Annotated in this window: 58 protein-coding genes (2 of these 58 cut by a window edge); 46 read left to right on the forward strand and 12 right to left on the reverse strand. The window is 41.6% G+C overall.

What is annotated here, in order from left to right; all coding sequences use genetic code 11:
* Window positions 1-1246: the 3' portion of a hypothetical protein gene (locus G563_RS0110745; RefSeq protein WP_028665321.1), read on the forward strand. It extends 518 nt beyond the left edge of the window; 1246 of the gene's 1764 nt are visible here — the last part of the coding sequence; its start codon lies beyond the left edge, outside the window; its stop codon occupies window positions 1244-1246.
* A 368-nt stretch (window positions 1247-1614) separates the two neighbouring features.
* Here G563_RS0110745 and G563_RS0110755 read toward each other — a convergent pair whose 3' ends face one another.
* Window positions 1615-2484, reverse strand: coding sequence for a sterol desaturase family protein (locus tag G563_RS0110755; protein WP_028665323.1), 870 nt, complete (start codon window positions 2482-2484; stop codon window positions 1615-1617).
* Between the two features lie 202 nt (window positions 2485-2686).
* Between G563_RS0110755 and G563_RS0110760 the strand changes: the two genes are divergently transcribed.
* Window positions 2687-3004, forward strand: a complete 318-nt coding sequence (locus G563_RS0110760) for a hypothetical protein (protein WP_028665324.1) — start codon at window positions 2687-2689, stop codon at window positions 3002-3004.
* Between the two features lie 338 nt (window positions 3005-3342).
* On the opposite strand, the gene deoC is transcribed toward G563_RS0110760, so the two are convergent.
* Both deoC and G563_RS0110770 read right to left on the reverse strand, forming a co-directional pair.
* Window positions 3343-4104 carry a deoxyribose-phosphate aldolase gene (gene deoC / locus G563_RS0110765; RefSeq protein ID WP_028665325.1) on the reverse strand — a complete coding sequence of 254 codons (762 nt, stop codon included), beginning with the start codon at window positions 4102-4104 and terminating at the stop codon, window positions 3343-3345.
* Window positions 4105-4112: 8 nt separating this feature from the next.
* Window positions 4113-4829, reverse strand: coding sequence for a GntR family transcriptional regulator (locus G563_RS0110770; RefSeq protein ID WP_063828403.1), 717 nt, complete (start codon window positions 4827-4829; stop codon window positions 4113-4115).
* A 136-nt stretch (window positions 4830-4965) separates the two neighbouring features.
* Between G563_RS0110770 and G563_RS0110775 the strand changes: the two genes are divergently transcribed.
* From G563_RS0110775 to G563_RS0110795, 5 genes are all read left to right on the forward strand, one after another.
* Window positions 4966-5553: an RNA polymerase sigma factor gene (locus G563_RS0110775; protein WP_028665327.1), complete on the forward strand. Its 588-nt coding sequence runs from the start codon at window positions 4966-4968 to the stop codon at window positions 5551-5553.
* Between the two features lie 90 nt (window positions 5554-5643).
* Window positions 5644-6750, forward strand: a complete 1107-nt coding sequence (locus tag G563_RS0110780; RefSeq protein WP_028665328.1) for a FecR family protein — start codon at window positions 5644-5646, stop codon at window positions 6748-6750.
* Between the two features lie 203 nt (window positions 6751-6953).
* Window positions 6954-10328: a TonB-dependent receptor gene (locus G563_RS0110785; RefSeq protein ID WP_051210900.1), complete on the forward strand. Its 3375-nt coding sequence runs from the start codon at window positions 6954-6956 to the stop codon at window positions 10326-10328.
* Between the two features lie 18 nt (window positions 10329-10346).
* Entirely contained in the window at window positions 10347-11798 is a 1452-nt protein-coding gene (locus tag G563_RS0110790; RefSeq protein WP_028665330.1) for a RagB/SusD family nutrient uptake outer membrane protein, read from the forward strand.
* Window positions 11788-13344 carry a sulfatase gene (locus G563_RS0110795; RefSeq protein WP_028665331.1) on the forward strand — a complete coding sequence of 519 codons (1557 nt, stop codon included), beginning with the start codon at window positions 11788-11790 and terminating at the stop codon, window positions 13342-13344. The genes G563_RS0110790 and G563_RS0110795 overlap by 11 nt, the downstream gene beginning before the upstream one ends.
* A 33-nt stretch (window positions 13345-13377) precedes the next feature.
* Here the strand turns inward: G563_RS0110795 and G563_RS0110800 are convergent, their stop codons facing one another.
* Window positions 13378-14247 (reverse strand): helix-turn-helix domain-containing protein, encoded by an 870-nt coding sequence (locus tag G563_RS0110800; RefSeq protein WP_028665332.1) that lies wholly within the window; start codon window positions 14245-14247, stop codon window positions 13378-13380.
* A 280-nt stretch (window positions 14248-14527) separates the two neighbouring features.
* Between G563_RS0110800 and G563_RS0110805 the strand changes: the two genes are divergently transcribed.
* From G563_RS0110805 to fucP, 4 genes are read left to right on the forward strand one after another with little or no spacing between them, the layout of a single operon-like run.
* Window positions 14528-15754: an enolase C-terminal domain-like protein gene (locus G563_RS0110805; protein WP_028665333.1), complete on the forward strand. Its 1227-nt coding sequence runs from the start codon at window positions 14528-14530 to the stop codon at window positions 15752-15754.
* Window positions 15755-15764: 10 nt separating this feature from the next.
* Window positions 15765-16529, forward strand: coding sequence for an SDR family NAD(P)-dependent oxidoreductase (locus G563_RS0110810; RefSeq protein WP_028665334.1), 765 nt, complete (start codon window positions 15765-15767; stop codon window positions 16527-16529).
* 4 nt (window positions 16530-16533) lie between these two features.
* A complete protein-coding gene (locus G563_RS0110815; RefSeq protein ID WP_028665335.1) occupies window positions 16534-16890 on the forward strand; it encodes an L-rhamnose mutarotase in 357 nt (118 codons plus the stop codon).
* On the forward strand, window positions 16887-18125 hold the full coding sequence (gene fucP, locus G563_RS34360) for an L-fucose:H+ symporter permease (RefSeq protein ID WP_037326484.1): 1239 nt from the start codon (window positions 16887-16889) through the stop codon (window positions 18123-18125). Before G563_RS0110815 ends, fucP begins: the two co-directional genes overlap by 4 nt.
* A gap of 58 nt (window positions 18126-18183) precedes the next feature.
* On the opposite strand, the gene G563_RS0110825 is transcribed toward fucP, so the two are convergent.
* From G563_RS0110825 to G563_RS36905, 3 genes are all read right to left on the reverse strand, one after another.
* A complete protein-coding gene (locus G563_RS0110825) occupies window positions 18184-18675 on the reverse strand; it encodes a hypothetical protein (RefSeq protein ID WP_229598482.1) in 492 nt (163 codons plus the stop codon).
* Entirely contained in the window at window positions 18659-18844 is a 186-nt protein-coding gene (locus G563_RS0110830; protein ID WP_028665337.1) for a hypothetical protein, read from the reverse strand. Before G563_RS0110830 ends, G563_RS0110825 begins: the two co-directional genes overlap by 17 nt.
* A gap of 173 nt (window positions 18845-19017) precedes the next feature.
* Window positions 19018-19596: a TetR/AcrR family transcriptional regulator gene (locus G563_RS36905; protein ID WP_051210901.1), complete on the reverse strand. Its 579-nt coding sequence runs from the start codon at window positions 19594-19596 to the stop codon at window positions 19018-19020.
* Window positions 19597-19736: 140 nt separating this feature from the next.
* Between G563_RS36905 and G563_RS0110840 the strand changes: the two genes are divergently transcribed.
* The 20 genes from G563_RS0110840 (at window position 19737) to G563_RS0110930 (ending at window position 38157) form a co-directional block, all read left to right on the forward strand.
* The gene (locus tag G563_RS0110840) at window positions 19737-20588 is read left to right on the forward strand and encodes a sterol desaturase family protein (RefSeq protein WP_028665338.1); all 852 of its coding nucleotides are present in this window, start codon (window positions 19737-19739) and stop codon (window positions 20586-20588) included.
* Window positions 20589-20724: 136 nt separating this feature from the next.
* A complete protein-coding gene (locus G563_RS0110845; RefSeq protein ID WP_028665339.1) occupies window positions 20725-21165 on the forward strand; it encodes an HYC_CC_PP family protein in 441 nt (146 codons plus the stop codon).
* A 120-nt stretch (window positions 21166-21285) separates the two neighbouring features.
* Window positions 21286-21849, forward strand: a complete 564-nt coding sequence (locus G563_RS0110850) for an AraC family transcriptional regulator (protein WP_028665340.1) — start codon at window positions 21286-21288, stop codon at window positions 21847-21849.
* A gap of 19 nt (window positions 21850-21868) precedes the next feature.
* On the forward strand, window positions 21869-23356 hold the full coding sequence (locus tag G563_RS0110855) for a multicopper oxidase family protein (protein ID WP_028665341.1): 1488 nt from the start codon (window positions 21869-21871) through the stop codon (window positions 23354-23356).
* 48 nt (window positions 23357-23404) lie between these two features.
* The gene (locus tag G563_RS0110860) at window positions 23405-24460 is read left to right on the forward strand and encodes a sialidase family protein (RefSeq protein ID WP_028665342.1); all 1056 of its coding nucleotides are present in this window, start codon (window positions 23405-23407) and stop codon (window positions 24458-24460) included.
* Between the two features lie 39 nt (window positions 24461-24499).
* A complete protein-coding gene (locus G563_RS39050) occupies window positions 24500-25786 on the forward strand; it encodes an efflux RND transporter permease subunit (RefSeq protein ID WP_028665343.1) in 1287 nt (428 codons plus the stop codon).
* Window positions 25783-27717 carry an efflux RND transporter permease subunit gene (locus G563_RS39055; protein WP_028665344.1) on the forward strand — a complete coding sequence of 645 codons (1935 nt, stop codon included), beginning with the start codon at window positions 25783-25785 and terminating at the stop codon, window positions 27715-27717. Before G563_RS39050 ends, G563_RS39055 begins: the two co-directional genes overlap by 4 nt.
* Window positions 27701-28981: a TolC family protein gene (locus G563_RS0110875; RefSeq protein ID WP_229598483.1), complete on the forward strand. Its 1281-nt coding sequence runs from the start codon at window positions 27701-27703 to the stop codon at window positions 28979-28981. Before G563_RS39055 ends, G563_RS0110875 begins: the two co-directional genes overlap by 17 nt.
* Entirely contained in the window at window positions 28956-30569 is a 1614-nt protein-coding gene (locus G563_RS34370; protein WP_051210903.1) for a heavy metal-binding domain-containing protein, read from the forward strand. Before G563_RS0110875 ends, G563_RS34370 begins: the two co-directional genes overlap by 26 nt.
* The gene (locus tag G563_RS0110885) at window positions 30566-31774 is read left to right on the forward strand and encodes an efflux RND transporter periplasmic adaptor subunit (protein WP_028665346.1); all 1209 of its coding nucleotides are present in this window, start codon (window positions 30566-30568) and stop codon (window positions 31772-31774) included. Before G563_RS34370 ends, G563_RS0110885 begins: the two co-directional genes overlap by 4 nt.
* Window positions 31775-31939: 165 nt before the next feature.
* Window positions 31940-32407, forward strand: a complete 468-nt coding sequence (locus tag G563_RS0110890; RefSeq protein WP_028665347.1) for a 5-fold beta-flower protein — start codon at window positions 31940-31942, stop codon at window positions 32405-32407.
* A gap of 76 nt (window positions 32408-32483) precedes the next feature.
* Window positions 32484-33050 carry a DUF3347 domain-containing protein gene (locus G563_RS0110895; protein WP_028665348.1) on the forward strand — a complete coding sequence of 189 codons (567 nt, stop codon included), beginning with the start codon at window positions 32484-32486 and terminating at the stop codon, window positions 33048-33050.
* An 8-nt stretch (window positions 33051-33058) separates the two neighbouring features.
* Window positions 33059-33505, forward strand: a complete 447-nt coding sequence (locus G563_RS0110900) for a heme-binding domain-containing protein (protein WP_028665349.1) — start codon at window positions 33059-33061, stop codon at window positions 33503-33505.
* Entirely contained in the window at window positions 33502-34374 is an 873-nt protein-coding gene (locus G563_RS34375; protein ID WP_051210904.1) for a DUF2911 domain-containing protein, read from the forward strand. The genes G563_RS0110900 and G563_RS34375 overlap by 4 nt, the downstream gene beginning before the upstream one ends.
* A 14-nt stretch (window positions 34375-34388) precedes the next feature.
* On the forward strand, window positions 34389-35036 hold the full coding sequence (locus G563_RS0110910; protein WP_028665350.1) for a class I SAM-dependent methyltransferase: 648 nt from the start codon (window positions 34389-34391) through the stop codon (window positions 35034-35036).
* Window positions 35033-35638, forward strand: a complete 606-nt coding sequence (merTP, locus tag G563_RS0110915; protein WP_028523292.1) for a mercuric transport protein MerTP — start codon at window positions 35033-35035, stop codon at window positions 35636-35638. Before G563_RS0110910 ends, merTP begins: the two co-directional genes overlap by 4 nt.
* Complete coding sequence (locus G563_RS38865) at window positions 35635-35844, forward strand: GDCCVxC domain-containing (seleno)protein (RefSeq protein WP_084332152.1); 210 nt, start codon at window positions 35635-35637, stop codon at window positions 35842-35844. The genes merTP and G563_RS38865 overlap by 4 nt, the downstream gene beginning before the upstream one ends.
* Entirely contained in the window at window positions 35844-37094 is a 1251-nt protein-coding gene (locus tag G563_RS0110920; RefSeq protein ID WP_028665351.1) for a type II restriction enzyme NmeDI-related protein, read from the forward strand. The genes G563_RS38865 and G563_RS0110920 overlap by 1 nt, the downstream gene beginning before the upstream one ends.
* A gap of 49 nt (window positions 37095-37143) precedes the next feature.
* Complete coding sequence (locus tag G563_RS0110925) at window positions 37144-37617, forward strand: DUF3347 domain-containing protein (RefSeq protein WP_037326488.1); 474 nt, start codon at window positions 37144-37146, stop codon at window positions 37615-37617.
* Between the two features lie 87 nt (window positions 37618-37704).
* Window positions 37705-38157: a nuclear transport factor 2 family protein gene (locus tag G563_RS0110930; RefSeq protein WP_028665353.1), complete on the forward strand. Its 453-nt coding sequence runs from the start codon at window positions 37705-37707 to the stop codon at window positions 38155-38157.
* A gap of 112 nt (window positions 38158-38269) precedes the next feature.
* Here the strand turns inward: G563_RS0110930 and G563_RS37645 are convergent, their stop codons facing one another.
* Together G563_RS37645 and G563_RS39190 are read right to left on the reverse strand one after the other, a co-directional pair.
* Entirely contained in the window at window positions 38270-38797 is a 528-nt protein-coding gene (locus G563_RS37645) for a transposase family protein (protein ID WP_028665354.1), read from the reverse strand.
* Window positions 38710-39087: a transposase gene (locus G563_RS39190; RefSeq protein ID WP_084650829.1), complete on the reverse strand. Its 378-nt coding sequence runs from the start codon at window positions 39085-39087 to the stop codon at window positions 38710-38712. The genes G563_RS37645 and G563_RS39190 overlap by 88 nt, the downstream gene beginning before the upstream one ends.
* 54 nt (window positions 39088-39141) lie before the next feature.
* Here G563_RS39190 and G563_RS0110940 point away from each other — a divergent pair, with 54 nt between their 5' ends.
* The 11 genes from G563_RS0110940 to G563_RS0110990 all read left to right on the forward strand — a co-directional run bounded on the left by G563_RS0110940 (window position 39142) and on the right by G563_RS0110990 (window position 53613).
* A complete protein-coding gene (locus G563_RS0110940) occupies window positions 39142-39807 on the forward strand; it encodes a hypothetical protein (RefSeq protein WP_028665355.1) in 666 nt (221 codons plus the stop codon).
* A 10-nt stretch (window positions 39808-39817) separates the two neighbouring features.
* Window positions 39818-40576 (forward strand): PepSY-associated transmembrane domain-containing protein, encoded by a 759-nt coding sequence (locus G563_RS0110945; protein WP_028665356.1) that lies wholly within the window; start codon window positions 39818-39820, stop codon window positions 40574-40576.
* A 5-nt stretch (window positions 40577-40581) separates the two neighbouring features.
* Entirely contained in the window at window positions 40582-42621 is a 2040-nt protein-coding gene (locus tag G563_RS0110950; protein WP_028665357.1) for a copper-translocating P-type ATPase, read from the forward strand.
* A gap of 54 nt (window positions 42622-42675) precedes the next feature.
* Window positions 42676-42996, forward strand: a complete 321-nt coding sequence (locus G563_RS37655) for a DUF6660 family protein (RefSeq protein WP_157585230.1) — start codon at window positions 42676-42678, stop codon at window positions 42994-42996.
* 118 nt (window positions 42997-43114) lie between these two features.
* Window positions 43115-47455 carry a CusA/CzcA family heavy metal efflux RND transporter gene (locus tag G563_RS0110960; protein WP_028665359.1) on the forward strand — a complete coding sequence of 1447 codons (4341 nt, stop codon included), beginning with the start codon at window positions 43115-43117 and terminating at the stop codon, window positions 47453-47455.
* Between the two features lie 12 nt (window positions 47456-47467).
* Window positions 47468-48715: an efflux RND transporter periplasmic adaptor subunit gene (locus G563_RS0110965; RefSeq protein ID WP_028665360.1), complete on the forward strand. Its 1248-nt coding sequence runs from the start codon at window positions 47468-47470 to the stop codon at window positions 48713-48715.
* 30 nt (window positions 48716-48745) lie between these two features.
* The gene (locus tag G563_RS0110970) at window positions 48746-49471 is read left to right on the forward strand and encodes a ZIP family metal transporter (protein ID WP_229598484.1); all 726 of its coding nucleotides are present in this window, start codon (window positions 48746-48748) and stop codon (window positions 49469-49471) included.
* Window positions 49472-49512: 41 nt separating this feature from the next.
* The gene (locus G563_RS0110975) at window positions 49513-50136 is read left to right on the forward strand and encodes a hypothetical protein (protein ID WP_028665362.1); all 624 of its coding nucleotides are present in this window, start codon (window positions 49513-49515) and stop codon (window positions 50134-50136) included.
* An 11-nt stretch (window positions 50137-50147) separates the two neighbouring features.
* Window positions 50148-52151, forward strand: coding sequence for a heavy metal translocating P-type ATPase (locus G563_RS0110980; RefSeq protein ID WP_028665363.1), 2004 nt, complete (start codon window positions 50148-50150; stop codon window positions 52149-52151).
* A gap of 54 nt (window positions 52152-52205) precedes the next feature.
* Window positions 52206-52796 (forward strand): Crp/Fnr family transcriptional regulator, encoded by a 591-nt coding sequence (locus G563_RS0110985; protein WP_028665364.1) that lies wholly within the window; start codon window positions 52206-52208, stop codon window positions 52794-52796.
* A 58-nt stretch (window positions 52797-52854) separates the two neighbouring features.
* A complete protein-coding gene (locus G563_RS0110990; RefSeq protein WP_028665365.1) occupies window positions 52855-53613 on the forward strand; it encodes a sterol desaturase family protein in 759 nt (252 codons plus the stop codon).
* 118 nt (window positions 53614-53731) lie between these two features.
* Here G563_RS0110990 and G563_RS34385 read toward each other — a convergent pair whose 3' ends face one another.
* The gene (locus G563_RS34385) at window positions 53732-54151 is read right to left on the reverse strand and encodes a MerR family transcriptional regulator (protein ID WP_051210905.1); all 420 of its coding nucleotides are present in this window, start codon (window positions 54149-54151) and stop codon (window positions 53732-53734) included.
* A 90-nt stretch (window positions 54152-54241) separates the two neighbouring features.
* Between G563_RS34385 and G563_RS0111000 the strand changes: the two genes are divergently transcribed.
* From G563_RS0111000 to G563_RS0111015, 4 genes are all read left to right on the forward strand, one after another.
* Window positions 54242-54532 (forward strand): hypothetical protein, encoded by a 291-nt coding sequence (locus tag G563_RS0111000; protein WP_028665366.1) that lies wholly within the window; start codon window positions 54242-54244, stop codon window positions 54530-54532.
* 23 nt (window positions 54533-54555) lie between these two features.
* Window positions 54556-54885: a YnfA family protein gene (locus tag G563_RS0111005; RefSeq protein ID WP_028665367.1), complete on the forward strand. Its 330-nt coding sequence runs from the start codon at window positions 54556-54558 to the stop codon at window positions 54883-54885.
* A gap of 13 nt (window positions 54886-54898) precedes the next feature.
* Entirely contained in the window at window positions 54899-55222 is a 324-nt protein-coding gene (locus G563_RS0111010; RefSeq protein ID WP_028665368.1) for a hypothetical protein, read from the forward strand.
* A gap of 87 nt (window positions 55223-55309) precedes the next feature.
* Complete coding sequence (locus G563_RS0111015) at window positions 55310-55885, forward strand: redoxin domain-containing protein (protein WP_028665369.1); 576 nt, start codon at window positions 55310-55312, stop codon at window positions 55883-55885.
* 55 nt (window positions 55886-55940) lie between these two features.
* On the opposite strand, the gene G563_RS0111020 is transcribed toward G563_RS0111015, so the two are convergent.
* Window positions 55941-56150, reverse strand: coding sequence for a heavy-metal-associated domain-containing protein (locus G563_RS0111020; protein WP_028665370.1), 210 nt, complete (start codon window positions 56148-56150; stop codon window positions 55941-55943).
* A gap of 24 nt (window positions 56151-56174) precedes the next feature.
* Window positions 56175-57671, reverse strand: the 3' portion of a protein-coding gene (locus G563_RS0111025; RefSeq protein ID WP_028665371.1) for a heavy metal translocating P-type ATPase. It continues 723 nt past the right edge of the window; 1497 of the gene's 2220 nt are visible here — the last part of the coding sequence; the start codon falls outside the window, past its right edge; its stop codon occupies window positions 56175-56177.

Below are 57671 nucleotides of genomic sequence, written 5' to 3' on the forward strand. Positions count from 1 at the left end.
CAGCAATGTAGGCAAAGGTTGGTTGGTAGTGGTCGATGCCAACAATTCCTACAATTCACCCACGGTTTTTGAAGATGATGTGGAGTTTCGCAACGTCCACGCCGACGAGGGACACCTGCAAATCTGTCTCAATGGGGGCAAAATCCGCTGCCTTAAGAAGGCTCGTTTTTTTGACAACACCAACAGCTTCAATTCTTACATTTGGCTGGGCAATGCTCAATTTGATGACGAAACCGAAGTGGACACCCGCAAAGCACACATTTCGCTGGGGGGCTGTTTGTACAAAGAAGATTTTATTCTTAAAAACCGAGAGGGCGCTTTGGTAGAATTAACTTGGAGTAATTTTGAAGAAGCGGTTGATTTTGTGATTCCGCCTTCGGTTCCTTTTTTATACGGGGATTTACGGATGAGTTATTCGTCTTTCTATGGCAATGCCAGTTCCACTCCGCTCAATATCCAACTAGGTTCTACCTCCACGCCCACTTCTTATCGACCCAATACCTTGATAAAACTAGCTTATATGTGGTCCATCAATCGAGAATTTAATATCCAAGCTGATTACATTCATTATCAAAATTCGACCTTCCACAAGGCCACTACCATGAAACGAATTGGTCTGACGGGTACCCCTCCTAGTGGTTACATTGGCGGAGGGGTATGTCCAGGTTTCTCTCGTTTTGAGGGAACAATCAAATTCGACAACGAATTTGGAGACCATTGGGTATTAGGAGGTTATGGGCCAGATGTTTTCAAATCAGATGCGGAGTTTATCCAAGGTAATAATCCATGGGGGGCACTTAGGGCTTCCTACTCAGGGTCAACTACCTACGAAGGCAACATCAGGATGTCGACGCATCCTGCTAGCTACAATGGGATTGTATGGGGAGAAAACACTGGTTTTTCAACGTTGGTATCGGGCAAAACAGTCTCAGTCGACCAATTTGGTTATGGTTTGTTGACCTTAGCGCGTTTCACACAGCTAGGTGCGACGACTCCACAAACGATTAATATGGGGACGGGGGCAGTACAATTTTATGAATCTAAATTTGAAAGCCCACTGCAAGTGACCACGAGTCGGATCGGAATCGGAAAATCTACTTTTTTTGATGCTAGTTTTACCAAAACAGGAAGTGGTGCGGATGGATGCGAAGGTCAAAATACTTTCAAAAAGAAAGTCCATATCAAAAATCAATCGACGGGCAGTATTGTTTTTTACAATCAAAACAGCAAAGTAAACGCGCCTTAGATGGTGGTAAATGGAGGCTTTGACAAACGCAGATTATTGGCTATATGCCCCCCTTTTTCGGTGAAAATCTGCGCTTGTATTATTCAGCGCACTTCTGCGGGTAAAAAACAAAACTTTTTTCGTTTTGGTAAATTTATGGATATACCGCCTGTGGATAGATTCTGCCCCATTTCTCTTTCAAAACAGGCAATATTGGTCGGTTGTACTGCTTAATTCTCTTATTGAGAGATTGAAGCCATGAAGTTCCGCGACCCACGGGGAAAATTGTATATTTGAGTACTTTAAGCTCAATAAACGGTTTTTTTGCTTTTTTTGTGAAGCTACAAACACCGCTCTTAGCAGCACTCAAGGGGTGTTGAAGGTAGTTTTCATTTTTTTGACCAAGGATAAGTGATTTGTTTCCAGAATGTTTTGGGAAATTTGGCTAACCCCGGAAACCCAAGCTTTATATCACTGCGCTCTTGGGGAACGTGCGCATGACCAAACAAATAATCCCAAATACTGAGCGTAATCCCAAAATTAATCCCATAACTCCCTTTAGGAATTTCTTCGGCATGATGCCAAAGATGCATCTGAGGACTATTGAGGAGGTATTTGAGTGGCCCTAATGGCAAATAGATATTGGCGTGGTTGAGGTGGCCGATAGCAAGCGTAAAAATATGGACAATGAAAAAATCATCAATTCCAAAACCAATCATGGCCAAGGGAATATATTCGATAGTGCGATAGATTACGTTTTCCATCCAATGATATCGCAAATGAGCCGCAAAGCCCATTTCTTCTACGCTGTGGTGTACCTTGTGAAATTCCCACATCCACGGCACTCGATGAAGTAAACGGTGAACATTCCACTGCACAAAATCCCGAACCACGAAGAGCGTCAGCAATTGCGCCCATTTAGGGAGCGCTGCTACGTTGATAGCCACCAGATTTTTTATACCAAAAAGCCCAAGAAAATCATTAAAAGCTTGTACCGCTACGTTGGAGAGAGCATTGTATGCCACCAAAGAAAACAGAAAAAAATTGAAGAACATGTAAAACACGTCCAACCAAAAATCGTGTCGAAGGGTGGCTTGATTTTTGCGCCAAGGGAAAGCAATTTCGAGCCCCCATACTAAAAGTGAAAGCCCAACAAGCCAATAAAAGTAATTGTGCCAAGAGGGATGGATAATTTCATTGAGGAGGTAATTGAAATAACCTGAGTAACCTCCTACAAGTGCATCAATGTATTTTTGCATATTTTAAACTCTAATTTAGGGTATGCTCGATTGAAACAAAGTTCGGTGATATTGAGATAGAGAGAAGTGATATTTGTTACAAATCGTTTAAGGTTTTTGTTGTTAATAGTAATTGGTTGTTATAACGTTTTTATTGCGTTTAAAATTTGCACTTTTTAAAAATAATCTTTAATATTGCTATCATAAAAAAACATCTATCACAATGCCTAAATTAGACCGCGCTGATTTTAAATACAATGCCAAAGTTTTTGAGAAAACGTGTCTTTGGTGTGGTACTATTTTTTTTGCCAGTCGCTCCACCGCTAAGTATTGCTCAGGCACTTGCCGAGGATATGCCAACCAAGCCAAACAAGCCGAAGAGGCTGTTCCATACGATGAAACTGAAAAGATGATTTCGGCTTTACTTTCAGAAAATGCCTACCTCAAAGGACAAATACAGCGCTATGTGATTGAAAGTCAGATTTTAAGAGAAGAATTGGCGGCGTTGAAAGCAACTCAACAATCACTCTCTGAAGATTGAGAATTTGAGCCATTCCGAATAAGGAATAGTCATTGTAGCTATCCTTTTACGAATATCAGTCGCTTCTCTCTTGAATCATGCGTATGTTTGACTTCTCCGCAGTCCTTGGTGGGAATCTGAAAACTTCATTCTACAAAAGCTAAGCTTCTTCGAAGCCATTTTTTCATAACAGCATTCTAACTCGGAGAGGCTCAAAGTTTGCGGTTAACAAATTCTCAAAAAAAATAAACGACTTCGGAGAAGTCAAACATAAACCTTTTGGCCAGCAATTTTTGAGCTTCTATTTGGTATTTAGGTGTTACATCCTCAAATATTTGGAATAACTCAAATTCTTAATGTTAGTAGCCTTTGCTTTCTTTGACCTCGGGCAAAGGTGCTGTCACTACGCCAAAGCGCCGATAAGCATCTTCCATAATCACCGCCGTGGCACTCGCCCCCAAACGTTCCACACCCATTTCTTTTACTTTCAGTAGTCCATCAAGCGTACGAATCCCCCCGGCCGCTTTCACCAAAACACCTTCTCCTACGTGGTCGAGCATGAGTTGTAAATCGGATAGCGTAGCCCCTTCATAGCTATACTTACCGTCAGAGCCCTTTACAAAACCATAACCCGTAGAGGTCTTCACAAACTCCGCCTTGGCGTCGGTGCAGATTTTACAGAGTTGGGTTTTAAACTCATCTTCGGGCAAAAAATCATTCTCAAAAATCACCTTTAAAATAGCCCCGTGTTTGACGCACGCCGCTTTTACGGCTACGATTTCCTCCCGTACATACTCCCAATCTTTAGATAAAACTTTCCCGATATTGACAACCATATCTATTTCGACTGCGCCATCTATGCACGCTTGCTCAGTCTCGGCTACTTTTATTTCCCGGCTGCTACTACCGTGCGGAAACCCCACTACTGTCCCCACCAATACATCGGAGCCTTTTAGGATGTCGGTAGCCATTTTGACGGCATAAGGTTTGATGCAAACGGAAGCTACATCATACTTGAGCGCCAATTCACATCCTTCTCTTAGCTCATCATCTGTCAGCGTAGGATGAAGTAATGAATGGTCTATCATTTTGGCAATACTCTTGATCAAAGTCGTGTTCATTTTGTATTTTAGTTTAAAACGTTGCTAATGGAATAATGATCGGTATAGCAATACAATTTGCTATACACAAACAGCCCTGCTTGATTCGTAATATATTTTCTTTCAATGGCCAAAATAGGACTCCCCAGGGGGCATTTTAGTAAGTTTGATTGTATGGTTTCGGCTTGTATTGCCCGTAAACATTGCTCTAGATTTCGCATATCGACATTATACTTCACACTCAAAGTTTTGAACAAAGAACCATCTAGCAACTCACTTGACAGCAAAGACTCAAAACCTTCGATTGGTAAATAAGTGTACTCAAGCATCACAGGGACATCATTGGCACATCGTAGTCTTTTGAGCGTAAAATATTCTCCCCTTTCGGCCCTCGAAATACTTTCAAATACACCCTGTGGCCAAGGCAAAATAGCGGGTGGCTCTACCACCAAAGTTCTGACTTCGTGGTCGGCACTACCTACTACTTCCGAAAACCCCTTGAAAGACAGCAAGCCCAATGATTGTCGTTCTGACTTTACAAAACTTCCTTTGCCATGTTTGCGCTCGATAAATCCCTCTTTTACAAGCTCATTTAAGGCCTGCCTTACGGTCATACGACTTGTATCAAATTGCATACACAAATCGTTTTCGGACGGAATAAGGCTTCCTGTTGGATAAATCCCTTCTTGAATCTGTTTTTTTACAAATTCTGAAATGATACTATAATGAGGTTTTGGGTTTGTCATGCCCAAAAATAGTAAATTCATCTTGTATAGACAAGTACTTGTCTATACAAGAATCAAAAGCAGATTATGTAAATTAAATCTCCATAAAGTATTATTTTCTCTAAATTTGTTGAAATATCCCTAAAAAACATTTAGAGTGAAATCAAACTTTGAAACCGACGAGCGCCTTTGGCAAGCTACTAGACTTGGTAGCGAACTTGCCTTTGAAGCGCTTTATCGTCGTTATTTTCAAATTTTGGTAAGCTATGGCAAACGCATTCATCCCAATGAAGAAATGGTGAATGATGCCATTCAGGATTTATTTATTGATATTTGGCGCACCCGTCTCTCCCTAGGACAAGCTCAATCGGTAAAATTTTACCTCATGAGCTCTCTACGCCGTCGCATTTTACGTGCGCTCAAGGCTGATTTATCTTCCTTAGAAGAATGGGAAGAGCTTCCCGAGCAAATTTTGCCTGTGGAAGATTCACCCGAAACGCTTTTTGCAGCAGAAGAAGAAAATGCGCTTCAAAATGAAAAATTGAACAAATGGCTCGAACAACTTCCGCCGCGTCAATATGAAGCATTGTTGCTACGCTACTTCCACAATTTTGAGTATGCAGAAATCGCGGGTATTTTAAATATCAAAGAACAAACCGCTCGTAACCTTGTTCAGAAAGCGCTTTTTATTCTTCGAAAACTTGCCATTGTGCTGATAATCATCATTTTAGAATTTATTTTTTAAAATTTTAAAAAATAAATCTCTTTTAGAAGGTTGAAATCTGCGCTTTTCGGCTCTCTACTAAAAAAGAGCACGAATTGTATATCAATCAGCATGAACTATCCACACCACTCTGCGAGCGATTTTATGGAAGATACTCATTTTCGTCAATGGGTATATGAACCAGATGCCGACTCCGATTCTTTTTGGGAAGAATACCAACAAAAATATCCCGAAAAGAAACAGGAGTTGGCTATTGCTCGTCAGCTTTTGTTGAACCTCCAACAACAAGTCCAAAGTGGTTTTTCGACGAACGCGGCAGAAGATGCCGTTTTTCAAAATATTCAACAAGAAATAGAATCAAAACCTACCGTTTCTGCGCAGCTATTCCCTCATTGGGTACGGTGGGCAGCCGCGGCGGCGGTGGTTTTGTTGGGTATGACGTGGATATTTTGGAGTCAAAAACCCACTCATTACTTAAGTTATGAAATAAATCGTCAACAGTCCAAAAACGCTCTGGTCGAAAAAACAAATCATACGTCTAAGCCTTTTGTGGTAAGCCTAGCCGACGGAAGTTCTGTTTTGCTTTCTCCCCAAAGTAAAATTAGCTATTCCGAAGATTTTGATGCCGGAGACAAAAGAGAGGTTTTCTTGAGCGGCGAAGCATTTTTTGAAGTGGCCAAAAACGCCCAAAAACCTTTTTATGTATACGCAAATGAGTTAGTTACCAAGGTGTTGGGGACTAGTTTCAACGTTAGGGCTTTTTCAGAAGACAAAAATGTGGTAGTAAAAGTACGCACAGGACGCGTAGCCGTAGCCGTAGCCGACAAAATAGCCGACAAACAAAAGATAACCGTGCGGGAGCTAGATGGTATCGTGCTACTTCCAAACCAGCAAGCCGTGCTATCGCGGGATGAGTTCAGACTTGTAAAATCTCTGGTCGAAAATCCCAGCTTACTCAGCTCCAATACTCCTATTCCTATTTCTCATTCTTTTGAGTTTGAATCGGCGCGGGCTAGTGATGTTTTTAAGGCAGTAGAAGAAGCCTACGGTATTGATATCGTATTTGATGAGGAAGCATTTGCTAATTGCTTGTTTACAGCCAATCTCACCGACGAACCACTTTACGAAAAACTCAACATTATCTGTAAAAGTATCGAAGCGAGTTATCAGATTTTGGATGCTCAAATCATCATTTCGGGTAAAGGTTGTCATTTATAATCTAACTTTCTTAAACCCTCAAACCTTTTATGATCTAAATAAGTACTTGATTTTCAAATCTTAAAAAAAGAAGTCGGCAATGCACCACCATCACCGACTTCAAAAATCCCCTTTACTTGACTGACATCATTAGCATCTGCCAAAAGCAGATGACAGGGGGGAGTTTTGCCAAATGATTAATTCAACAAAAACATTTCAAAACTATGAAAAAAACTAACGCTACCCAGTATTGGCTAGTTAAAATCATGCAATGGTCTTTTTTACATCTCTGTATAGCTATCATTTTTGCAAATGTTTCTTTTGCAATCGATGTAGCAGCACAGGAACTGCTTGACCGCCGAATCTCCCTACAAGCCGTCAACCAGAAGATTAATGTGGTGCTGACCGAAATTGAAAAAAATGCGGATGTTCGGTTTTCTTACAGTCCCAATTTGATTCAAGCATCGCGCAAAATCACTTTGAATGTTTCGAACGAAAAACTTTCAAACGTACTCGAAAAACTACTTTCTCCCTACGGACTAAGATATGAAATCGTAGGGCAGCAAATCATACTTCAAAGGGAATCCTCTAAAAACCAGAGCGTTTTGCCCGAGGCACCTCTAGTTTTACCCCAAAATCTCCCCATTGAAATTAGTGTTGCGGGCACCGTAACCGACGAAAGCGGTGCAGGACTACCGGGCGTAAGCATTCTCTTGAAAGGCACGCAAAAAGGTACTACTACCGATCCAAACGGTAAATACAAAATAGAAGTCCCTGACAAAAATGCCATCCTTGTTTTTTCGTTTGTGGGCTATCTTCCTCAAGAAGTAACCGTGGGGAACCAAAGCCAAATCAATGTCAATCTCAATGTCGATACCAAAGCATTGGAAGAAGTAGTAGTGGTAGGCTATGGCACCCAGAAAAAAAGTGATTTGACGGGGTCGGTGTCGTCCGTAAATGCCAAAGATTTTACGCAAGGGGTTAACAATTCAGCCTTACAACTTTTGAATGGACGCGCCGCCGGGGTTCAAATCAGCCAAAGTAGCTCAGCACCGGGCGGAGGCACGAGTATCCGAATCAGAGGGGCGGGGTCTATCAATAGCAGCAACGAAGCCCTCATTGTTATCGATGGTTTGCCTGGTGCGACCACTACCTCTATTAGCCCCGAAGATATCGAATCTATCCAAATCCTAAAAGATGCTTCTGCTGCGGCTATTTATGGGTCAAGGGCTGCCAATGGTGTGGTACTTATCACAACCAAAAAAGGAAAAAGTGGCAAACCCACCATGAATTATAGCACTTATGTAGGAGTACAAAGTGTAGCAAAGAAAATAGATTTGTTGAGTGCGCCTCAATACATGAAAGTCCTCAATGATATTTCTGCCGAATCTGGGGCAGCCCCCAAATTTACGCAGGCGCAAATCGACGCCGTAGGAGCTGGTACCGACTGGCAAGATGCTATTTTTCAAAACGCCTTGGCTCAAAACCACCAACTTTCGTTTGCGGGTGGCTCTGACAATTCACGTTATTATGTCGGAATCAACTACTTAGATCAAAATGGTGTAGTAATAGGCTCCAATCTAAAAAAATACAATATCCGACTTAATTATGAGATAAACCCTCTCAACAACCTCAAAATCGCTCTTAATCTCAATACCAATCGGGCTATCACAAAAACCATTCTGACGACCAATGCAGGCAATGAAAACGCGGGGCCTATCAACGCCGCTTTGCAATTTGACCCGACGATTTCGACCGAAAAAAACGAAAATGGGATGTATAATATCAATCCCCTCATTGCACTAGAAAATCCACTTGCGTTGGTGTATGGCGTCAATCAAAAACAACTTGATAACCGTACCTTTGGGGTACTCTCAGCCGATTACACTTTACTTAAAGGTTGGACCGCGACTTTGCGATTTGGGGGCGACATTCAAAACTCACGCGACGACAGCTACATCAGTCGCTTGACCCAACGGGGCTTATCGTCTGGCGGAATTGGAAGCATTTCATCGGGAGAAAACCTACATTGGTTGGCCGAATTTTTTACTTCTTATAACAAAACCTTAGCCCAAGACCATCAAATTTCGGCCATGCTAGGTGCTACACTCGAAAAATTTGATGTACTCAGCGTGGGGGCCTCGTCGCGGGGTTTTTTGTCAGATGCTACCCTTACAGACCTTCTCCAAAGCGGTGATGCTGATAGAGGCGACAACGTGAGCAGTGGACGTTTTGTCAATAAATTGAATTCTTATTTAGGACGTTTAAACTATACTTTCAAAGAAAAATACCTTTTGACTGCCTCCGTCAGAACCGACGGTACGTCGCGTTTTTCTCAACAGCAGAAATACGCCATTTTTCCTTCCTTTGCCTTGGGATGGCGATTGTCAGAAGAGCCTTTCATGAAATCTTTGGATTTGTTTAGTGATTTGAAATTAAGGGCAAGTTATGGGCAAAGCGGCAATCAGGCCATTAGCAATTTCGAAACCCTACAAACCTTTATTGCAGGCGGTAGAGCCGTATTTGGGGATGGACTAGTACAGGGTGTAGAGCCAGCCCGCATTCCCAATCCAGATTTGCGCTGGGAAACCACCGAAGAGTTTGACTTAGGCGTGGATTTTAGCTTGCTAAATGGCCGTGTCAGCGGTTCGGTAGAATATTACCGCAAAAAGACCCGTGACCAACTTTTTAACAAACCCCTTCCTACTACTTCGGGTTTTGGCAGTATTAGGGTCAATTTTGGTGAAGTTCTCAACAAAGGTTTCGATTTTACCCTTCAGACTTACAACCTCGTAAACAAATTTAAGTGGAATAGTAACCTTACTTTATCTACCCTCAAAAATGAAGTTACGGAGCTTCCTGATTTTATTCCTCAAGTAATCACGGGAAGTGTGGGATATACGGCCAACTATGCCATCGTAAAAGTGGGAGCACCTATGCGCGCTTACTATGGATATGAAGTAGATGGTATTTTTCAAACCACTGACCAAATCGCCAATTCGGCACAGCCCAACGCCAAACCTGGCCACCCTCGTTTTGTAGATTTGAATAAAGATGGCAAAATCGACCCTAATGACCGAACTATTTTGGGGAGTCCTTTTCCCAATTTAATGGCGGGATTAAACAACAATTTTTCCTACAAAGGATTCAATTTGAATGTGTTGTTGACCGCAGTAAGCGGTATCAAATCGCTCGACAACAATATCGTAGAATCGCTGTATCCTGTCAATTTTGAACGCAATCGTATTGCTGCTCACTATCTTGACCGCTGGACCCCATCCAATCCTAATGCCAAATATCCTTCTGGTATCAATCCAAGTTCGTATGGTGGAGCATTGGCCGTCAATAGTCTTACCGTGACAGATGCTTCTTTTGTACGCCTCAAAAACGTCACGCTTGCCTATGATTTTACGCTTTCCAAAAAGAAGCCTTTCCGCTCTGTTTCGGTGTATGTAGGTGCGGATAATTTGTGGACTCTGACTTCTTTTCAGGGTTTTGACCCCGATGCCAATGCCTCTGGAACGGGCATAGAAAGAGCAAGTTATAACAGCTATCCTCTCAACAGAACCATTCGTCTGGGTGCAAACATAGGCTTTTAATCTTAAACAGATACGACAATGAAACTCACATATTTCAAATCTATATTTTTAGCTTCATTTTTACTGGTACTGTCGGGTTGTACCGAATTTTTGGAAGAAGAAGTCTATACTCAATACGCCCCCGAGGAGTTTTTGAACAACGAAGACGGAATTCAAAAAGTGCTCATTGGGGCTTACAGTCAGCTTCAAGTTCAGAGCGGTATGCGCGAAGACCAATTTACGCTTTCGGAATTTCCCACGGATATTACCCTCGAAAGTGGCGGACAATTTGAAAAAGATGCCCTTCCTTTTATTAACTTTCAATGGGATGCTTCTTCACCATTTTTTCTCAATATCTGGGCACGTATGTACCGAGCCATTAGAAATGCCAATGTTTTGTTGGACAATATCGACAAAATCACTTCTATCGCTCCAGCTCGATTGATTCAATATAAGTCAGAAGCGCGTTTTATCAGAGCAGAGGCTTATACTCACTTACATCGCTATTTTGGAGCGGTTCCGCTTATTCTTTCCACCAATACAACCGAATTCCAAATTTCCCGCCCTACCGATGCCGAATTCAATACTTTTGTCACAACCGAGCTTACTGAAGCTGCCCAAAATCTACATGTGCAGCAAAACGCGCGCGGCAAAGCCGATAAAGGCACAGCATTGGCAGTTTTGTGTAAGTTTTATTTGAATACCAAACAATGGCAAAAAAGCGCAGAAACAGCTCAGCAAATCATTAGCCTTGGAAAATACAGTTTGTTTGGCTCTATCGAAACCCTTTTTACGGTTGATAATGAAGCCAACAACGAATTTATTTTTGTGTATCCTTGCGTGGCTCAGGCGGGTTATTCCAACAATTATATGCCTCATGCATTTCCTCCCAACTATCCGATTCAAACCAATTGGATTAATTATGGCGCTCAGTTTAGAACTTATACTAAGTTTGTGAAATCATTTCATCCCAATGACCGTCGCTTAAAAATGATTATTACCCAATATACCGACACCAAAGGGGTGAATTTCAAACTGGTAGAAGATGCCGCAGGTAAACCCCTCGACAATGCCCGAAGCTTTAAGTATGTACCAGACCCCAATGCCGTTTCGGAAAATAATGGCAATGACATCCCAGTGATTCGTTATGCGGATATTCTCCTCAGCAGAGCAGAAGCCCTCAACGAAATAAGCGGCCCTACTCAAGAATCCATTAATCTAATCAATCAAGTCAGAAAAAGAGCGGGAGTTCCTGATATTTTGTTAAGTAACTTTACTACCAAAGAATCCCTAAGAGAGCATTTGCTCAATGAGCGTGCGTGGGAGCTTTTTACAGAAGGCAAACGCCGCGAAGACTTAATCCGTATGGGAAAATTTGTATCAAGCGCCATAGAACGCGGCAAAAGTGCCAAAGCGTTTCATGTGCTTTATCCACTTCCTCAGTCTGAAATAGATGCTAATTCAAAACTCAAACAAAACGATGGCTATTAAACCCACTGTCAAGTTATTGGCGATTGTCCCTTTCATTTTCTACGGATTTTTGGGTGGTGTACAGGCACAAAAAAACGCCAAACGACCTAATATCATTCTTTTTATGGTCGATGATATGGGCTGGCAAGATACTTCTGTGCCTTTTTGGGAAAAGAAAACACCTCTCAACGAACGCTACCGCACGCCCAATATGCAGCGCCTCGCCAACGAAGGTGTCAAGTTTACGAATGCTTACGCTACGCCCGTTTGTACTCCTACGCGTATTAGTCTGCTGACGGGTATCAACGCCGCTCATCATAAAGTGACCAACTGGACCAATATCCAACAAAACATCTCTACCGACGCCAAAGACAGTACTTTTAAACCAGTAGATTGGAATATCAACGGCCTGAGTCCACAAGCCGGTTTTGCCCATACTGTACACGCGACTCCTTTGCCCCAACTCCTAAAAGAAGCGGGCTACTTCACGATTCATACCGGAAAAGCGCACTGGGGACCTATGGGTATGCCGGGCTCGAGTCCTAAAAACCTTGGGTTTATTGTCAATATCGCTGGCCACGCAGCAGGACATCCCCAAAATTACTATGGACAGCAAAACTATGGAAATGTGTTGGGCAAAGCGACTTACCATGCCGTGCCAGATTTGGAAGAATACTATGGCTCTGAGGTGTTTTTGTCGGAAGCTATCACCCGCGAAGCTATCAAGGCGATTGCCTATCCTATCGAAACCAAACAGCCCTTCTTTCTTCATTTGTCGCATTATGCGGTGCATACGCCTATCCAAGGAGATGCTCGTTTTATTGAGAAATATCAGAAAATGGGGCTGGATTCGACCGAGGCCAAATACGCAAGTCTGGTAGAAGGAATGGACAAAAGCCTAGGGGATGTGATGGATTATCTCAAAAAGGTAGGACAAGCCGATAACACTATCATCGTTTTTATGTCCGACAACGGTGGCCTTAGCCAAGAAAACCTCCGTGGTGGTGGGGCTCATACCCAAAACTTACCGCTCAAAATCGGGAAAGGGTCGGTACATGAAGGCGGAGTAAGGGTACCTATGCTTGTCAAATGGCCGTCGGTAGTTAAGCCTTCCACTGAGCAAAATCAATATGTGATTGTGGAGGATTTCTTCCCTAGTATTTTGGAAATGGCAGGCGTAATTTCCCCCAAAACCATTCAGAAAGTAGATGGCAAAAGTTTTGTTCCTTTGCTCAAAAACCCTGCACTCAAAGACCAAAATCGCTCTTTGGTGTGGCATTATCCCAACAAATGGGGAGGCACGGGCGCGGGTATCAACTACGCAAGTGCCATACGTAAAGGTGACTGGAAGCTTCTTTATGATATGAAAAAACAGGAACTCTCTCTCTACAACATTCGAGAAGATATTGGCGAAGTCAACAATCAAGCTTCACAATTTCCTCAGAAAGTCAAAGAGTTAGCCTCCGAATTGAGTCAAAAACTAAAAGGTTGGAATGCGCTCATGCCTACCTATGCCAAAGACGGTAGCCCCGTACCTTGGCCCGAGCAGGTGGCTCATAAAAACTAAATAAAAAGCCGTGGGGAAATTTCCACGGCTTTTTTATTTACCCAATATCTTCGCCCTCAATTCCTTGGGGGTTTGGCCATAAATCTTTTTGAAAGTACGGTTAAAATAAGAAATATTATTGAAGCCACTTTCAAAGACAATTTGTGTAATCGGCAGCTCGGAATGTTGTAACAACTGAGCTGCAAAAGCCACCCTCACACGATTCAAAAAATCGGAAAAAGTATGCTTGGTAATCTGCTTAAAAAACCTGCAAAATGAGTGCCGCTGCATACCTGCTACTTCTGCTGCTTGTTCTAGACTGATTTCTTCTCTAAAATGCTTTTGAATGTACTGCATCAGGCGCGAAACGCGGTGCTGATGATGATCCCGTACACTTGATATTATATTTGTTGAGTTGAGCCAAGTCCTTTCTGAAGGCTCCATCAACATTTCTAAAATTTGAAATAAATAAATCAATAAGCCTACGCTTTTTTGCTTTAACATCAGCTTCAAACACCTGTAAATGAGCTGTTTTTTACTGCCAACTATACTCATTCCTCTTTCAGATTCTACAAAAAAATCTTCTATGGATTGGGTATCTATCAAGCCTTTTAGCTGCGTAGTCAACTTGCTTGGATTGATATAAAGGGCCAACGAAATCGCGGGAGCTTCCTTATCCTCGGGATTGGGTTCACTGTACCAAACATGAGGCACATTGGAGCCAACAAAAGTCAAATCCCCAGGTTCGAAATGCTCGATAGACCCACCAATGATACGCGTACCTGAGCCCGATACGATATATACCAATTGGCATTCGTCATGAAAATGAAAATCGGGAGAAAAAGAAGTCCGTACGATTTCTTTAACCAAAAAGGGTGTTGTCGTGGTCGAAAAGTCAGATAAAAGTGCGTAAGTAGGTTTCATCTCCAAAAAACAAAGTCAATGCTAATATAGTACAGACAAATATCAATCCTACATTGGTTTTTGGTATAAATATGCTTTCTATTTGCACAATAGTAATGCTTTACTTTTCTCAAGTAAAATTTTATATCATTTTTTATAATTAAACATTCTCTAATTGTAAATCAAAAAAAATATAATTAACTAATTGTCAATGTATTATATTTTTAAGTTTTTCCACAAACGAGTTTTTGTGTACTATATTATCTCATAATTCTATTCCTATTCTCTAAACCTTCTTAAAATGTATATTCATTCTATTGAAGTATCAGACAAACGCTTCGATTTGGCCGAAGGAGCGGGTTCGGATGCTACCCACACCAACCCTCAGTATTCTTATGCTGTATGCATTCTCAAAACCAACACCCACACCGAAGGAATCGGCTTGGCCTTTACGCTGGGTGCTGGCAATGACCTTGTTTGTAAAGCTATTCAGTATCTTTCGGAAGGTTTGCAGGGCCAAGAAATAGAAGCTCTGATGGCCAACTTTGGAGTTATTTATCGCCAAATGGCCGATTCGCCTTCGCTTCGGTGGCTGGGGCCGCACAAAGGAGTCGTACACCTTGCTTTATCGGCGATTGTCAATGCTTGTTTTGACCTTTGGGCCAAATCGCGCCAAGTACCTCTGTGGAAATTGTTGCTTGATTTGTCGCCCGAAGCGCTTGTCAATACCCTCGATTTGAGCTATTTAGAAGAAGAACTCACACGTCACGAAGCCATCGATATCCTAGTAAGTCATCAAGCTAGTCGCCATCAGAGAAGTCATATTTTGGAGAGTGGTTATAAAGGATATGATACTTCGGTAGGATGGTTTAATTTTTCGGATGATAAAATCGTCGAAAACACCCAAAAAGCTTTAGAGAAGGGTTTTACGGCACTAAAGCTCAAAGTAGGTTCGCACGATCCTGAGCGAGATTTTAGACGGGCTGCCTTGATACGCCAAACCGCCGGAGATGCTGCTACTATTATGCTCGATGCCAATCAAAAATGGAATGTACCCGAGGCCTTGGCTATTTGTCAAAAACTGAGCGATATCAATCCCTATTGGATAGAAGAACCCACCCATCCCGATGATGTATTTGGGCATCTTGCCATTGCCAAAGCGATCGCTCCTTACAAAGTAGCCACGGGTGAACATATCCCTAACAAAGTGATTTTCAAGAATTTTCTACAAGCTCAAGCGATGGATTTTTGCCAAGTAGATGCCGTGAGAGTAGGTGGTGTTTCTGAATTTTTAACCATAAGTTTATTAGCCAAAAAACGGGGGATTCCGGTGGTTCCGCACGTAGGAGATATGGGACAAATTCACCAACATCTGGTATTGTTCAACCATATCGGTATGGGACATGAAAACTTATTTTTAGAATATATTCCTCATTTGCGTCCTTATTTTATTCATCCTGCACGGATCATAGATGGATATTATCAAGTGCCGCAAGAAGCAGGAAGTAGTTGCGATTTAACGTCATAAGTTATTTATTATGAGTACATTAAACAACAAAGTGGTTTTTCTAACGGGAGGGGCGTCTGGAATCGGCGAAGCCTGTGCCTTGGCGTATGCTAAAGCAGGGGCGAGGGTATTTGTAATGGACAAAAACGAGGAGTTGCTCCAGGGGTTGATTGGTAAAATAGGCCGCCCACATTTGGGCATGGTAGGAGATGTTGGAAACCCCAAAGACATCAAATCAGCGATACAGAGTGCATTGGCTCAATTTGGGCAGATTGACGTGATTCATAACAACGCGGGAAGTGCTTCGCCTTCAAGACCTCTCGACCAAACTACTGAATATGAATGGGATACCATTTTTGACATCAATCTCAAAAGCGTCTATTGGACTACTAAATATGGAATAGAGGCCCTTAAAAAGACCAAGGGGAATATCCTCAATACGAGCAGTATGGTGGGTACGATAGGGCAGGAAAACCACGCGGCCTATGTCGCTACCAAAGGCGCTATGAGCGCACTCACCAAAGCTATGGCCTTAGATTATGCGCCCTTTGGAATCCGCGTCAACGCGATTTGTCCGGCGGGTGTATGGACACCGATGCTCCGTCAATGGGCTACCGAACAGCCTAATCCTGAAGCTATTGAGCAATATTTAGATAATATTCACGCCTTGGGTTACTGTCCTGAAGGCGACGTGATTGCCGATGTTGCGGTATTTTTGGTGTCAGAAGCAGCGCGTTTTGTCACGGGCTGTTTGATGCCTGTAAGCGGTGGTGCAGAGTTGGGTTATAAAAAATAAAATCATGAAAACACACAGAACTTGTTTGGCCTTAGATTTAAAAGACGATGCTCAAGTCATTGAACAGTATGAGCATTTTCATCGTCCAGAAAATATCTGGCCCGAAATTCCCCAAGGCATTCGCGAAGGAGGTATCATAGATATGCAAATTTATCGGATTGGTACGCGCCTTTTTATGATTGTGGAGACCGAAGAAGGCCTCAGTGTGGAGCAAGCTTTTGAGGCTATCAGTCGCAAAGCACGTCAGCCTGAATGGGCAGAATTTATGGGTGGATTCCAACAAAAGCTAGCCGAAGCCAAACCACACGAGCATTGGGCCGAAATGAAGCCGATTTTCATCCTAAATGAGTCGTCAAAATGAAAGCTCAAAATCGATATTTAGTTCCTCTTTTGGTGGTAATGAGCCTCATGTTTATCTGGAATTTGAGTCGCAATATCAACGATATTCTCATTCCTCACCTCAAGAGAGCCTGCCAACTGACTGATTTTCAATCATCTTTGGTGCAGTCGGCTTTTTTTGGTGGTTATTTTTTGTTGGCACTGCCGGTGGGTCAGTTTATTCGTCGATTTGGCTACCGAGCAGGTATGATTGTAGGATTACTCTTGGCGGCGGCAGGTGCTTTTTTGTTTTTTCCCGCTGCCGAAAGCCGTTTTTATCCCCTTTTCTTAGGGGCACTTTTTACCATGGCGGCAGGTTTTACTTTCTTAGAAGTGACAGCTACACCCTATATATCGGTTTTGGGCGATCCCGACAAAGCCTCTAGTAGATTAAGTTTGGCAGCGGCGGTGGGATCTATGGGAGCTACCTTGGGGCCTTTTATTGGGGCACAATTTTTACTCCATGCTACCGACATCTCTCAAGACACAATTGCCTCGTTTGACAACACCCAACTTGCCATATATCTCGATTCAGAAGCCCAACTTGTCAAAATTCCTTACTTGAGTTTAGGAGTCCTTTTTGTAGTACTTGGTAGCGCTCTGTTTTTTATTCGCTTGCCTTCTATTGAGGAAGCAGGAGAAGAAAACATTCGCCTTTCTTCGATTTTCAAATTCCGACATACGGTTTTAGGTGCGCTGGGCGTGTTTTGTTATTTAGGGGCCGAAGTAGGCATTGTTAGTTTTTTGATACGCTATGCCAAGTCATTCAATATTAATGAATTAACCGAACAAAAGGCCGCATTGTTTATTACTCTTTTTATGGCTTTGGTGCTTGTAGGGCGATTGGCAGGTGCTTACTTTTTACAAAAAAACAACCCTTCCAAAATACTCACTATTTGCGCCGTTGGAGCTATGGCGTTGGTGGCTATCTCTATGTTTACTGCTAATTATGTAGCTCTTTTTTCCTTAGCTACCGTCGGTTTATTTACCTCGGTAATGTACCCTATTTTGTTTACATTAAGTATCAAAAACCTCGGTGCATATACCAAAACAGGCTCTTCTTTGATTATTATGAGTATTGTAGGTGGGGCTATTGTGCCACCTCTGATGGGTCTTATCTCCGATTATTTTGGAATTAAAATGGCCTTTATTCTTCCCGTGGTTTGTTATGGCTATATCTGGTTTTATGCTAAACAAGGTCATATTGAAACGAGGTAGTTATCAAGTGTTTATGAGCGGAAGACGGGTAATTTTGTCTAAACGGTAATGTTTCTAGCTATTTTAAACGTTCAATATCATCCAAATCCTTTGGCCTACCCGTAACCTTCTTATCTTCAATTAGATCTTCGAGACTTATAACGGAAATTTGAAGGCCATTATCTTCAAAAATTGCTCTACGAGCAAATGATGCACTGAATTTGAGGGAGGCATTTATTCTTGGAAGAAGATCAAGAGTGTAATTGTCAAAGTCAAACTTGAAGAAGGATTTCTTTGGATTGGGCATTTCTTCTTCTCTGTATTGTGTTACATCTTTGCCCAGTTCTTCTATCGCATTAAGAATTTTGTAATAGTTCTCGTAGGTAGGGTTATACCAAATATCTATGTCTGGTTTATTGACAACCTGACCGGACTGATTTGTTGATAGCCTAATATAACCATAAAACGCCACAGCCGTACCTCCGACAACCATTGATTGAACATTGTGCTTATTTAATATGGAAAAAACATAGCTAATACTCTTAATATCCATATTATCTTTTAACGTCAACTTTTTTCTTTTTTGTTGTACGGCTATTTGAACTTACCAGTTTGAAAGAGCCAATGAAATCTGCAAACTTATCATGACGCTCCATCACTACGGCGGCATTAGCCGGACTGATTGAAGTTGAGCTTTCCTTCATTTCCTGAAAGCTGCTATATTTTTCTGTTTTCTTCATGTGGCGGCGTTTTTTTATTTATACAAATATAGTAAAAAGAGTGCCTGCTCCTTGATAAAATGATTGACAAATGTTCTAACAAAAAAATACTCCATGTAAGTAGAGTTGATTATGTTAATGAAATTATTAGTTACGATAAGTAAAGGTTATCATAGGTAATAAATATTCAATTTTTAATGAGTTTGTGAGACTACTTTAATATTAAAAACCTCTGCCTCCAACTGCTTTATCATTTTATTACTAACGCCTGCCATTTCTTTGGCCGAAAATGGCATTTGGTCTTCTACCCAAAGCGTAAGCAATCGAATAATGCTTGTGGCTATGGCATCTGCTTGATAGTTGAGCATTTTGAGTTGTATTTTTTCGGAAACTTGCAGCTGGATTTTATAATGTTTCATCACAAGGTCGGCAATGAGGTCTCTGAAAAAATCAATCAGCACATGGCCTCCTTTCTTACCAAAAAATGCTAATGCTAAATCGTAATTTTCGGCTACGTGTTGAAAGAAAAACTCAAAATCAATCGTCAATTCGCCATCCTCGACCTTACTTTTTAAAATATGTCTAAAATTCTCATTGCCTACCAATAGCAATTGGTCTTTGTTTTCAAAATGAGCATAAAATGTAGAACGTCCTACATTGGCTCGGTCTATAATATCTTGAATCGTAATGGCATCGTAGCCCTTTTCCAAAATTAAGGAAACCAATGCTTGCGATAATATTTTTCGGGTTTTCTGTACTCGGCGGTCAATCATTGATTCTGAACTTTTAAGCTAATTTGTTCCGTATCTGACAATTCGCAGTTTTTGTAGATTGCACGATTAGCAGCGTCACTTTACTTTTGCTCAAAAATACACTTTGTATTTTATCGAACATAATGTATCATAACTTGACTATGAAAAAACTTGTCACCTACGGACTTTACCCTTTTCTACTCGTATTAGGGTTAGGGGTTTGCACATTTGCTATATTGTTGGATTGGGATGTCTCCCTTACTTACACCTACATGGCAATCGGGCGATTTGTTCTCCTTTTTGGTCTTGAATTTATTATTCCTATCAATCCTGAATGGAAAATGACGTGGCAATCTTTTCTTCGAGATGTCAAATACTTCATTACCATTGGGTTAACTGGCTATTTGTTCAAATACTTTATTGGACTCATTGCCATCAAAAATGCACACTTTGAAGGTATTTTGACCAGTTTACCACTGGTTCTTGCGGCAGTGATTGCCTTGCTTATCTATGAATTTTTGCAGTACTGGTTTCATCGCATCAGTCACGAAGCCAAGGGAAAGTTTGGGTTGTTTTTATGGAAAGTACATTCCATTCATCATTTGCCAGATAAAGTGTATTTGCTCATGCACCCCGTATCACACCCAATCAATGCGATTGTGGTCATGCTGATTAGTCAATTGGTCTTTGTAGGGCTTGGGGTAGATGCCAAAACGCTTTTGCTCATCAATACCATCATCAGTCTGCAAGGATTGATTTCACACTTTAATGTGGAAATTAAGGCAGGTTGGCTCAATTACGTTTTCATTGGTACTGAATTACACCGTTTTCATCACAGTGCGAAGGTAGAGGAGGCCAAGAATTTCGGTGCAGTTCTTGCAATTTGGGACATTGTTTTTGGAACATTTTACTATCAGAAGGGCAAAATTCCAGAGGAATTAGGGGTTTTTGAACCCGAAAAATATCCTGATTCTACCGAAATTTTCAAGGTATTAGGGTTTCCGTTTAGGTAATGAATAACTTATCAATCACCCCAGAAGTTGGCGTTTCCATCGCTTAATCTGAAAATTATGTAAAAAGTATCGAAAAAAATGTAATCATCTATTCACTTGCATCTTCGTACATTTGTCACTATCAAACCGTAATGTAATGAAGCAAATCATCAAGCGTACCTTTTGCCTTTACTTAGCCATCCAAGTGTTGTTTGCCAGCACAGGGTTTGCTATGTATGAGCATTGGTGTTTGATGAAGGGAACAAAGACGGTTTCTTTTGTTCACGAAGAAAAATGTCAGAAAGCAATCCACAAAGCCAGTCACAAAAAATCTGGGTGTGGAGACAGTTTTAAACGTAGCAAGTGCTGTTCAGACAAAGTTTCTTACTACAAAATTCAAACCCCTTCCGCAGATGGCAGTTCGGTACATTTTATAAGCCAGCACCTTGATTTAGTATCTATTTTCAATCCTATTTATTCCTCTTCAACGGCTTGGATTAACCAGACCGTATCGTTTCGCTTACCGCATTTTTACAGCCCTGCGCCACCACTTCATGGGCGCAGTATGCTCATTTTTGTACAATCCTTCCTGATTTGATTAGGTAAAAAGCCCCTTGTGGGCTGATGGCGACCTTATGGGTTGCTTTTTGGTGTTTCCTTTTTTCACCATGATTACCTAATTTATTATGTTTTCCTACCTACGTTTCTTAGAAAACTTATGAAACTGTACATCAAAAACATGGTGTGCAGTCGCTGTAAAACTGTGGTTCGTCAAGAACTCGAAGCACTTGGACACCAAGTAATAACAATCGAATTGGGTGAAGTTGTCCTCGAAAAACCTGCTACTGAAATGCAGCTTGACCAAATTTCGGAGCGATTACAAACGCATGACTTTGAGTTGTTGAGCGACAAAAAACAACAGCTGATCGAACGAGTCAAAACAGCTATTGTTGAGTTGGTTCACCTCCAAAATGACGGACTTCGTCGGATGAAACATTCTGACTATATCACCGAAAAAGTAAGCCGAGATTACCGATACCTCAGTACACTTTTTCCGGAAGTCGAGGGGATTACAATTGAACAGTATTTAATAAACCAGAAGTTAGAGCGGGTAAAAGAATTAATCGTCTATGATGAGCTAAACCTATCACAAATTGCCGATTTACTCAATTACAGCAGTGTCGCTCACTTATCCGCACAATTCAAATCTATTACGGGGATGACCCCGAGTCAATTTAGAAAAATTCGGGAGAAGAAAAGAAAGCCATTGGACGAGATATAACAACCAAAAAAACAAAAACATGAAACGGAACGATTTTTTAAAAACACTTGGATTTGGAACGGCAGGAGTGCTGGTTGGCGAGAGTTTGTTGTCTGGTTGTATGAATCACGACATGGCGACAATGGATATGGCAACAGCCCCTACGGTTGTTGAAGGGGCATTTACTACGACTTTATCTATCCCCGAAACCATTACTTCGGGAACAGCACTGAATGCCCGCAGTCAAAATGCCGCAATTTTGGCCGGAAAGCCCGGTCAGGTATTAGGTTATAAAAACGGTATTTTAGGCCCTGTTTTTCGGGTACAGCGTGGCAGTACGGTTACGATTCCATTTACAAATGGCCTTTCAGAAGAAACCAATATCCACTGGCATGGCCTGCTCGTCCCTGCTGCGATGGACGGACATCCTGACCAAATGGTTATGCCCGGTCAGTCGTTCAGCTATACTTTCAAAATAGATCAGGCAGCAAACACGGCTTGGTATCACCCCCATCCGCACGAAAAAACGGGTAAACAGGTATTCATGGGTTTAGCAGGCATGTTTATTGTTGAAAGCCCGGAGGAAAAAGCCTTAAATCTTCCTTCGGGAAATTACGAACTGCCCTTGATAATTCAGGACAAACGCCTGAGTGCTGACGGAACAACGCTGTACGAACCGACTTTAGAAGAAGTGATGATCGGTTATATGGGGGAAACCGTTACCGTGAATGGAGTGAATGCCCCCTTTCAAAATGTGGCAACGCGCATGTACCGGCTCAGAATTATAAACGGCTCAAACGGGCGAATGTACAATTTAGCATTGAGCAGCGGAAATGCTTTCACTGTCATTGGGTCAGACGGCGGTTTACTTCCTGCGCCGGAATCCGTTACGAGCTTATTGCTCTCTCCGGGCGAACGGGCTGATTTGTTAGTGGATTTCAGCAAAACAGCAATAAACAGCGAAGTTTTTCTGCAAAGTAATTCCTTTTCAGGTGTCAATTCACAGGGAAATCAGACTTTCAAAATCCTGAAGTTTACGGTAAACAAAGCCGAAACGGATGCATTTCAAATGCCTGTCACCCTCAATACCGTTACCCAACTTTTAACTTCAGCCGCTGCCAAAACCAGAACCTTCGATATAGGTATTGCTGCGGACGGGGCCGGTGGACATGGGGGCTCAATGGCTATGAAAGGAATGCACACCATCAATGGTAAAATATTCAGCAGCGAACGTATTGATGAATCCATTAATGTGAACAGCACCGAAATTTGGGAATTTGACAACACCAAAGGCGATGAACCTCACCCCATGCACTTACACGGCACTTTCTTTCAGGTAATCAGCCGCACGGGTGGTCGCGGCAACATTTTACCGCACGAAAAAGGCCTGAAAGACACCGTTTTGGCAATGCCCGGTGAAAAGGTGCGCATCATTGTCAAATTCGAACGAGTTGGAAAATTCGTTTTTCATTGCCATAACCTCGAACACGAAGACGACGGCATGATGCTCAATTTTGAAGTGAAATAGCCTTTTTACACACATTTGATTTAATGCTTTCATTAACCATTCAATACGATGCTTAGCAGAATAATTCTAATACTTGTCATTGTCACTGCGGCCGCCCGTGGGCAACAAGCCTTATTCCCTACCAAAGGTATTCAGCCTGCCATTTACGTGGGTGAAAACGAATCCATCGAAATGGTGTTCGGTAAGGGAAATGCATTTTATTATGCTTATTCAAAAGATAAAGGTCAGGCTTTTACTTCGCCTGTTTTGGTTGACAGTTTGCAAGGTTTGCATTTGGGCGTAACAAGAGGGCCACAAATTGCCTCTTCTCGTCTTTCCACTGTGATTACTGCCATAGATAGGAAGGGCGATCTGTATGCCAGTGTGCTTAATCGTAAAACGGGCAAGTGGCAAAACAGTATTATTATCAACGATGTACCAGAAATTGCCAAAGAGGGTTTCAATGCATTGGGAAGCGATGGGCAAGGCACTTTTTTTGTGATTTGGCTTGACTTGCGGGACGACAAAAAGAATAAAATTTTTGGTGCAATTTCTACGGATGGTGGTCAAACGTGGGGCAAGAATAAACTTATCTATCATTCACCCGATTCGACCGTCTGTGAGTGTTGTCAGCCCTCCATTATTATGAAAGACAAACAGGTGGTTGTGATGTTCAGAAACTGGATTGGTGGTTCACGGGATATGTACGTAACGACTTCAAAAGATGGCGGAAACACTTTTCAGCCTGCCGAAAAAATGGGCAATGGAACATGGAAATTGAACGCCTGTCCAATGGATGGTGGAGGTATCAGCCTGAACGAAAAGGGGGTATTAACCTCGATATGGCGGCGAGAAAATCAACTATTCACTGCAAAGCTGGGTGAACCCGAACAACTCCTCGCCCAAGGTCGAAATGCTTCCATTGCGACCAGCAGCCAAAACACGTTTATCGCATGGCAAAATCAAGGTCAAATTTGGTTGAGCCAATCTGGGCAAAAGGAACCGATAAGTTTAGGTACTGGTAGATTTCCGAGAGTGGCTATACTCAATGAACAACAGGCTTTTTGTGTGTGGGAAGACAATGGCATCATAAAAGGGCTGGTTTTAAATAGCAATGCGAAGTAAAACAACGACATGACAATAAAGTAAATATTTGGAAATAGTATGGTAGAAAAACTCATTCATTTTGCCCTGCACAACAAATTGATTGTGATAGTACTGGCGTTGGGCTTGTTCGGTTGGGGCGTGTATTCTGTCCGCACCAACCCGATTGATGCTATACCAGATTTGTCCGAAAATCAGGTCATTGTTTTCACTGAGTGGATGGGTCGTAGTCCGCAACTCATTGAAGACCAAATCACTTATCCATTGGTTTCAAACTTACAAGGAATACCCAACATCAAAAATGTACGGGGTACTTCTATGTTCGGTATGAGCTTTGTTTACGTCATTTTTGAGGACAATGTAGATGTCTATTGGGCAAGAACACGAGTGATGGAACGACTCAATTATGCCCAACGATTACTTCCACAGGGAGTAACGCCCTCATTAGGCCCCGATGGCACGGGCGTTGGACACATTTTTTGGTATCACCTCGAAGCACCGGGGATGGACTTGGGTGAGCAACGGGCCTTACAGGATTGGTACGTCAAATTTGCCTTGCAAACTGTGAAAGGAGTAAGTGAAGTAGCTTCATTTGGTGGGTTTGGCAAACAGTATCAAATCAACATTGACCCCTATAAGCTCAATTATTTCAACGTACCGCTGATGGATGTATTGAATTCCATTCGTAAGAATAACAATGATGTGGGCGGTCGAAAATTTGAAATGTCAGACATGGCCTACATCGTGCGAGGATTAGGTTACATCAAAAATGTCAAAGACATTGAAGATATACCCATAGGAAATTATGGCTCCGTTCCTGTGAGGGTACGAGATGTAGCAACCGTTCAAATGGGCGGAGAACTCCGTTTGGGTATTTTCGATGTAAATGGTGAAGGCGAAGTAGTGGGTGGTATCGTGGTGATGCGTTACGGTGAAAATGCCGATGCAGTTATCAAGGATGTAAAAATCAAAATGAAGGAGGTTGAGAAAGGACTTCCACCAAACGTCAAATTTAAGGTTTCCTATGACCGTAGCGAGCTGATTGAAGCGGCAGTAGAGTCAGTAAAAGGGACTTTGATGGAAGAAATGATAACCGTTTCGATTGTAGTTCTCCTCTTTTTGCTGCACTGGCGCAGTGCCTTAATCATTCTTATACAGTTGCCTATTTCAGTGGCTATTGGCTTCATTCTGCTCAATGCCTTTGGTATCTCTTCAAACATCATGTCCTTAACGGGCATTGCCTTGGCTATTGGTGTAGTGGTAGATGACGGCATCGTGATGGTTGAAAATGCGTATAGACATCTTTCGGAAGCCCAATTGGATAAAGACAAAAATCAAAGTATATGAGTTGGTTTAAAAATAAATTTCGGGTCTCAAAAGACCCGCTTACCCCCGATGAACGATCGGAAATTATCGAAAAATCATCGAAACAGGTAGGACCCGGGGTGTTTTTTTCGACGATTGTGACGATTGCTTCTTTCTTGCCTGTTTTTTTACTGACGGGTATGGAAGGCAAGCTGTTCTCTCCTTTGGCATGGACTAAAACATTTATCCTGCTCGTTGATGCGTTTTTGGCAATTACCCTAACTCCTATACTGATTGTTATGCTGCTTCGGGGAAAATTGAAACCCGAAAGCGCCAATCCAATCAACCGATTTCTCGAAAAAATCTATACCCCTATTCTAAAATGGTGCTTAAAGTATCGTAAAACCACCATTAGTATTAACCTATTGGCCTTGGTCGTTAGTGTTCCAATGATGCTAAATTTAGGAACGGAATTTATGCCTCCACTCGACGAAGGTTCGTTGCTCTTTATGCCCGTTACTCTCCCAGACGTATCTAATTCAGAAGTAAAACGCTTGCTGCAAGTTCAGGATAAATTGATGAAAGCCGTACCCGAAGTAAGCCACGTCATGGGAAAGGCAGGTCGAGCCAACACCGCTACCGACAATTCACCCATCAGTATGCTGGAAACGATAGTGTTGCTCAAACCCAAAAGTGAATGGCGGGAAGGAAAAACCAAAGATGACATCATCAACGAACTGAATGCTAAACTGCAAATTCCTGGCGTAACCAATGGCTGGACGCAACCCATTATCAATCGCATTAACATGCTTTCGACGGGAATTCGCACCGATGTGGGTTTGAAGGTGTACGGCCAAAGTTTAGATTCAATCAATCGGGTTTCGCAGATGCTCAAAAAGCAATTGGATGGCATTGACGGAATAAAAGACTTATATGTTGAACCCATTACAGGTGGTAAATACATTGATATAATAGTCAAAAAGGAAGAAATCGGGCGTTATGGATTAAGTGTTGATGACGTAAACATGATTGTAGAAAGTGCCTTGGGAGGTATGATTCTGACTACTACCGTAGAAGGTCGTCAGCGTTTTACGGTCAATGCTCGATTTGCCCAAGACTTCCGAAACAATATTCAGGCTCTAAAACGAATGCAGGTTCAAACCGCAAGCTACGGCCCGATTCCTCTGGATGCCGTTGCCGAAGTGAAAATTTCCGAAGGGCCGCCCATGATAAACTCAGAAAATGCCATGCTTCGGGGTACGGTACTTTTCAACGTCAGAGACCGTGATTTGGGAAGCACTGTTGAGGAAGCGATGAAGAAATTGGAGTCTTCGGTAAAAAAACTACCAAAAGGTTATTTTATTGAATGGAGCGGACAGTGGGAAAACCAGATTCGTGCTAATCGTACCCTCAAAATCATTCTGCCCATCGTGCTGGTCATTATCTTCTTCGTGTTGTATTTCACTTATAACTCCATGAAAGAGGCACTTATTACCATGATTACCGTACCGTTTGCCCTCATTGGCGGGGTATATATGGTGTATTTCTACGGGGTCAATCTTTCGGTGGCGGTGGCGGTGGGCTTCATTGCCTTGTTCGGTATGGCTATCGAAACCGCTATGCTTATGACAATTTACCTCAATGAAGCCATGCAAAATTTGGCGGATGCCAAAGGTAATTCAAAAGATACCATCACTAACTCAGACATTAGAGAATATGTGATCAGGGGAGCAGCCCAACGACTTCGCCCCAAACTCATGACCGTATTCGTTTCTTTGTTTGGTCTGATTCCGATTCTGTGGGCAACGGGCGTAGGTTCAGATGTGATGCTGCCCATTACGATTCCGCTCATTGGCGGTACAATTACTTCTACAATTTATGTGCTGTTGGTTACACCTGTGGTATTTGAGATGACCAAAGAATGGGAGCTCAAACGCTACGGAAAAATTGAACTTTATGATGTTAAAGAGTAAAAAGCCATGGTTAGCAGTAGGGCTATTGCTCTATGCTATTGTTTGCGAAGCGCAACAAAAACTGAATTTGAGCGGGATACTCAATCGAATTGAGGAAACCCACCCCGATTTGAAAATGATGGATGCCAAAGTCAAAGAACTGGATGCGTATGCCGAAGGTGCTCGAAACTGGGAGGCCCCCAAATTTGGTGCGGGATTCTTTATGACCCCGTACAACTATATGATGTGGAGTCGGGCGGGTGCATTATACCACGAAGGCATGAATCAGGGCATGGGTTCTTTTATGATTCAGGGCGAACAGATGATTCCCAATCGAAAAATGCTGGATGCCGAAGAACGCTATATGAAATCTATGTCGGGCATGGAAGTCGCTCAAAAAGGCGTAATGCGAAATATGCTTTTTGCCGAAGCTAAAATGGCCTATTACCGTTGGTTAGTGTTAGAAAAGAAGAAAAATGTATTGAAAGAAAGCCAAAACCTACTCAAATATATGATTGAGTCGGCGGAGGTTCGCTACAAATACAATCAGGAGAAACTGAGCAGCATTTACAAAGCCAAAGCTGCCCTCTTGGATTTAGACCGTATGAACCTAATGTTTGACGGCGACATTCGTCAGCAAAAAGTAATGCTCAATACGCTCATGCTGCAAGATCGAGCCACTGATTTTCAGATTGATACACTTTCGTTAACCTATCTATACCCAAACACTCCGTTAAATTTGGATACCAATGCCGTAGTAAACCGCAGTGATTTGAAGGTGATTGATCAAAACCTGACCATTTCCCGCTACAAACAGGAGGTGGAGTTTCAGAAACTCAAACCGATGTTTGGCGTACAGTATGGCCACATGTTCGCTTTTGGCAACCAATGGCAGTTTACGCTTATGGGGATGGTCACGATTCCTTTTGCCAAGTGGTCCAGCCGACAAATTAAAGCCAATCTCAAAGGGCTTGATTATCAACGACAAGCCTACAATAAACAGCGAGAGGGTTTGACTAATCAGATTTTGGGGAATTTAGCTGACCGTCAGGTAATGATGCAGTCGTACCAAGCCCAAATCAAACAGTATGAAAACGAGCAGTTCCCTGCCCTTCGGAAACGTTATCAAAGCACCTTACTGGCTTATGAGCAGAACACCGACGAATTGTTCATGGTACTTGATGCGTGGATGGAACTCAAAATGGCCCGCATGAACCAGTTAGATTTATTACAGCAACTACTGCAAGCACAGATAGAATATGAAAAAGAATTGGAAAAAAGATAACCGCCTCGTTTGGCTGATTTTTGTCTTATTCCTTGGTTTATCGGGTTGCCAGTATGTCAACCAGTATTTCCAAAAAGGAGAAGACAAACCGAAAGACGCTTATGCCTGCACCATGAAGTGCGAAGGCTCCAAAACCTACGACAAGCCAGGTTCTTGTCCCGTTTGCGGCATGGATTTAGTAAAAGTTACTAACCACCAAACCCACGGCGATACAGCAACGGTCATGATGGGGCAAATGAAAAAAGCGGGCAAACAATATTACTGTACCATGAAATGTGAGGGCGAGAAAACCTACGACAAACCCGGTTCCTGTCCCGTGTGCGGTATGGATTTAGTCGAAAAAAAAGAAGCTGTCTCGGCTGAAAAAGCTGTTTATACTTGCCCTATGCACCCCCAAATTCAGAAAGACCAAGCGGGCTCTTGCCCGATTTGTGGGATGGACTTAGTAAAAAAAGGAGGTGTTGTCGAGGGAGCAGCCCTTTCGCCCAATGATAGTTTAGCGATTCTGGTGAAGCCCACTTATGAGTATGTATTGAGTGGCGTAAAAACCACCCAACCTGAGCAACGCTCCCAAAAACTGGTGGTCAATGCCTTCGGTTTTTTGAGTTATGATGCACGGGCTTTAAACAGCATTGCCGCTCGCTTTGGCGGTCGAATAGAGCGACTGTACGTGCGGTATCCGTTCCAAGTGGTGAACAAGGGACAGAAAATCATGGACATTTACAGTCCCGAAATTGTAACAGCCCAACAAAACCTGATTTTTCTTTTACAAAACGATGCTGATAATCAGACCTTAATAGAAAGTGCCAGACAACGATTATCGCTGTTGGGCCTGACTTCTGACCAAATTAGGGGTGTTGAACAAAGCAAAAAGCCAACAATGCAATTGAGCATTTACAGCCCGTATAGTGGTGTGATTGTCGAACGTGGTATTGGAGGGTCTGCCCCAATGCCTTCACCTTCGGGTGGAAGCGGCAGCATGGGCAGCGGGATGGGCAGTTCCAAAATCGGTTCGTCAATTGCGCCGCCACCTGCCGCTCAAAACGGTGAATTAACCCTCAAAGAAGGCATGTATGTGCAAAAAGGACAACGTTTATTCGATGTACAAAGCACGGGTACGGTCTGGGCAATGCTCGAATTTTACCCAACTGATATACCCAAAGTAAAAGTAGGACAGTCGGTGATGATTATGTTGGAAAACAACGAAGAAAACCAACTTTTCGGCAAAATAAACTACCTCGAACCCATGATTTCGGCCAACAATCGCAATCCACAGGCAAGGGTATATCTGAGCAATCCAAACGGAAAACTAAAAATCGGTTCATTGGTCAAAGCCTCTATCAATGCGGGCAATCAGGAAGCGTTATGGGTGCCGACGACCGCCTTACTTGATATGGGCAGAACCAAAACCGCATTTGTGCAGGAAAAGGGGGTGTTCCGCTCCCGTACGGTCAAAACAGGTCTACAACAAGGGGACTGGATTCAGATACTATCTGGCCTTTCGAGCCAAGAAACGATTGCTGAAAACGCACAATTCCTCATGGACAGCGAAAGTTTTGTAAAATCTAACGAACTCTCAATGCGATGAAAAGACGAGCATTTATCAATACCGCAGGTTTAATGGGGCTAACGGTACTTTGGGAATCTTGCAAGCCAAAAAGCACTGAAAAAGTAGCCGATAATGTATTTTATACTTGCTCAATGGATCCGCAGGTGATGGAAAAAAAGCCTGGTACTTGTCCGATTTGCAAGATGGCTTTGACCAAAATTGTCATTGACCCCAATATGAAAAATCAGGGGTTAAAACTGAGTGACCAACAAAAACAACTGGCAAACGTACAGGTAGAAACAGTAGCCCTGCGGCCACTCGGTGAAGAAATTACGCTGGCGGCCATGCTCACCGAAAACAAAGACAAACTATCAACTGTCACGGCTCGGATACCTGGGCGCATTGAAAGGCTGTTGGTACGCAATGTAGGTGAGTTTGTGCGAGTAGGGCAACCCATTTATGAAATATATAGCGAAGAACTCTCGGCTTCGCAACGGGATTTCTTGATTGCTTCGCAGAAACAAAAAGTGTTAAAAGACATAGACATCAATTTTAAACAGTTGGTTGAAGCCGCTAAGAATAAATTGTTGCTTTGGGGCATGAGCGATGCCCAAATTGCTGAATTGGAGAAGTCAGAACAACCCAACAATAAGCTGACCGTGAACAGTAAATATGCAGGAGTGGTGAGTGAAGTTCTTGCCGAAGAGGGTTCATACCTCAGCGAAGGCAGTACTGTATTGAAACTCTCTGACCTCAGTACACTTTGGGCAGAGGCACAATTATACGTCACCGAATTGCCATTCCTGAATCAAACAAAGGAGGCCCTTGTAGAGATTCCATACTATGCTGACCGCATCATCAAGGGGCAGGTTAATTTTGTCAATCCTGAACTGCAATCTTCAAGTAAAATCGTCACAATTCGAGTGGACATTCCTAACGGTAAACGGGACTACCAGCCAGGAATGCAAGCTTACATTACTCTCAAAGGCAAGGTGAAAAATACCGTAGCTGTACCCACTAACGCCCTTATTCAGGATACCAATGGCGTTACGGTCTGGTTAGAAAACACGGACGGCGCATTTGAAAGCCGCATGGTAAGCGTAGGCATGACCAACAAAGATTATACTGAAATCACCGAAGGCTTGCGAGCAGGTGAAAAGGTAGTAGTATCAGGAGCATATTTACTCAACAGCGAATATATTTTCAAAAAAGGTAGTAATCCGATGGAGGGGCATCAAATGTAAGGCCATGAAAGAATGTTGTAAAACAGGAAATGAGCCACCCCCTCAACAATGGAAAAAGTATCTCAAATGGATGATAATTATCATTTTAGGGGGGCTGGTTCTATTCGTAACTTTCCAGAAGTGAACCAGTTTTAAAATTTTAATTAACAATCAATTTCAATCAAAATGAAAACAAACCAATTATTCCGAATCGGGGCTTTTATCGCTCTATTATCTATTGTATCAACGTTTGCCTTTGCCCAAGCCAACTACAAACAACCCATGAGTATTGGCAAAGACGGCAAAATTACAGACAGCAAAGGCACAAGTGTGGGGCTGGTAACCAAGGACCAAATCATCAAAGACCACGAGGGACATAAAATTGCCTTTGTGGATGGAGAGGGTAACTTGATAGATGCCAAGACCAATAAAAAAATGGGCAGAATGGGCAAAGACGGCAAAACATACTACAACGCACAAGGCCAGTTACTATTCACAATAAAAGACAATCCCGACGAAACGTGTGACATTGTAGATGCCAAGGGAAAAGTAATTGGAAACGTCCACGATAGTATGAAAGGCTCTGCCTGTGCTCTCCACTGTTTTCAAAACGGTATGGGTAAGAAAGCCGATGGCAGCCACATGAAACACTAATTTTTGTATTCAACTGATTTCAACCCACCATCCTAAAATACACTTCTTATTTTAGGATGGTATAAAACCTACAAAAATGAAAACCCTAATCGCAATCTCCTTAATCAGTGTGGCTTTATTATCATCTTGCAACAACCAAACGAAAGAACAAAAAGACGTTGCTAATGAAACTATTGCGGCAACCACACCCGAAACCACAACAGACAAAAAAGCATCCGTACAAAAATTCGTTGCAGGCTATTTAGATTTAAAAAATGCGCTGGCAAACGACAATGCGATTGATGCTGAATCAGCGGCAAATGCAATGATAGCCACGATCAGCGGTTTAGATGAATCGGGGTTTACGGCTAATCAAAAGAAAGTATATGATGCCGTAAAAGAAGATGCCAGAGAGAACGTCGAACACATTGCCGAAAATGCCAAAGATATAGACCACCAACGAGAACATTTTGAGATGTTGAGTGGGGATATATACGATTTGGTGAAGGTGTTCGGAAGCGAAAAGCCACTGTACAAGGATTTTTGCCCCATGTACAATAACAAAAACGGGGCGTTTTGGTTGAGCGAAACCAAAGAAATCAAAAACCCTTATATGGGCAAAGAAATGTCGTCTTGTGGGAAAGTGCAAGAAGAAATAAAGTAGCCACATACGTGAAGACTTCTAAGAAAATAGTGATAGGGCTATTTATCATTTTGGTAGGAATACAGTTCATACGACCTGACTCCAACAATGATAATCGTGTCATGGTTACCGATTTCGTTAAAACCTATGAAGTGCCAGCTCAAATAAGTAGTATTCTTAGAAGGACTTGCTATGATTGCCACAGCAACAACACCGAATATCCGTGGTATGCATCCATCCAGCCAATGGGTTGGCTACTAAATAAGCACATCAAAGAGGGCAAAAAGAAATTGAATTTCAGTGAGTTTGGGACTTACTCTGAAAGAAAACAAGTCAGTAAGTTGAAGTCAATGAAGAACCAAATAGAGCAAAACAAAATGCCTCTGCCATCTTATAGTATGGTTCATAAAAAAGCCCTACTTACCTCGGAAGAAAAAAATCTAATCATCACTTATATAAACAACTTGACCCAATGAAAAAACCACTTATTCTCGCACTTTTAATGGCAAGCCTTTCGGTGAATGCCCAATTAAACTTTCCCCCAGCCAGCCCCGAAGCACATTTTACACAACAAGTGGGGTTTGCTCGAATTACAGTTAAATATGAACGCCCATTGGCTCGTGGACGCAAAATCATGGGCGGTTTAGTCCCTTATAACGGCGAACTCTGGCGAACAGGCGCAGGTGATTGTTCAACGATTAAATTCAGTGAAGACCTTACCATTGGTGGACAAAAAGTAGCCGCAGGCAACTACTCTCTTTTTTCAATCCCCACTGCGGACGAATGGACTATTGTACTAAACCGTGATACAACCATGCACGGTACAGGTGGGTACGATCAAGCAAAAGATTTGGTACGATTCAAGGCTAAACCCGAAACAACTAATCGCTTTTATGAAGCCTTTACCATTGAAGTTCAAGACATCGTTAAAAACAATGCCAATCTGTATTTGACTTGGGAAAATATCTCGGTGAAAATTCCGATTCAAACGACTGCCGATGAAAAAATCATGGCCGACATCAAGAAGAAAATTGTAGATGAAAAAGGTACTCGTCCCATGCTGTTGTTTCAAGCTGCTAATTATTACTACGAAAACGACAAAGACATAAACCAAGCTTTGGCGTGGATTCAGCAAACCACGGCGCAAGAAGCCAAAGCTAATTTTTTGATGACCCAAGCCCGAATCCAGATGAAAGCTGGCAAACACAGCGAAGCGATAGAATCAGCAAAAAAATCGGCAGAAGTAGCTCGGGCTGATAAAAACGAAACTGCTGCCAAAATCGCAGAGGCGTTTATTGCTGACATGAACAAAATGCACGGTGGAGCAATGGAGCATAAGCACTAAAAACGAGCACATCTATGAGCGATACCTCTTACATCCCTGCCCTACGATTCAACTGGTTGACAAAAGTATATGACCCGTTGATTCAATGGACAATGCCCGAAAAGCAATTCAAACAAGACCTCATCAAAGAAGCGGGTATCGAAACCGAATTCCACATCCTTGACTTTGGGTGTGGAACGGCCACGCTTTCTATGATGACTAAATCGAAATACCCTTCGGCATTTATCACGGGTGTGGATGTAGATGCAGAAGTACTGGCAATTGCCCAGCATAAATTACGAGATTTTCCACACCCTATTCGCCTTGACCAATATGACGGCATGAAACTGCCTTATCCCGATGAGACATTTGACCGAGTGATTTCGAGTTTAGTATTTCATCACCTCACTCCCATTCAGAAAGCCAATGCCTTCAAAGAAATCAAGAGGGTTTTGAAGTTTGATGGCGAGTTGTATATAGCAGATTGGGGAAAAGCCGAAAATAGCCTAATGAGGGCGTTATTTTACGGTGTACAATTGTTAGACGGTTTTAAAACTACCCGTGGCAATGTGTCGGGTCTGATGCCATCCTACCTGCTTGGAGCGGGTTTTTTAAGTGCCAAGGTGTTAAAAAAATACCGAACTGTATTTGGAACATTGGAACTATTTAGAGCTAAAAAATGAAAACACTACTTTCTCTCTCAAATTTAAGCCTGCTTACGGCTTTGTCATCCTCTCTTTGTTGCATCATGCCAATACTGGCAATTTTTGCAGGTACGAGTGGAATAGTTTCAACTTTTTCTTGGGTTGAACCAGCAAGACCCTTTTTTATAGGTGCAACCTTATTGATTCTCGGCTTTGCTTGGTATCAAAAACTCACTCCCCAAAAACGAGCTTCTTGCGATTGTGAACACGATAGCAAAAAACCTTTTTGGGATTCTAAATCATTTTTGGGTATAATAACTGTGCTATCTTTTTTGCTTTTAGCATTTCCCAGCTATTCACATCTTCTTTTTCAAAACAATAAAAATCAGGCGGTTGTAAGCGAAAAGAATAAGATAAAAAAGGTTGAGTTTACCATTTCAGGAATGACGTGTGCAGGATGCGAGCAACACATCAAAACTGAACTTCAAAAACTTAGAAGTGTAGTTGCGTCAGAAGTGTCTTATACAAATGGCCGTGCAATGATACAGTTCGACGCTAAACAAGCAACTGTCAGCCAAATTACACAAAATATCCAAGCAGCAGGTTACAAAGTAGTCAAACATAAAATTATAATAAAATGACAGCGATCATTTTGCAATCTGAAATTACCTGCCCAAACTGTGGTCATAAAAAAACAGAAACCATGCCCACAGATGCTTGCCAATTCTTTTACGAATGTGAGCAGTGTAAAACGGTTTTGAGGCCAAAACATGGTGATTGCTGCGTGTATTGCAGTTATGGAGATACGCCCTGTCCGCCTATTCAACAAAACAAAACTTGTTGTTGATGAACACCAACCTGAGCCATATCATCAGTCAATACAAGTCCGACCAAGAATCGGTGTATAACACCTGGTTTATCAACAACGAAGAGCGTCTAAAAGCCTTTCGTTCCATTCGGCGGGGGGTACAGCAAATCGTGGCCGACATCAAACAGGGCAAGTTTCCTAACGATTTCAGAGGGTCATCACTCGAATTTGTATTGAACTGTATTACCGAACAAAAACAGGTTTTTGAGGGAGCTTCTCACCCGTTTTATTGGAAGCCCAAGCTCAGAATACCAGACATTTACGAAAACCAAGACCACAAAAAAGCCTTTGGGCAGTTTCTGGAAAACTGCCTCAACGCCACCAAAGAAGAACAGCTGCTTCGAGAAATCATTCGCTTGGATGAACTCAAAATCAAAGGCTTGGGGCCTTCTGTGGCCAATATCCTGTATTTCCTTCATCCCACGCTGATTCCACCGTTCAATACGGCTATTTTGAACGGCTTCAATTACTTGTTTAAAGACAAGAAAAAATTGGGTTCGTGGGCAGAGTTCTTGAAAATGCGAGAAGTCATATTCAAAACTAACCAAGAACACCGCAATGAACTTTCGTCTGACTTAGGAGCTTTGGCTGGATTGCTTTTTGAGATTGGTACACAAAAAATGATATTAGGCAATGACGAATACCTCTCTGCCGAAGAACGGCAGAAGCTGGAAAAACTCATTGAAAAACGCCACCGTGAAGTCCAAGCCGAGCGTCAGGACGATAACCTGCATACCGAAATGCAGTATCATCTATTGAAAATCGGTCAAGCACTGGGTTACGACGCTTTTCCTGCCACGAATGACCAATCAAGAAGCTACGACGGACACAAGTTTTCGTTTTTATGCCAAGCTACTTTCCCGTCTATTAAGTGTGATTCCGAAACCCGAAACACCATTCGATTGATTGACGTGCTTTGGTTTGAGAAAGGCACAGACAACGTACTGGCGGCTTTCGAGGTAGAAAAAAGCACCTCGATATACTCGGGGATACTACGTTTGAGCGATTTGTCGTATAGCATAGCCGACGGGGACGAAACGTTCTATTTAGTCGTACCAGATAATCGAGAAAAAGACGTTTGCCTACAACTGGCTCGTCCATCGGTCAAAAGCAACAATGTTCCTATCAAATACATTTTGTTTTCTGAACTTAGAAAAAACTGCGATGCCCTTTGTCGGTTTGGTGATAGTCACCACATCATGAAAAAAATCGCAAAAACTGTGTGTTAACTATTTCACTTTCAATCAATTATTTTTTACAATCAAACAATTCAAAACAATGAAAAAAACAATCGTTTTCGCATTTGCTCTTTTGATTTCAGGCGTAACTTTTGCTCAACATGAAGGACACAATATGGCAGCAATGGGTGTTACTCCCGTACTGACTGCTTATTATAAAGTAAAAAATGCTATGGTAGCTTCTGATGCCAAAGCCACCGCTTCCGAAGCCAAAGCGTTGTCAGCTGCTTTGAAGAAAGCGGGCAAAATGGTAGGGGCTGATGCGTTTAAAGCTGCCGATGCCATCGCCAAAGCATCAAGCATTGATGCCCAACGGGCGCAGTTAGGGACACTGACGGCTGCTGTCTATGCTGCTGCCAAAACCATGAAATCAGATAATCCTGTTTATTATGATTTTTGTCCGATGGCTAACGACAACAAAGGGGGCTACTGGCTAAGTGAGAAGAAAGAGATTGCCAATCCGTATTTTGGTGATGCGATGCTCAAATGCGGCAAAGTTAAAGAAACGCTTTAATGAAGCGAGCCTAAGTTCAGCAGAAGCCACCCGTACCAAAGGTGGTTTCTGCTATTGAAATTTTAATCTTTCATCCCCACTTTCAACATGAAAAAAATACTGCTCTTTATTGCTGTTTCGTTAGCTATTATGACCTCAAATGCCCAAACTACCGAAGTTGAGGCAGTAAAATCGGTATTGAATACCTACAAAAAATCTTTGGAAAGTTTAGATACAACCGGTATTCCGAAGCTTTTTATAAAAAATGCAAGGGTGTTTGAACAGGCAAAAGATGAAGGGTCAATTCAAAATTATCTGACCCATCATTTGGGGCCCGAATTGCAGGTATTTAAAACCTTTACTTTCAGCGACTATAAAGTGGATGTAACGGTGTGTAATCTCAGGGCATTCGCCACTGAAACCTACCTCTATACAATTGTTTTGGCAAAAGACGGTAGTGTGATAAAAAGTCAGGGCGTAGCCACTTCAGTCCTCATAAAAACTTCCGATGGATGGAAAATCGAATTGACCCACTCATCATTTAGGAAACTCAAACAATAGCATCACGTCTAAATCAATTTTTGAAATGCAAAAAGAAATTGTTTTTGTCATCTCAATGAGTCTGCTCGGTGTTCGTAGTTCTTTTGTTGTGTATCTTTTGGGTTGAAGTTGTTTAGTTGAAAATATGTCTAAAGTTAATCATGCTTGAAGCTATCAAAAGCCAAGATTTGAAGTGATTGGACAGTACTTCAAATCTGACAAGAAGCCTTTTGTAAGTGTCGAGCCAGGCAAAAACAACCTCAATTTTGAAGCGAAAATCATAGATATACTCACTTAAATAACGATAATCAGGGACATTTTTCTTTTTGTTACGCCTATTCTCTTTGATATTGGCAATGATTTTATGATTTTCAATGAATTCGATGAATGCTTTGACGTCAAAACCCGAATCAGCATTTAAGTGAGAGCGTTTATAGTCAATGTGTTGTTTATCAAGTAGCCCAATCATATTTTTGATATTTTCAATGATTTCAAAATTATCATGGTGATTGCCATCAATACAGTCGGAAATGGCTAAAATGTTATAGGCATTATCGCAAATCACTAAATTATTTACCGTTTTGGCTCTTTTACGTCTTTGCCACTGAACGTTTTGCCCCCCTTTTTTGAGGGCGTGTGAGAGCCATCTAATTGTAAACATTCCAGAGCCAATTTATCTGAAATAGCGACAGTTGAGCCTTCAAATAGTTTTGTAAAGCTACCATCAGCAGACCATTTGGCGTAGTGGTAGTAGATGTTTTGCCAAGTAACAATCTGATTATCAGGCCTCAATGTTCGCCAAGAACACCCTGATTTCAGAACATAGAGAATCAGGTTAAAAATATAATGATAACTGACTTTTAACCGATTGTGACCAATTTTGTGGGTCAAATTGGGAAGTATGTAGGTTTCAAAATCTGATTCTGAAACATAAACAGGTAATTTATTCATAGTACAAAATAACCCCTTTTCAACTAAACAACCTCGTTGTAAAACACACTGATTATGACAACGCAACACCTATTTTACATCCCGACTGTATTTCTATTGGGATTTGTATTCGGCATTATTTTCAGTGAAAATAAGCTGTTAAGAAGTACCAATAATTCTGATGGTTCATCCCGTGACAGGATGTCTAAAAATAAGCTGCTTTATACATTTTTAATTTTTATTCTTGTTTTTATCATCACCCATTTATTTGAAATCCCTTGGGGTTCTAAGCAAGTAAGCAGCCTCTTAAATGGGCAAGAAATATTTGATAAGAAACCATTATTTTCAAGTGATGAAGTTTATACTAAAATAGGAACATTCTCCGAAGAAGGGTTAAAAGTATATCAGCGATTTACTTATACAGTTGATATAATATTTCCTGTCTCATTTTTTGTATTTCTATTAACCTTCGCACAGTTTGTAGCTTATCGAATAAAAAAACCAAAACTAATAAATCGAATCATTACTATCCTCCCTACTCTTTGGCTAATAACTGATTTCCTCGAAAACCTCATCCTCTACATTATATTGTCAAATTACCCAACTCGCTATGAATTTCTCGGGGGAATCATCGGTGTAGTTTCCGCTATTAAATTTACACTCCTTTTTTGTTCAATAATAACCCCAGTGATTTTTTGGATAATTTCAAAAAGAAGTACAAGTAATCTATATATTAACTAATGTTTTATAAATGGCTAAACGTAAACACTACTACGTACGGAAATCTCACAGGTATTTAGGCCTATTCTTAGGCATTCAATTCTTATTTTGGACGATCGGAGGACTGTATTTCAGTTGGTCAGATTTGGATGATGTCCATGGTGACCATCAAAAAGCCCATATTCATCCCGTAGGCGGCAATGTTATATTAGCTCCGCTGTCTGATGTTCTACAAAAACTCAAAGCAAAGGATACAGTTAATTTCATTTTTGATACCCGCTTGATTCAGGTTTTGAGCGACCCCGTCTATCAAATCACCTATTCCAAAGAGCATGACCGAGGCAAAAAAATACAATTAGTCAATGCCATTTCGGGCGAACTAAGACCTGCATTGAGCCGAACCGAAGCGATTCAAGTGGCTCAGGGCAGCTTTACTGATGAGGCAAAAGTAAAATCTGTGGAGTATCTGACTACTACCAACGGCCATCACGAGTACCGAAAAGAACCCTTACCCGCTTACGCCATTACTTTTGACCACCCCTCTAACACAACGGTCTATGTAAGCACCCAATTAGGCACTGTTCAGAAGTTCAGAAACAACAAATGGCGGGTTTTCGATGTTCTGTGGATGCTCCATACCATGGACTACCAAACCCGTGACCATTTTGGCAATTGGATGTTAAGGGCCTTTTCTGTTTTGGGACTTGTGACTGTCTTTTCAGGATTTTGGTTGTTTTGGTTAAGTCGTAAAAAGAAGATAACAAATCCCAACCCTGTGTCAAAACACTGATAATTATGGAACACCAACATCATCACTCGACCAATGATAAGCCTGATAATCATGCCGGCCATCATAAAGACAGCAGTTACGCAGGGCATCATCCCAAGCATGGCGAAGCAGGTCACAATCATTCGGCTATGATTGAAGATTTTAAACGGCGGTTCTACGTAAGTTTAGGATTGACAATCCCGATTTTGGTACTGTCTGACATGATTCAACATTGGTTGGGTTTTGAATTAGATTTCGTGGGAAGAAAATACCTGCTCTTGGTACTCTCGATAGTATTGTTTTGGTATGGTGGAAAACCCTTTTTAGAAGGGTGTTTGGATGAACTCAAAAGCCGTCGCCCGGGCATGATGACACTCATTGCTATGGCTATCACAGTAGCTTTTGTATATAGCATTGCGACCGTTTATGGTTTTCAGGGCATGGATTTTTTCTGGGAACTGGCTACACTAATTGTGATTATGTTACTGGGGCACTGGTTGGAAATGCGTTCCGTAGCCAATGCTTCCAAAGCCCTCGAACTTTTGGTTCAGATGATTCCTGCCGAAGCCCACGTTATGCACGGGGAGATGATACACGATATGCCTTTGAAAGAAGTAAAACCGGACTTTCGGATTTTGGTACGTCCGGGCGAAAAGATTCCCGTGGACGGTACGGTTTTGAAAGGCGAAAGTTTCCTCAATGAGTCTATGCTTACAGGCGAATCCGCCCCTGTCCTCAAACAAATCGGCGCAAAGGTGATTGCAGGAGCATTGAACGGAAATGGTTCGCTCGAAATAAAGGTAGAACAAACGGGCGAAGGAACTTACCTTGCCAAGGTGATTCAAATGGTGCAAGATGCTCAAAACACCAAATCAAACACCCAACGACTGGCCGACCGTGCTGCATTTTGGCTCACCATTGTTGCCTTAGTAATGGGTTTTGGTACGTTAACAGCATGGCTCCTCATGGGCCAATCGTGGGCGTATGCCGTGGAGCGTATGGTAACGGTCATGGTGATTTCTTGCCCTCATGCTTTGGGTCTGGCGATTCCGTTGGTAGTAGCTATTTCTACTTCCCTTGCCGCTAAAAATGGGTTGTTGATTCGGAACCGCACTGTCTTTGAAAACGCCCGCAAGATTTCGATGCTTATTTTTGATAAAACAGGAACGCTCACTACGGGTATTTTTGGAGTTACCCGTATAGGTAGTTTTTTGCCTAATTTTATCAAAAACGACCTGTTGGCGTTGGCAGCAGCGTTGGAACAAAACTCAGAACATCCCATTGCTACGGGTATCATTGCCGAAGCGAAAACCCAAAAAGTATCCATCCCAAATGTAGAGGATTTTCAGGCAATCACGGGCAAAGGTGTTTCAGGTAAGGTTGATGGAAAAAATGTATGGGTTGTCAGCCCGGGTTATTTGCGAGAAAACAACCTCAATATTCCCGAAGGGGCAATCGCAGATGCTTCCGAAACGGTCGTTTTTATATTGATTGATAACCAATTAGCAGGATTTATTGCCCTTGCCGATCAAATCAGGGAATCATCCACCGAGGCTATTCAAATCTTGAAAAAGCAAGGTATAAAAACATTCATGCTGACAGGCGACAATCAAAAAGTAGCCGAAACCGTCAGCAAAAGATTAGACATGACTGGCTATATGGCCGAAGTATTGCCACATCAAAAATTAGAGAAGATAAAGGAACAGCAAGCCAAAGGTGAATTTGTGGCCATGACCGGCGACGGTGTTAACGATGCCCCCGCCCTTGCCCAAGCCGACGTAGGTGTCGCCATCGGTTCAGGTACGGATGTAGCCGCCGAAACCGCCGACATCATTTTGGTAAACAGCGACCCGAAAGACGTTGCTTCCCTGATTCAATTTGGACGTGCCACCCATCAAAAAATGATTCAAAACCTAATTTGGGCTACCGCCTACAACGCCATTACCTTACCCTTAGCCACTGGCTTTGTACCGGGAATTGTTATCTCACCAGCCATTGGTGCCGTATTCATGAGTTTAAGTACAATTATTGTGGCTATTAATGCACAGACATTGCGATTTAAGTAATTCAATTGTCATTCTGAAACCCTGTTGCACAATATTTTAACTTATATTTGCTGTGTGAAAATTTTAGCCATTATATTATCCATTTATGTACTGGTGCTGGCAAGTCTCCCTTGCAGAGATGATGCCTGTCATGGGATGACTAATGGAAAAGCATCATCTTCACAAAGCAATCACACTGACAATCACGGAGGCACAAAATCTTGTTCTCCTTTCTGTACTTGTTGTGGCTCAATCATTTCACTTGGTTTTCATTCTCCTGTTTCTGTTCCCGAAAATCAAACTTCCTTTTTTACCCAAAAAGTAAAAATCGCTTTCTACAACGATTCTTTCTTTTCCAATTTCTACGGAAATATCTGGCAACCGCCCAAAATCTAACTTTGAAAGTCTTATTGCCATTTGCTCATACTGATAGCTACCTATCAGCATGGATTATTGTTTGTGGCACTTGCGGAACTTCTTCCGTATTAATTTCTCAAAATTAGATTCAAAAGAAATGTTAGATAAAATCATTCATTTTTCAATCAAAAATAAGTTTATCATAGGCTTATTTACGATGGCACTGGTGTTGGTGGGTATTTACAACCTCAGCCGACTGCCGATTGATGCCCTGCCTGATATTACCAATAATCAGGTTCAGGTTATTACTAATGCCCCTACCTTGGCTACGCAAGAGGTGGAACAGTTCATTACCTACCCCATCGAACAAACGATGAAAACCGTTCCACGCATTGTAGAAATGCGTTCGCTTAGTCGTTTCGGGCTGAGTGTGATTACCTTGGTTTTTGAGGAAAGTGTGGACATTTATTGGGCAAGAACTCAAATCAGTGAAAAACTAAAAGAGGCCGAAAGGCAAATTCCAAAAGGCATAGGCACCCCCGAATTAGCACCCATCAGTACGGGTTTGGGCGAAATTTATCAATATGTCATTTATGCCAAAAAAGGCTTTGAAAATCAGTATAGTGCTTCCAAACTACGAAGTATTCAAGACTGGATTGTAAAACCTCAATTGCTGGGTACGCCAGGCATTGCTGAAGTTACCACGTTGGGTGGTAGCCTCAAACAATACGAAATTGCGGTTCAGCCTGACCGACTAAAAAGCATGAACATCACCATTACTGATGTTTTTGATGCCCTCGAAAAAAACAACGAAAATACTGGTGGTGCTTACATAGACAAACAACCCTATGTCTATTTTATTAGGGCATTGGGAATGGTGAAATCTATCCCAGATATTGAAAAAATAGTAGTAAAAAACAACGATGGTATTCCGGTTTTGATTCGGGATGTGGCAAAAGTGCAGGAAGGTTCGGCTTTGCGATATGGTGCAGTTACCAAAGACGGCAAAGGCGAAGTGGTAGGTGGAATGGTGTTGATGCTTAAAGGCGAAAACTCCTCAGCAATTGTGAATCGAACCAAAGCGAAAGTCGAGCAAATCCGAAAATCATTACCCGAAGGCATTGCCTTAGAACCATTTATAGACCGTACTAAATTAGTCAACAATGCCATTGGAACGGTTCAGACAAACCTTCTTGAAGGAGCTTTGATTGTTATTTTTGTATTGGTTTTATTGCTTGGCAACTGGCGTGCAGGTTTGGTAGTAGCCTCCGTGATACCTTTGGCCCTGCTCTTCGCCGTCATTATGATGAATCTATTTGGCGTAAGTGGCAACCTGATGAGTTTGGGAGCAATAGATTTTGGTCTGATTGTAGATGGGGCCGTTATTATTGTTGAGGCCGTTATTCATCGGCTACACCTCAATAAAGAAGGGCGATTAACCGCCCAACAGATGGATGAGGAGGTTTTTGGTGCATCAAGCAAAATTCGGAGTAGTGCTGCTTTTGGCGAAATCATCATCCTAATTGTTTATTTACCCATTTTGGCGTTAGTTGGCACTGAGGGTAAGATGTTTAAACCCATGGCTCAAACGGTTACGTTTGCTATTTTGGGGGCTTTTATCTTGTCGCTCACCTACGTTCCAATGGCTTCGGCTTTGTTTTTGAGCAAAACAATTAGTCATAAAAAGAACATTTCCGATAAAATCATTGATACTATTTACCGATTCTACAAACCGGTTTTAGACAAAGCCCTGCAAATGAAGGCTTTAATTTTGGGTATTTCAGTCGCTATGTTTTTGGCCGCTTTGTTCGTTTTTAGTAGGATGGGGGGCGAATTTATCCCAACCTTAGAAGAAGGTGATTTTGCTATTAATTTTCGGAACGCTAACGGCAGTTCGTTGAGTATGAGTATTGAAACGTCCACCAAATTAGAGAAAATTCTTAAAACGAAATTTCCCGAAGTGGTGGAAGTTGTTACAAAAATTGGTTCCGCCGAAATTCCCACCGACCCAATGCCCATCGAATCGGCAGATATGATTGTCATTCTTAAACCTAAAAAAGAATGGACAACAACCAAAGATTTCTACGAATTGGCCGATTTGATGAAAGAAGAATTGGAGCAAATCCCCGGCGTAGGATTTGAAGTTTCACAACCCATACAAATGCGTTTTAATGAGTTAATGACAGGCGTTAGAAGCGACATTGCCATTAAGATTTTTGGGGAAGATTTAGAAAAATTGGCTGCTACCTCTACTAATGCCATTGGTTTAATTGGAAGTATCCAAGGTGTAGCCGATATAAAAGACGAGCGGATAACAGGAATGCCTCAAATCACGGTGCGGTATAATCCTGACAAATTGGCTTTATATGGTTTGAATGTAGGCGACTTAAACAAAGTTATCAGAACTGGTTTTGCCGGCGAAGTCACTGGTAAAGTGTATGAAGGCGAAAGGCGATACGAATTGGTGGTGCGATTGGACAAAGATTTTCGTCAAGATATTTCTAACGTAAAAAGTATTTTTGTGAGCCTGCCCAATGGCAATCAGATTCCATTGGAACAGGTAGCGGAGGTAAATATTGAGCAAGGGCCTGCCCAAATCAGCAGAGAAAATGGCAGAAGAAGAATCGTAATTGGGTTGAATGTTCGTGGTCGGGATGTCAAAAGTGTGGTAAACGAAATTCAGGCGCAATTAGACACCAAACTCAAACTACCCGAAGGTTATTACGTAACCTACGGCGGACAATTCGAGAATTTAGTAGAAGCCAACAAGCGCCTTTCGGTGGCTGTTCCAGTGGCGTTACTCCTAATCTTTGTATTACTTTTCTTCACTTTCAACTCGGTCAAGCAATCTTTATTAATTTTTACTGCCATTCCACTTTCAGCGATTGGTGGCGTGTTTGCGCTTTGGTTGCGTGGAATGCCATTTAGTATTTCGGCAGGAATTGGCTTTATTGCCTTGTTTGGGGTAGCAGTTTTGAACGGAATTGTGCTGATTGGTTATTTCAATCAACTCAAAGCCGAAGGTTGGGACGATGTGCTTGAAAGAATCAAAGAAGGCACAAAAGTACGGTTACGTCCTGTGGTGATGACGGCGGCGGTGGCTTCGATGGGTTTTTTGCCCATGGCATTAAGCAATGGCTCTGGGGCAGAAGTTCAAAAACCATTGGCAACGGTCGTCATTGGAGGCTTATTAACGGCTTCTTTACTTACACTTATCGTTTTGCCGATTTTGTATTTATTACTTGAAAAAGGGATAAAAGCCCCTAAAAAAATAACCATTTCATCGCTAATAATCTTAATTGGGTTATTTCTGGGCGGAAATGTGCAGGCTCAAACTTCTCTCAATCTCCAACAAGCTATTGAGTTAGGCACTAAAAACAATGGACTTGTACAAGCGAATGAGTTAGCTGTCAAACTACAAAATCAGTTAAAACCTACGGCGGTTGAATTGCCCAAAACCAATATCAACGCCATGCTTGGGCAATATAATACCCGTAGTTTTGACCAAAATTTTAGCATTTCACAAGGATTTAGTCCTTTTCTATTTCAAGCAAAACGAGGTTTAATTAACGAGTATATTAAAGGTAGTGAACTGAAATTGTTGGCTACTAAATATGATATTGCCTTTCAGATTCGACAATCTTGGAATACCATTTTGTATCTCTCTGCACTGAATCAATTATTGCAAAAACAAGACGACTACTTACAGACATTCGTCAAAGCGGCAAATCTCAAATTCAAAACGGGTGAGAGCAATTTATTGGAAAAGACCACTGCCGAAACCAAACAACAGGAGTTGGTGCAAATTCGAAATCAAAATGAAGGCTTGATTTTGAGTGAAAAAATCAAATTGAAAAGCATTTTGAATCTGAATACCGATTTTACGCTTGCCGAAAATGAGTTTTTGCCCTCAAAACTCCTGAGTAGCGATTCGGCGCTCATCAATCAAAACCCGATGCTACAAATGGCATGGCAACAAATTGAAATAGCATCTGCAAGCAATAAAGTAGAGAAAGCCTTGCGAAAACCTGATTTTTCGGCAGGCTATTTTCTGCAATCGCTCACAGGAAATCAACAAGTTGGTGACAAAACGATTTATTACAATGGTCTGCCACGCTTTCACGGGCTAACCTTGGGCATAGGTGTCCCGATTTTCGGAGGGGCTTCCAAAGCACGAATCAAAGCATCAGAAACTGACATTCAGCTACAACAAAAAAATGCTGAATACCTTAAAAATCAGCTCAATAGTCAGCTTTTGCAGCAACTTCAAGAGCAAAGGGTTAATCAGTCCCTGCTTGATTATTATATCCAAATGGCTTTGCCCAATGCTGAAATCATCACTAAAAATGCTACAAAAGCCTACCAGAGTGGCGAAGCGGGTTATGTGGAATACCTGCAAGGATTAGAAACGGTTTTGAGTATTCAACGCAATTACTTGCAAGCCATTCATAATCTGAACCAGAACCTCATCAATATTCAGTATTTGTTGAACAACTAAATTTTTGAAACAATGAAATTACATATAAAAAATATTTTTTCGCTAAACACGGCTCTTGCCCTTTGCTTTTTGCTTCTTTCTTCTTGCGACAAAAAAGCAGAAACCACCCAAGCCGAAGAACACCACGACGATGCAAAAGGAGTGGTAGAACTTACACCAGCGCAAGTAAAAGCAGCGCAAATTATCTTCGGTAATTTTGAAAAGAAAAACCTGAGTGAAGTAATCACCACCAACGGATATACCCAACTGCCTCCCCAAAGTCAAGCGGATGTATCGGTTTTTATGGGGGGAATCGTCAAAACAATTACCGTTATCGAGGGGCAGTATGTAAAGAAAGGGCAATCAATTGCTACATTTCAGAGTATGGAGTTTAATAATCTTCGCCTTGAAAAAGCAAAATTGACGGAGGAGTTGCAACAAGCCAAAGTCAACAAAGAGTTTTTAGATTTAGATTTTGCCCGACAAAAAGAATTGAGTGATGAAAACGTCACGGCTAAAAAAACGTTTCAAAAAGTTAGTTCAGAACTTGATTTGGTGAATAACAAAATAAAAATAACCCAACAACAAATCGAGATTTTAGAGCAAAACCTACTCCTTAGCGGTAATGGCAACTCTAACACGATTGTGATTACAGCCCCAATTTCTGGACATATCACTGCCATAAATGTAAAAATAGGAAGTAACATTTCGGCTAATGCTTCCTTATTTTCAATTGTAGATAATTCAGAAATGTACGTTGAATTATTAGTTTACGAAAAAGATCTCTTTAAAATAAAAGTTGGGCAAAGTTTACGTTTTGTACTCACTAATCAGGGCAATAAGGAGATTATCGGCAAGATTTTTAGTATTGGTAAAGCCTTTCAGAAACAAACTAAATCGGTGGCCGTCCGTGCTGACATCAATAATAAGACGATTGGTTTAATACCCGGCATGTATGTCAATGCCTTGATTGATATTGGCAATAGTGATGTGAATACCCTGCCAGCCGAAGCCATTGTAAAAGCAGAAGGCAAAGAATTTATCTTTATTCATGAAGCCGAAGAAAACCACGAACATGCCGCAAGCGAGAAAGTACATGAGGAAGATACGGGCATTCATTTCAAGCGAATCGAGGTAAAAACAGGCATCACTCAATTAGGGTATGTACAAGTTACGCCTTTGGAAGAAATTCCAGCAGGTGCAAAAATCGTAACAAAAGGAGCTTATTATCTACAATCTTCCATCGCCAACGCTGAGGGTGGTGATGAACACGGGCATTGAGTAATCTAAATATCAAACGAGAAGATGACAATGTTCTCAGAAGTTTTTCTATATGCCCTTATCCCTGTCATTTCTATCTTAATAGGAGGAATGACAGGCTTGTTCCGAAAGCCCAGCGGAGCATTTCGAAGTTCGGTGTTGCATTTTGCTGCCGGCGTGGTTTTTTCGGTGGTTGCCGTAGAGCTGTTGCCTGATGTTATTAAAGAACACAAGCCCGTAGAAGTGGGCATTGGTTTTGGGTTAGGGATTGCTACGATGCTTTTGATAAAATATTTTGCCGAAAAATATGAATCAAAAAGTGAAGGAAACAGCAATACAAATGCTTTACCAATGGGACTGTTAGTGGCTTTGGGCATAGATATGGTAATAGATGGTTTGTTGTTGGGAGTAGGCTTTGCCGCAGGAAATACAGAAGGTATTTTGCTATCGGTAGCATTGGCATTTGAAGTTTATTCATTAGGGTTGGCCGTTGTGTTAGCTTGCAGCAAAAGCAATATTTCTAAACAGAAGAACCTACTTATCTTATTCATTTTAGGCTTGACTTTCTTTGTGGGAGCCGTTTTGGGAATCACGCTATTATCAAGTCTATCACAAGAAATGCTTGAACTGGTTTTATCCTTTGGATTAGCAGCCTTGCTGTTTTTAGTAACAGAAGAATTACTCATGGAAGCTCACGAAGAAAAAGAAACCCTCTTACAAACCAGTATGTTTTTTGTCGGTTTTCTAATCTTTCTTTTAGTAGGAATGGTGGCATAACTTTTAATTGTTTGGAAGTCAAGAACCCCAACAAGCAAACTATGAATCAAATCCTTTTTGGCTCATTGATACTGAGCATTTTACATGCGCTGATTCCCAGTCATTGGTTGCCTTTTATAACCATTGGCAAAACGGAACGTTGGACAGAAATTCGCACCCTTACCGTTACGGCCTTAGCAGGCCTTGCCCATACAATTAGCACCACTATTTTGGGGTTAATCGTGGGCTTGGCTGGTTACGAATTAGCCGAAAAATACCATGAACTCGCTGAAAGTGTGATTCCTGCTGTATTGTTGATGCTGGGTTTGTGGTATCTGATGCAACACTTGCGGCATCAACACGCTCACGAACATATTGATACTCAAAAACAAAAAGGCAAATCATTCAATGGGCTTTTGTTTTCGCTTTGTGTTGGTATGTTCTTGTCGCCTTGTATGGAAATCAATGCCTACTTCCTGAGTGCGGGGGCATTGGGCTGGCAAGCGTTGGGTTTAGTGGCACTTATCTATAATGTAGTCACACTCGCAGGGATGCTCATGATGGTCTGGGTAGCAGGGCGTGGCCTTCGGCTCATCAATGCCCACTGGTTTGAGCATAACGAAAACCTCATAACGGGGCTAACACTCCTTGGGCTATCCATTCTCAATTTCTTTATCGAATTCTAACTGATTATTTCATGGAAAAGAAAGTGCAAATTCATAAAAATCATACAACTGATGATTGCTGCGACACGTCGTCAGAAGTTAAAACTCCAACACATAGCGATAACGACGGACACGAACACGACGAAGAAACAGGCGAAGAAAGCCTGCTGAAAAGCCGTTGGCGGCTGTGGTTGAGTTTGACAATTCTGTTGGGCTTCGTTGCTATCACACAATTGTTTAAAGTAGAAATAGCCAAGCCTGTCGAAATTGCTTTGATGACGATTGCCTACTTGCTGGCAGGTTACAACACGCTCGAACGGGCTTTTCGGTCGTTGCGACGGGGCGATTTTTTCAATGAATTTACGTTGATGTCCATTGCTACGCTTGGCGCATTTTACATCGGCGAATATAGCGAAGGAGTAGCCGTGATGATTTTCTACGAGATTGGTGAATTGTTTCAAGATTTGGCAGTCAATCGCTCGAAACGTTCCATTAAAGCATTATTGGACGTGCGTCCTGACACCGTGACGGTACGGCGCAACGGCACGCAACAGACAGTCAGCCCCGCCACGGTGCAAATCGGCGAAACGATTTTGGTAAAACCAGGCGAAAAAGTAGCCTTAGACAGCACCTTATTGACTGATAACGCCAGTTTCAACACAGCAGCCCTCACGGGTGAATCTCGCCCTGATACCAAACGTACGGGCGAAGTCGTACTGGCAGGAATGATTAACTTGGATAAAGTAATTGAACTGAAAGTAACGACTGCTTTCAAGGATTCTAAACTCTCCCGCATCTTAGAAATGGTACAGGATGCTACCGCCCGAAAAGCTCCTACACAGTTGTTAATCACCCGTTTAGCCAAAGTTTACACCCCCATTGTGTTTGGCTTAGCGTTGGCAATTACACTGATTCCGTACTTTTTTATGTCAACCTACGTCTTCAACGACTGGTTGTATAGGGGGATGGTTTTTCTGGTCATTGCTTGTCCGTGTGCATTAACGGTTTCTATCCCATTGGGTTATTTTGGGGGCATTGGTTTGGCTTCTCGCAATGGTATCTTGGTCAAAGGTTCTAACTTTTTGGACGTATTAACCGAAATTAATACCGTCGTTTCAGACAAAACAGGGACGCTGACAAAGGGAGTTTTTAAGGTGCAAGAAGTTAGCCCCCCACCCCCCGATGGGGGAGTTAATGAAGAATTATTTATTCAATTACTGGCGGCATTGGAAAATACTTCTACGCATCCCGTAGCCAAGGCTGTGGTAGAATATGCCAATTTACAAAAAACAAACTGGCAAGGTTTGAAAGTAGAAGCTGTGGTGGAAATATCGGGGCATGGCTTAAAAGGAGTTATTGGTGGCAAAACAGTGTTGGCGGGCAATCTAAAATTGTTACAAAAGTTTAATGTTTCACACCCTGCCGAATTAGAGCAAATCGTTGAAACAATTGTGGTTTTAGCCATTGAAAATCAATACGCTGGCTATATTACCATTGCCGACGAAGTAAAAGAAGATGCTGCACAAACTGTTGCTGACTTAAAGGCATTAGGCATTGAAACAGTAATGCTTTCTGGCGACAAAACAACAGTTGTCCAAAAAGTAGCCGACCAACTTGGTATTGTGCGAGCCTACGGCGATTTGCTGCCCGAAGGCAAGGTAGAAAAAGTACAAGAACTCAAAAATCAAGGCAAAAAACTCGCTTTTGTCGGAGATGGCGTAAATGATGCTCCCGTAGTAGCTCTTGCTGATGCAGGTATTGCCATGGGCGGTATGGGGTCAGATGCCACGATTGAAACTGCCGACATTGTGATTCAAAATGACCAGCCGCATAAAATCGTTTCGGCCATCAAAATTGGAAAAATTACCAAATCAGTCGTTTGGCAGAATATTTCACTGGCGATGGGCGTGAAAGTCGCCGTTATGTTGTTGGGTGCAGGAGGTATCGCCACTTTGTGGGAAGCCGTTTTTGCCGATGTGGGCGTGGCTTTGTTGGCTATTTTGAATGCAGTTAGGATACAGCAAATGAAATTTTAAGGAGTTTGCCGTATTTTACGCTAAATTTCATTTTACCTTTCTGACTACCTTAAAATGGACTTTTCGTTATTAAAAACTTTCATCAACCAAAAAGTAGCTATTTCAGATTTAGAGTTTGAACAGTTAGCTCATTTGGTTTATTTGAAAAAATTTAAGAAAAATGAAATAATACTTAACCAAGGCGAGGTCTGTCATTTTATAGGTTTTATAAATCAGGGCTTAATTAGAAGCTACTATTATGATGAGGGTGGTAAAGAAATCACCACTAAATTTTTCTTTGAAAACTGCCTTTTTACTTATGTCGAAGGTTTTATTGAAAACTCGGCTTCAAACAAAACTTTCGTAGCTCTTGAAAATTGTGAGACATTGATGATAAAAAAAAGTACGCTTTGGGGGCTTTTTGAGATTCAGCCAAAGTTTGAAAAGATTTTTAGTTTTATCCTCATGGAAGACCTCAAAAATATGATACAAGCAGAAGAAGAAAAAAGAAACGAAACACCACAAGCAAGATATTTGAATTTTAAAAGGCTATTCCCCACAGCAGCAAACAGAATTGCTTTAAAATATTTGGCAAGCTATTTGGGTATTGAACCACAAAGCCTTAGTAGAATTAGAAAAAGATTAACAGCACAAAGTAGAAAGTAACCTGGGTTCACTTTTTTGTAAAGTTGGCCTCATAATTTTGTTAAAAACTAACAAAATTATGAACTGGCCAAAAATCATTGCTATCTTAATTGATAATGCCCGAAACTATTCGTTCATAGCGGGTACTACATTTCTTATTTTCTATGTCGTATTGAGAAAAAGGATTTCCTTCAAAAAAATACAACTCAAATTTCCAGAATCGAAAGATTATCGGCGTGAAGTATTCTATTCTATCATTTCGATTATGATTTTTACTATTCCACCTGTTATCATGCTATTAAGTGATACAATTAGACCTTTTACACAATATTATCCTGATATTAACCAGCATAGCAAACTCTATTTTTTCTTAGCTTTTGGATTGATGATAGTCATTCATGATACTTATTTCTACTGGATTCATCGGTTAATACACCACAAAAAATTATTTACTTTATTTCATTTGGTGCATCACAAATCAACCAATCCATCACCCTTAGCAGCTTATGCTTTTCACCCGTTAGAAGCTATTGTTGAGTCTGGCATTTTCATTTTATTGTTGTTGATTATGCCTTTGAACGATTATCATTTGCTGGTTTTTTTCATTTGTAGCCTTGCCTATAATGTTTATGGACATTTAGGTTTTGAGCTTTATCCAAAGGGATTTAGTAAACATTGGCTCGGAAAATGGGTAAATACATCTGTAAATCATAACCAACATCACCAATTTTTTAAGGGAAATTATGGTCTTTATTTTACTTTTTGGGATAGAGTAATGGGAACATTACGGCCTGATTATGACAAGTATTTTGAGGAAGTAAAAAATCGTCAAAAATAAGATTCTCTTTCTTACATATAAACGCAGGCATTAAGTCAATTGCTACTTAGCTATTCCTACTTTGTGTAGCTATTTTGAATGCGTATGTCGGATTTTGGGTACAAAGATATACTATGTTCTATAAAGATTGAGTGAAATGATCATCCGTCAGCATCATACAATTCGTTGATTCATCATTTGGCAAACAGCAACTCAAACAGTTGTTAACTCCGGACAACATACTATTGCGTAGTTCTTGTAATGCCGTTATTTTTTCATCAATCAACTTTATTTTTTCAAGCATTTTTTGTGACACATTATCACACGAAGCGGTGTTGGAGGCAATCAATGCCAAAAAATCAGCCGTTTCGTTTAGGGTGAACCCAAAATTCTTTATCCTTTTAATGGCAAGCAAATTTTGTAACGTTTCTTCTGAATATTCTTTGTAGTTGTTAAACCGCCTTTCCTTGCGCCCAATTGAAATCAAACCTTGCTTTTCATAAAAGCGTATGGTATCTCTGGGCAGGCCTGTTTTTTTCGACAATTCGCCAATCAGCATCTGTTTGAAAATTTATTTCATTTTTTCTCTTGACAGTGGACTATACTCCACGGTTTATCTTTGCAAAGGTAATTTTAAAATATTCAGAACATGGAAAAAAACGAAACAAAATTGAACCAATCCCTCTTTAAAAAACTTGGCTGGGCAAGTATCGGACTATGTGGTTTGTGTTGTGCCTTACCCATAATTGGCGCATTCGCAGGCATTAGTTCATTAGCCACCATCGCTTTTTATTTGGAGAAAATCGGTATAGTTGCATTAGCCTTAGCAGGCTTTTTGTTTGTATATTCATTTTACAAAAAGCAACAAGAAACAAAATCTTGTACTACTTCTTGCGATGTGAATTGTGAATGTAAAGCAGAGAATGCTCTAAAATCGTAGGTGAAGGTATCCAATTGAAGCAAATGAGTTTTATAAAGGTAATAACAGTTTTTGTTTTGGCAGGTTTTTGTGAGATTGGTGGTTGTTATTTAATCTGGCTTTGGCTCAAAGAAGATAAACCCTTCTGGTACGGGTTATTCGGCAGTACAATACTGGTGCTGTATGGCGTTGTAGCAACATTTCAATCCAATAATTTTGCCCGAACTTACGCTGCCTATGGAGGGATATTTATTATTATGTCTTTCTTGTGGGCTTATAAATTTGACAATTTTAAACCCGATAAATTTGATATTATTGGTGCATTGATTGTCTTTTTAGGTATTTCAATTATTTACTTTGCCAAACGGCATTAAAACCAAATAAAAGATGAAACAACTAACAATTCTGGGAATCATACTTCTTAGTTTTCAAGCGATGGGTCAAAAAAAGGAATCTTGTTGCAGTGAAGGCCCTGCAATGGCTTGTAAACTTACATCAGCCGAGCTTAAAGAAAGAAAAGCAACAATTATTGAAAACTTGAAGAAAGAAATCGTTGAAACTGTTGAACTCAAAAACGGCATGAAATATGCCTTCAAGGATAGCGATGAGACAATTGCAATGTTGGCTGATTTTATAAAAACAGAAAGACAATGCTGTGATTTCTTTAATTTTGGACTTTCGGTTTCTGCTGAAAAAAGTATGTATATTTAGAACTGACTGGACCAAAAGGCGTAAAGGACTTTATCAAGTCAGAGCTATCGTTGTGAACTTTTACAATTCGTTTCAACCCATTTTATTATGAAAACCTTCTTAATTTTTGTTTTGAGTTTTAGCTTTTTTACAAGCGAAGCACCAACCGCCCCAGCGATCAATAGTAAAGCCATTACTTTTGAATTGAAAAACATCAATGGCGAAACCATTTCATTGAACAGCTTTAAAGATTCAAAAGGTATTATCCTGACATTTCTTACCAACAATTGCCCTATTGCAAAAATGTATCAAAATCGGGTGAAGGCATTACAAGAAAAATATACTAAGTTAGGTTTTCCTGTTGTGGCCATTGACCCCGCTGATTCGATGGAAGATATGAAAAAAGTTGCCTCAGAGAAGGGCTTTAATTTCTATTATTTGCACGATGCTGATCAAAAAACTTCGTTTTCTTATGGCGCAATCGTCAATACTCATACTTGTATTTTGACAAAAGAAAAAGAGGGCTACAAAATCGCTTACATCGGTGCAATTGATGATAATAGAGACGAAAGTAAAATTACAGAGAAGTACATCGAAACGGCAATCGCTTCTATTTTGGCAAAAGAAGAGATAAAAGTGACTACCACTACCGCCAAAGGTTGTGTAATTAGCTATCGAAAATGAGGTAGTTCAAAATACCATAAACTGCAAGAGGGCTGACATTCAGCCCTCTTGCAGTTTATACCTGTTCAATCTTAAAACCTGCCTGTCCAACGGTCTGTTGGATAAGTTCGCAGCTGAGTTCTTCGCCCGAAACAGTCAAGATTTTGTCAGGATTGGCAGTATCTACTTTCCAGTTTTCTACTTCTTCCAACTGGTTCAGAAACGGCGTTACTTTGGCTATACAGCCGCCGCAGTTAATGTTGGTTTTGAAATGCAAGGTTTCCATTGGTATTGTTTGGTTAAAAATTAATTACAGTTTTTTACTTTTCAGCCGTAAGCTATTGGCTACTACCGACACCGAACTCAGTGCCATGGCCGCTCCCGCAATCATCGGATTGAGCAGAAAGCCATTGACAGGATACAACACCCCCGCCGCCAGCGGTATGCCGATGAGGTTATAGATGAAAGCCCAAAAGAGGTTTTGGTGAATGGCCGCTACAGTCCATTTAGAAAGTCGAATGGCTTGGGGAATTTTCAGCAAATCGCTTGAAATGAGCGTCATTTTCGCTACGTCCATGGCAATGTCAGATCCTTTTCCCATGGCGATACTCACATCTGCTTGGGCAAGGGCGTGAGAGTCATTGATACCGTCGCCGACCATGGCCACAGTTTTTCCTGCTTGCTGCAATTGCTCAACGAAAGCCGCTTTTTCAGAGGGCATCACCTGCGCTTTAAACACTGGAATACCCACCTCTGCAGCAACCATTCCTGCCGTAGCGTGATTGTCGCCCGTGAGCATATACACTTCAACTCCCTCTGCCTGCAATGCTGCTACAGCCTGTGCAGAAGTAGCTTTAATGGGGTCGGTAATACCGAAAATAGCCAAAACCTGATGTTCGTCGGCAAAGGCAATCACCGTTTGTCCTGCCTGTTGCCACTGCTCAATGGGCAATTGCGCCACAGGCAAGCCTGGTTCATTTATCCAAGTCGGGCTTCCTATGCGGTACAATTTCCCATCCACCATAGCTTGAACTCCTTTACCTGTCAGGTTTTCAAACTGCTGGACAGCAACCGGCTGAACTCCTTCTACCCGTAAGTGTTTGACCACCGCCTGAGCCAGCGGGTGGGCAGATTGGCTTTCGATAGCAAGAGCGATTGCTTTGAGTCCCTGCGAATCGGGCAGCAACCATGAGTGATTGACTACCGTAGGTTTTCCTTCGGTGATAGTGCCCGTTTTGTCCAAGATGATAGCGTTGATCCGGTGAGCTACTTCCAAACTCTCTGCATCTTTTATCAGAATTCCCTGCTCGGCTCCTTTGCCGACTCCTACCATAATAGCCGTAGGTGTAGCCAGCCCCAACGCACAGGGGCAGGCAATGACCAGTACCGTTACAGCCGCCAAAAGTCCCTGCGTAGCGGCATTTTCGCCACCGAATACAAGCCAAACCAATAAGGTAAATAATGATATACTTATAACTACGGGTACAAAAATACCCGCAATTTTATCGGTGAGTTTTTGGATTGGTGCTTTGCTGCCCTGTGCGTGTTGCACCATATTAATAATCTGCGCCAGCAACGTTTCACTCCCTACTTTTTCAGCAATAAAACGAAAACTTCCCTGCTGATTGACGGTGCCTGCATATACTCGATGTCCTTTGCTTTTTTCTACGGGAATGGGTTCTCCCGAAATCATGCTCTCATCTACAAATGAAGTACCCGATAATACTTTTCCGTCCACGGCTATCTTATCGCCCGGCTTCACAATGATTCGGTCACCTACCCGTACTTCACTGATCGGGATTTCTCG

The sequence above is a fragment of the Runella zeae DSM 19591 genome (assembly GCF_000423565.1).
Taxonomy (GTDB): Bacteria; Bacteroidota; Bacteroidia; order Cytophagales; family Spirosomataceae; genus Runella; species Runella zeae.

Bases quoted from the DNA above. Each gene is read 5' to 3' on its own strand.
- G563_RS0110985 (WP_028665364.1), top strand. From the start codon at position 52,206: ATGGACTTTTCGTTATTAAAAACTTTCATCAACCAAAAAGTAGCTATT.
- G563_RS38865 (WP_084332152.1), top strand. From the start codon at position 35,635: ATGACAGCGATCATTTTGCAATCTGAAATTACCTGCCCAAACTGTGGT.
- G563_RS34375 (WP_051210904.1), top strand. From the start codon at position 33,502: ATGAAAAAACCACTTATTCTCGCACTTTTAATGGCAAGCCTTTCGGTG.
- G563_RS34385 (WP_051210905.1), bottom strand. From the start codon at position 54,151: ATGCTGATTGGCGAATTGTCGAAAAAAACAGGCCTGCCCAGAGATACC.
- G563_RS0110980 (WP_028665363.1), top strand. From the start codon at position 50,148: ATGGAAAAGAAAGTGCAAATTCATAAAAATCATACAACTGATGATTGC.
- G563_RS0110850 (WP_028665340.1), top strand. From the start codon at position 21,286: ATGAAACTGTACATCAAAAACATGGTGTGCAGTCGCTGTAAAACTGTG.
- G563_RS0111015 (WP_028665369.1), top strand. From the start codon at position 55,310: ATGAAAACCTTCTTAATTTTTGTTTTGAGTTTTAGCTTTTTTACAAGC.
- G563_RS36905 (WP_051210901.1), bottom strand. From the start codon at position 19,596: ATGATTGACCGCCGAGTACAGAAAACCCGAAAAATATTATCGCAAGCA.
- G563_RS0110830 (WP_028665337.1), bottom strand. From the start codon at position 18,844: ATGAAGAAAACAGAAAAATATAGCAGCTTTCAGGAAATGAAGGAAAGC.
- G563_RS0110790 (WP_028665330.1), top strand. From the start codon at position 10,347: ATGAAACTCACATATTTCAAATCTATATTTTTAGCTTCATTTTTACTG.
- G563_RS39190 (WP_084650829.1), bottom strand. From the start codon at position 39,087: ATGAATAAATTACCTGTTTATGTTTCAGAATCAGATTTTGAAACCTAC.
- deoC (WP_028665325.1), bottom strand. From the start codon at position 4,104: ATGAACACGACTTTGATCAAGAGTATTGCCAAAATGATAGACCATTCA.
- G563_RS0110875 (WP_229598483.1), top strand. From the start codon at position 27,701: ATGATGTTAAAGAGTAAAAAGCCATGGTTAGCAGTAGGGCTATTGCTC.
- G563_RS0110920 (WP_028665351.1), top strand. From the start codon at position 35,844: ATGAACACCAACCTGAGCCATATCATCAGTCAATACAAGTCCGACCAA.
- G563_RS0110960 (WP_028665359.1), top strand. From the start codon at position 43,115: ATGTTAGATAAAATCATTCATTTTTCAATCAAAAATAAGTTTATCATA.
- G563_RS34370 (WP_051210903.1), top strand. From the start codon at position 28,956: ATGAAAAAGAATTGGAAAAAAGATAACCGCCTCGTTTGGCTGATTTTT.
- G563_RS0110780 (WP_028665328.1), top strand. From the start codon at position 5,644: ATGAACTATCCACACCACTCTGCGAGCGATTTTATGGAAGATACTCAT.
- G563_RS0110840 (WP_028665338.1), top strand. From the start codon at position 19,737: ATGAAAAAACTTGTCACCTACGGACTTTACCCTTTTCTACTCGTATTA.
- G563_RS0110910 (WP_028665350.1), top strand. From the start codon at position 34,389: ATGAGCGATACCTCTTACATCCCTGCCCTACGATTCAACTGGTTGACA.
- G563_RS0110760 (WP_028665324.1), top strand. From the start codon at position 2,687: ATGCCTAAATTAGACCGCGCTGATTTTAAATACAATGCCAAAGTTTTT.
- G563_RS0110800 (WP_028665332.1), bottom strand. From the start codon at position 14,247: ATGAAACCTACTTACGCACTTTTATCTGACTTTTCGACCACGACAACA.
- G563_RS0110890 (WP_028665347.1), top strand. From the start codon at position 31,940: ATGAAAACAAACCAATTATTCCGAATCGGGGCTTTTATCGCTCTATTA.
- G563_RS39050 (WP_028665343.1), top strand. From the start codon at position 24,500: ATGGTAGAAAAACTCATTCATTTTGCCCTGCACAACAAATTGATTGTG.
- G563_RS0110945 (WP_028665356.1), top strand. From the start codon at position 39,818: ATGGCTAAACGTAAACACTACTACGTACGGAAATCTCACAGGTATTTA.
- G563_RS0110990 (WP_028665365.1), top strand. From the start codon at position 52,855: ATGAACTGGCCAAAAATCATTGCTATCTTAATTGATAATGCCCGAAAC.
- G563_RS0110950 (WP_028665357.1), top strand. From the start codon at position 40,582: ATGGAACACCAACATCATCACTCGACCAATGATAAGCCTGATAATCAT.
- G563_RS0111010 (WP_028665368.1), top strand. From the start codon at position 54,899: ATGAAACAACTAACAATTCTGGGAATCATACTTCTTAGTTTTCAAGCG.
- G563_RS0110770 (WP_063828403.1), bottom strand. From the start codon at position 4,829: ATGACAAACCCAAAACCTCATTATAGTATCATTTCAGAATTTGTAAAA.
- fucP (WP_037326484.1), top strand. From the start codon at position 16,887: ATGAAAGCTCAAAATCGATATTTAGTTCCTCTTTTGGTGGTAATGAGC.
- G563_RS0110805 (WP_028665333.1), top strand. From the start codon at position 14,528: ATGTATATTCATTCTATTGAAGTATCAGACAAACGCTTCGATTTGGCC.
- G563_RS0110845 (WP_028665339.1), top strand. From the start codon at position 20,725: ATGAAGCAAATCATCAAGCGTACCTTTTGCCTTTACTTAGCCATCCAA.
- G563_RS0110810 (WP_028665334.1), top strand. From the start codon at position 15,765: ATGAGTACATTAAACAACAAAGTGGTTTTTCTAACGGGAGGGGCGTCT.
- G563_RS0110895 (WP_028665348.1), top strand. From the start codon at position 32,484: ATGAAAACCCTAATCGCAATCTCCTTAATCAGTGTGGCTTTATTATCA.
- G563_RS0111000 (WP_028665366.1), top strand. From the start codon at position 54,242: ATGGAAAAAAACGAAACAAAATTGAACCAATCCCTCTTTAAAAAACTT.
- G563_RS0110940 (WP_028665355.1), top strand. From the start codon at position 39,142: ATGACAACGCAACACCTATTTTACATCCCGACTGTATTTCTATTGGGA.
- G563_RS0110815 (WP_028665335.1), top strand. From the start codon at position 16,534: ATGAAAACACACAGAACTTGTTTGGCCTTAGATTTAAAAGACGATGCT.
- G563_RS0110855 (WP_028665341.1), top strand. From the start codon at position 21,869: ATGAAACGGAACGATTTTTTAAAAACACTTGGATTTGGAACGGCAGGA.
- G563_RS39055 (WP_028665344.1), top strand. From the start codon at position 25,783: ATGAGTTGGTTTAAAAATAAATTTCGGGTCTCAAAAGACCCGCTTACC.
- G563_RS0111005 (WP_028665367.1), top strand. From the start codon at position 54,556: ATGAGTTTTATAAAGGTAATAACAGTTTTTGTTTTGGCAGGTTTTTGT.
- G563_RS0110965 (WP_028665360.1), top strand. From the start codon at position 47,468: ATGAAATTACATATAAAAAATATTTTTTCGCTAAACACGGCTCTTGCC.
- G563_RS0110975 (WP_028665362.1), top strand. From the start codon at position 49,513: ATGAATCAAATCCTTTTTGGCTCATTGATACTGAGCATTTTACATGCG.
- G563_RS0110970 (WP_229598484.1), top strand. From the start codon at position 48,746: ATGTTCTCAGAAGTTTTTCTATATGCCCTTATCCCTGTCATTTCTATC.
- G563_RS0111020 (WP_028665370.1), bottom strand. From the start codon at position 56,150: ATGGAAACCTTGCATTTCAAAACCAACATTAACTGCGGCGGCTGTATA.
- G563_RS0110860 (WP_028665342.1), top strand. From the start codon at position 23,405: ATGCTTAGCAGAATAATTCTAATACTTGTCATTGTCACTGCGGCCGCC.
- G563_RS0110795 (WP_028665331.1), top strand. From the start codon at position 11,788: ATGGCTATTAAACCCACTGTCAAGTTATTGGCGATTGTCCCTTTCATT.
- G563_RS0110785 (WP_051210900.1), top strand. From the start codon at position 6,954: ATGAAAAAAACTAACGCTACCCAGTATTGGCTAGTTAAAATCATGCAA.
- G563_RS0110885 (WP_028665346.1), top strand. From the start codon at position 30,566: ATGAAAAGACGAGCATTTATCAATACCGCAGGTTTAATGGGGCTAACG.
- G563_RS0110930 (WP_028665353.1), top strand. From the start codon at position 37,705: ATGAAAAAAATACTGCTCTTTATTGCTGTTTCGTTAGCTATTATGACC.
- G563_RS0110925 (WP_037326488.1), top strand. From the start codon at position 37,144: ATGAAAAAAACAATCGTTTTCGCATTTGCTCTTTTGATTTCAGGCGTA.
- merTP (WP_028523292.1), top strand. From the start codon at position 35,033: ATGAAAACACTACTTTCTCTCTCAAATTTAAGCCTGCTTACGGCTTTG.
- G563_RS0110755 (WP_028665323.1), bottom strand. From the start codon at position 2,484: ATGCAAAAATACATTGATGCACTTGTAGGAGGTTACTCAGGTTATTTC.
- G563_RS37645 (WP_028665354.1), bottom strand. From the start codon at position 38,797: ATGTTTACAATTAGATGGCTCTCACACGCCCTCAAAAAAGGGGGGCAA.